The organism is Sphingomonas sp. BRN-1R, assembly GCF_057748035.1.
In genome coordinates this window covers 3,088,400-3,146,070 of record NZ_CM173236.1, presented here as the reverse complement: position 1 = coordinate 3,146,070, position 57,671 = coordinate 3,088,400, and the positions used below count along the sequence as shown (strand labels likewise).

At 67.0% G+C, this 57,671-nt stretch carries 49 protein-coding genes and 1 tRNA gene (2 of these 50 running past the window's edge); 23 read left to right on the top strand and 27 right to left on the bottom strand.

Going from position 1 to position 57,671, the window contains the following annotated elements; genetic code table 11:
• Positions 1–1,319 carry the 3' portion of a diguanylate cyclase gene (locus AC3ANX_RS14700; protein WP_488334006.1) on the top strand. Its footprint begins 490 nt before the window's first position, so the window shows 1,319 of its 1,809 coding nt (coding positions 491–1,809); the start codon falls outside the window, past its left edge; the stop codon is at positions 1,317–1,319.
• A gap of 12 nt (positions 1,320–1,331) precedes the next feature.
• On the opposite strand, the gene AC3ANX_RS14695 is transcribed toward AC3ANX_RS14700, so the two are convergent.
• On the bottom strand, positions 1,332–2,177 hold the full coding sequence (locus AC3ANX_RS14695) for a transglutaminase-like domain-containing protein (RefSeq protein WP_488334005.1): 846 nt from the start codon (positions 2,175–2,177) through the stop codon (positions 1,332–1,334).
• 187 nt (positions 2,178–2,364) lie between these two features.
• On the opposite strand from AC3ANX_RS14695, the gene AC3ANX_RS14690 reads away from it, so the two are divergent.
• From AC3ANX_RS14690 to AC3ANX_RS14660, 7 genes are all read left to right on the top strand, one after another.
• Complete coding sequence (locus tag AC3ANX_RS14690) at positions 2,365–2,826, top strand: hypothetical protein (RefSeq protein ID WP_488334004.1); 462 nt, start codon at positions 2,365–2,367, stop codon at positions 2,824–2,826.
• A 73-nt stretch (positions 2,827–2,899) separates the two neighbouring features.
• Positions 2,900–3,364 (top strand): hypothetical protein, encoded by a 465-nt coding sequence (locus tag AC3ANX_RS14685; protein WP_488334003.1) that lies wholly within the window; start codon positions 2,900–2,902, stop codon positions 3,362–3,364.
• An 83-nt stretch (positions 3,365–3,447) separates the two neighbouring features.
• Positions 3,448–4,536, top strand: coding sequence for a prolyl aminopeptidase (gene pip, locus AC3ANX_RS14680; RefSeq protein ID WP_488334002.1), 1,089 nt, complete (start codon positions 3,448–3,450; stop codon positions 4,534–4,536).
• A gap of 64 nt (positions 4,537–4,600) precedes the next feature.
• Positions 4,601–5,713 (top strand): S-(hydroxymethyl)glutathione dehydrogenase/class III alcohol dehydrogenase, encoded by a 1,113-nt coding sequence (locus tag AC3ANX_RS14675; protein ID WP_488334001.1) that lies wholly within the window; start codon positions 4,601–4,603, stop codon positions 5,711–5,713.
• Between the two features lie 18 nt (positions 5,714–5,731).
• Positions 5,732–6,115 (top strand): VOC family protein, encoded by a 384-nt coding sequence (locus tag AC3ANX_RS14670; protein ID WP_488334000.1) that lies wholly within the window; start codon positions 5,732–5,734, stop codon positions 6,113–6,115.
• Positions 6,097–6,957, top strand: coding sequence for an S-formylglutathione hydrolase (fghA, locus tag AC3ANX_RS14665; protein WP_488333999.1), 861 nt, complete (start codon positions 6,097–6,099; stop codon positions 6,955–6,957). The genes AC3ANX_RS14670 and fghA overlap by 19 nt, the downstream gene beginning before the upstream one ends.
• An 83-nt stretch (positions 6,958–7,040) precedes the next feature.
• On the top strand, positions 7,041–9,263 hold the full coding sequence (locus AC3ANX_RS14660) for a hypothetical protein (protein WP_488333998.1): 2,223 nt from the start codon (positions 7,041–7,043) through the stop codon (positions 9,261–9,263).
• Between the two features lie 7 nt (positions 9,264–9,270).
• Here the strand turns inward: AC3ANX_RS14660 and AC3ANX_RS14655 are convergent, their stop codons facing one another.
• Both AC3ANX_RS14655 and AC3ANX_RS14650 read right to left on the bottom strand, forming a co-directional pair.
• Positions 9,271–9,972, bottom strand: a complete 702-nt coding sequence (locus AC3ANX_RS14655) for an HPP family protein (RefSeq protein ID WP_488333997.1) — start codon at positions 9,970–9,972, stop codon at positions 9,271–9,273.
• The gene (locus AC3ANX_RS14650) at positions 9,969–11,696 is read right to left on the bottom strand and encodes a chloride channel protein (RefSeq protein ID WP_488336962.1); all 1,728 of its coding nucleotides are present in this window, start codon (positions 11,694–11,696) and stop codon (positions 9,969–9,971) included. Before AC3ANX_RS14650 ends, AC3ANX_RS14655 begins: the two co-directional genes overlap by 4 nt.
• Positions 11,697–11,858: 162 nt before the next feature.
• Here AC3ANX_RS14650 and AC3ANX_RS14645 point away from each other — a divergent pair, with 162 nt between their 5' ends.
• A complete protein-coding gene (locus AC3ANX_RS14645; protein ID WP_488333996.1) occupies positions 11,859–12,257 on the top strand; it encodes a MarR family winged helix-turn-helix transcriptional regulator in 399 nt (132 codons plus the stop codon).
• Between the two features lie 40 nt (positions 12,258–12,297).
• On the opposite strand, the gene AC3ANX_RS14640 is transcribed toward AC3ANX_RS14645, so the two are convergent.
• Together AC3ANX_RS14640 and AC3ANX_RS14635 are read right to left on the bottom strand one after the other, a co-directional pair.
• Positions 12,298–12,723 carry an organic hydroperoxide resistance protein gene (locus tag AC3ANX_RS14640; protein WP_488333995.1) on the bottom strand — a complete coding sequence of 142 codons (426 nt, stop codon included), beginning with the start codon at positions 12,721–12,723 and terminating at the stop codon, positions 12,298–12,300.
• Between the two features lie 39 nt (positions 12,724–12,762).
• Complete coding sequence (locus AC3ANX_RS14635) at positions 12,763–13,344, bottom strand: DUF308 domain-containing protein (RefSeq protein WP_488333994.1); 582 nt, start codon at positions 13,342–13,344, stop codon at positions 12,763–12,765.
• A 181-nt stretch (positions 13,345–13,525) separates the two neighbouring features.
• On the opposite strand from AC3ANX_RS14635, the gene AC3ANX_RS14630 reads away from it, so the two are divergent.
• The gene (locus AC3ANX_RS14630; RefSeq protein WP_488333993.1) at positions 13,526–14,107 is read left to right on the top strand and encodes a TetR/AcrR family transcriptional regulator; all 582 of its coding nucleotides are present in this window, start codon (positions 13,526–13,528) and stop codon (positions 14,105–14,107) included.
• Between the two features lie 29 nt (positions 14,108–14,136).
• Here the strand turns inward: AC3ANX_RS14630 and AC3ANX_RS14625 are convergent, their stop codons facing one another.
• Positions 14,137–14,265 carry a hypothetical protein gene (locus AC3ANX_RS14625; protein ID WP_488333992.1) on the bottom strand — a complete coding sequence of 43 codons (129 nt, stop codon included), beginning with the start codon at positions 14,263–14,265 and terminating at the stop codon, positions 14,137–14,139.
• A gap of 735 nt (positions 14,266–15,000) precedes the next feature.
• Here AC3ANX_RS14625 and AC3ANX_RS14620 point away from each other — a divergent pair.
• Together AC3ANX_RS14620 and AC3ANX_RS14615 are read left to right on the top strand one after the other, a co-directional pair.
• Entirely contained in the window at positions 15,001–15,531 is a 531-nt protein-coding gene (locus AC3ANX_RS14620; protein WP_488333991.1) for a DUF4142 domain-containing protein, read from the top strand.
• 42 nt (positions 15,532–15,573) lie between these two features.
• Entirely contained in the window at positions 15,574–16,530 is a 957-nt protein-coding gene (locus AC3ANX_RS14615; RefSeq protein WP_488333990.1) for a manganese catalase family protein, read from the top strand.
• Between the two features lie 214 nt (positions 16,531–16,744).
• Here AC3ANX_RS14615 and AC3ANX_RS14610 read toward each other — a convergent pair whose 3' ends face one another.
• From AC3ANX_RS14610 to asd, 3 genes are all read right to left on the bottom strand, one after another.
• Positions 16,745–16,909 (bottom strand): hypothetical protein, encoded by a 165-nt coding sequence (locus AC3ANX_RS14610; RefSeq protein ID WP_488333989.1) that lies wholly within the window; start codon positions 16,907–16,909, stop codon positions 16,745–16,747.
• 282 nt (positions 16,910–17,191) lie between these two features.
• Positions 17,192–18,064: a hypothetical protein gene (locus tag AC3ANX_RS14605; protein WP_488333988.1), complete on the bottom strand. Its 873-nt coding sequence runs from the start codon at positions 18,062–18,064 to the stop codon at positions 17,192–17,194.
• Between the two features lie 31 nt (positions 18,065–18,095).
• The gene (asd, locus tag AC3ANX_RS14600) at positions 18,096–18,995 is read right to left on the bottom strand and encodes an archaetidylserine decarboxylase (RefSeq protein ID WP_488333987.1); all 900 of its coding nucleotides are present in this window, start codon (positions 18,993–18,995) and stop codon (positions 18,096–18,098) included.
• Between the two features lie 234 nt (positions 18,996–19,229).
• Here asd and AC3ANX_RS14595 point away from each other — a divergent pair, with 234 nt between their 5' ends.
• The 5 genes from AC3ANX_RS14595 to AC3ANX_RS14575 all read left to right on the top strand — a co-directional run bounded on the left by AC3ANX_RS14595 (position 19,230) and on the right by AC3ANX_RS14575 (position 28,403).
• Complete coding sequence (locus AC3ANX_RS14595; protein ID WP_488333986.1) at positions 19,230–19,760, top strand: RNA polymerase sigma factor; 531 nt, start codon at positions 19,230–19,232, stop codon at positions 19,758–19,760.
• Entirely contained in the window at positions 19,744–20,703 is a 960-nt protein-coding gene (locus tag AC3ANX_RS14590; RefSeq protein ID WP_488333985.1) for a FecR family protein, read from the top strand. Before AC3ANX_RS14595 ends, AC3ANX_RS14590 begins: the two co-directional genes overlap by 17 nt.
• 72 nt (positions 20,704–20,775) lie before the next feature.
• Complete coding sequence (locus AC3ANX_RS14585; protein ID WP_488333984.1) at positions 20,776–23,745, top strand: TonB-dependent receptor domain-containing protein; 2,970 nt, start codon at positions 20,776–20,778, stop codon at positions 23,743–23,745.
• Between the two features lie 54 nt (positions 23,746–23,799).
• Positions 23,800–25,101 carry an alpha/beta hydrolase family protein gene (locus AC3ANX_RS14580; RefSeq protein ID WP_488333983.1) on the top strand — a complete coding sequence of 434 codons (1,302 nt, stop codon included), beginning with the start codon at positions 23,800–23,802 and terminating at the stop codon, positions 25,099–25,101.
• Positions 25,098–28,403 carry a glycosyl hydrolase gene (locus AC3ANX_RS14575; protein ID WP_488333982.1) on the top strand — a complete coding sequence of 1,102 codons (3,306 nt, stop codon included), beginning with the start codon at positions 25,098–25,100 and terminating at the stop codon, positions 28,401–28,403. The genes AC3ANX_RS14580 and AC3ANX_RS14575 overlap by 4 nt, the downstream gene beginning before the upstream one ends.
• Positions 28,404–28,465: 62 nt before the next feature.
• Here AC3ANX_RS14575 and AC3ANX_RS14570 read toward each other — a convergent pair whose 3' ends face one another.
• From AC3ANX_RS14570 to AC3ANX_RS14555, 4 genes are all read right to left on the bottom strand, one after another.
• On the bottom strand, positions 28,466–28,774 hold the full coding sequence (locus AC3ANX_RS14570) for a hypothetical protein (protein ID WP_488333981.1): 309 nt from the start codon (positions 28,772–28,774) through the stop codon (positions 28,466–28,468).
• Positions 28,775–28,797: 23 nt separating this feature from the next.
• Positions 28,798–29,415: a general stress protein gene (locus AC3ANX_RS14565; RefSeq protein ID WP_488333980.1), complete on the bottom strand. Its 618-nt coding sequence runs from the start codon at positions 29,413–29,415 to the stop codon at positions 28,798–28,800.
• Between the two features lie 64 nt (positions 29,416–29,479).
• Positions 29,480–29,737, bottom strand: a complete 258-nt coding sequence (locus AC3ANX_RS14560; RefSeq protein WP_488333979.1) for a GlsB/YeaQ/YmgE family stress response membrane protein — start codon at positions 29,735–29,737, stop codon at positions 29,480–29,482.
• Between the two features lie 120 nt (positions 29,738–29,857).
• Positions 29,858–31,348 carry a PAS domain S-box protein gene (locus AC3ANX_RS14555; RefSeq protein WP_488333978.1) on the bottom strand — a complete coding sequence of 497 codons (1,491 nt, stop codon included), beginning with the start codon at positions 31,346–31,348 and terminating at the stop codon, positions 29,858–29,860.
• Between the two features lie 359 nt (positions 31,349–31,707).
• Between AC3ANX_RS14555 and AC3ANX_RS14550 the strand changes: the two genes are divergently transcribed.
• On the top strand, positions 31,708–32,097 hold the full coding sequence (locus AC3ANX_RS14550; RefSeq protein ID WP_488333977.1) for a response regulator: 390 nt from the start codon (positions 31,708–31,710) through the stop codon (positions 32,095–32,097).
• A gap of 73 nt (positions 32,098–32,170) precedes the next feature.
• On the opposite strand, the gene AC3ANX_RS14545 is transcribed toward AC3ANX_RS14550, so the two are convergent.
• Entirely contained in the window at positions 32,171–32,548 is a 378-nt protein-coding gene (locus tag AC3ANX_RS14545) for a DUF1003 domain-containing protein (RefSeq protein ID WP_488333976.1), read from the bottom strand.
• 394 nt (positions 32,549–32,942) lie between these two features.
• Here AC3ANX_RS14545 and AC3ANX_RS14540 point away from each other — a divergent pair, with 394 nt between their 5' ends.
• The gene (locus tag AC3ANX_RS14540; protein WP_488333975.1) at positions 32,943–34,883 is read left to right on the top strand and encodes a hybrid sensor histidine kinase/response regulator; all 1,941 of its coding nucleotides are present in this window, start codon (positions 32,943–32,945) and stop codon (positions 34,881–34,883) included.
• A gap of 87 nt (positions 34,884–34,970) precedes the next feature.
• Here AC3ANX_RS14540 and AC3ANX_RS14535 read toward each other — a convergent pair whose 3' ends face one another.
• From AC3ANX_RS14535 to AC3ANX_RS14505, 7 genes are all read right to left on the bottom strand, one after another.
• On the bottom strand, positions 34,971–35,234 hold the full coding sequence (locus tag AC3ANX_RS14535; protein ID WP_488333974.1) for a DUF6894 family protein: 264 nt from the start codon (positions 35,232–35,234) through the stop codon (positions 34,971–34,973).
• A 69-nt stretch (positions 35,235–35,303) separates the two neighbouring features.
• Positions 35,304–36,029 carry a Crp/Fnr family transcriptional regulator gene (locus AC3ANX_RS14530; protein WP_488333973.1) on the bottom strand — a complete coding sequence of 242 codons (726 nt, stop codon included), beginning with the start codon at positions 36,027–36,029 and terminating at the stop codon, positions 35,304–35,306.
• Positions 36,030–36,204: 175 nt separating this feature from the next.
• Positions 36,205–36,990: a DUF72 domain-containing protein gene (locus AC3ANX_RS14525; protein ID WP_488333972.1), complete on the bottom strand. Its 786-nt coding sequence runs from the start codon at positions 36,988–36,990 to the stop codon at positions 36,205–36,207.
• Positions 36,991–37,162: 172 nt separating this feature from the next.
• Positions 37,163–38,896, bottom strand: coding sequence for an SLC13 family permease (locus tag AC3ANX_RS14520; protein WP_488336961.1), 1,734 nt, complete (start codon positions 38,894–38,896; stop codon positions 37,163–37,165).
• A 178-nt stretch (positions 38,897–39,074) separates the two neighbouring features.
• The gene (locus AC3ANX_RS14515) at positions 39,075–39,644 is read right to left on the bottom strand and encodes a DUF421 domain-containing protein (RefSeq protein ID WP_488333971.1); all 570 of its coding nucleotides are present in this window, start codon (positions 39,642–39,644) and stop codon (positions 39,075–39,077) included.
• A gap of 196 nt (positions 39,645–39,840) precedes the next feature.
• The gene (locus AC3ANX_RS14510; RefSeq protein ID WP_488333970.1) at positions 39,841–42,780 is read right to left on the bottom strand and encodes a TonB-dependent receptor; all 2,940 of its coding nucleotides are present in this window, start codon (positions 42,778–42,780) and stop codon (positions 39,841–39,843) included.
• A gap of 840 nt (positions 42,781–43,620) precedes the next feature.
• Positions 43,621–44,532 (bottom strand): rhamnogalacturonan acetylesterase, encoded by a 912-nt coding sequence (locus AC3ANX_RS14505; protein ID WP_488333969.1) that lies wholly within the window; start codon positions 44,530–44,532, stop codon positions 43,621–43,623.
• 180 nt (positions 44,533–44,712) lie between these two features.
• Here AC3ANX_RS14505 and AC3ANX_RS14500 point away from each other — a divergent pair, with 180 nt between their 5' ends.
• From AC3ANX_RS14500 to pelA, 3 genes are all read left to right on the top strand, one after another.
• The gene (locus AC3ANX_RS14500) at positions 44,713–45,498 is read left to right on the top strand and encodes a 2-keto-4-pentenoate hydratase (RefSeq protein WP_488333968.1); all 786 of its coding nucleotides are present in this window, start codon (positions 44,713–44,715) and stop codon (positions 45,496–45,498) included.
• 20 nt (positions 45,499–45,518) lie between these two features.
• Positions 45,519–49,373, top strand: a complete 3,855-nt coding sequence (locus AC3ANX_RS14495; RefSeq protein ID WP_488333967.1) for a LamG-like jellyroll fold domain-containing protein — start codon at positions 45,519–45,521, stop codon at positions 49,371–49,373.
• 153 nt (positions 49,374–49,526) lie between these two features.
• Positions 49,527–50,816: a pectate lyase gene (gene pelA / locus AC3ANX_RS14490; RefSeq protein WP_488333966.1), complete on the top strand. Its 1,290-nt coding sequence runs from the start codon at positions 49,527–49,529 to the stop codon at positions 50,814–50,816.
• Positions 50,817–50,957: 141 nt separating this feature from the next.
• Here pelA and AC3ANX_RS14485 read toward each other — a convergent pair whose 3' ends face one another.
• The 6 genes from AC3ANX_RS14485 to AC3ANX_RS14460 all read right to left on the bottom strand — a co-directional run bounded on the left by AC3ANX_RS14485 (position 50,958) and on the right by AC3ANX_RS14460 (position 56,998).
• Complete coding sequence (locus AC3ANX_RS14485) at positions 50,958–51,923, bottom strand: pectinesterase family protein (protein ID WP_488333965.1); 966 nt, start codon at positions 51,921–51,923, stop codon at positions 50,958–50,960.
• Between the two features lie 13 nt (positions 51,924–51,936).
• Positions 51,937–55,023 carry a glycoside hydrolase family 2 TIM barrel-domain containing protein gene (locus AC3ANX_RS14480; protein ID WP_488333964.1) on the bottom strand — a complete coding sequence of 1,029 codons (3,087 nt, stop codon included), beginning with the start codon at positions 55,021–55,023 and terminating at the stop codon, positions 51,937–51,939.
• A 311-nt stretch (positions 55,024–55,334) separates the two neighbouring features.
• A protein-coding gene (locus AC3ANX_RS14475; RefSeq protein ID WP_488333963.1) for an IS5 family transposase occupies positions 55,335–56,091 on the bottom strand; the annotation gives its coding sequence in 2 pieces (ribosomal slippage) (positions 55,335–55,767 and positions 55,766–56,091; 759 coding nt in all).
• Between the two features lie 25 nt (positions 56,092–56,116).
• Positions 56,117–56,578 (bottom strand): tyrosine-type recombinase/integrase, encoded by a 462-nt coding sequence (locus AC3ANX_RS14470; RefSeq protein WP_488333962.1) that lies wholly within the window; start codon positions 56,576–56,578, stop codon positions 56,117–56,119.
• Between the two features lie 19 nt (positions 56,579–56,597).
• Positions 56,598–56,726 (bottom strand): Arm DNA-binding domain-containing protein, encoded by a 129-nt coding sequence (locus AC3ANX_RS14465; protein WP_488333961.1) that lies wholly within the window; start codon positions 56,724–56,726, stop codon positions 56,598–56,600.
• Between the two features lie 181 nt (positions 56,727–56,907).
• Positions 56,908–56,998: transfer RNA gene (locus tag AC3ANX_RS14460), tRNA-Ser, on the bottom strand.
• Positions 56,999–57,101: 103 nt separating this feature from the next.
• Between AC3ANX_RS14460 and AC3ANX_RS14455 the strand changes: the two genes are divergently transcribed.
• Positions 57,102–57,671: the 5' portion of a peptidylprolyl isomerase gene (locus AC3ANX_RS14455; protein WP_488333960.1), read on the top strand. 315 nt of this gene lie beyond the right edge of the window; the window shows 570 of its 885 coding nt (coding positions 1–570); it begins with the start codon at positions 57,102–57,104; the stop codon falls past the right edge of the window.

Below are 57,671 nucleotides of genomic sequence, written 5' to 3'. Positions count from 1 at the left end.
TCGACGAGCGCACCGCCGCCAGCTTGCAGACCGCGGTGGCGGCATCGCGGACGTGGCGCGGGGTGTCCGAAGCCATGCTCGTGCTGACCGGACTAGTGTTCCTGTGCGTGCTGTTCTTCGTGTTCCGTCAGCGCGTGCTGCGCCCGGTCGTGCGGCTGAGCGATGTCGTCACCCGGCTCGCCGCGCAGGATTACGCGGCCGAACCGCCCAACTATGCGCAGGTCGACGAGATCGGCGACATGGCGCAGGCGCTGCGCATCTTCCGCGACAACGGCATCATGCGCCAGCGGCTGGAGCAGGAGCGCGATGCCGACCGCGCGATCCGCGATCTGCTGTCGCGGATGACGCAGCGCATGCAGCGGTGCGACACCGTTCCCGATCTGACCGGGGTAATCGAACGCTTCGCGCCCGAAGTCGCGCCCGAGTTCGCCGGGCGGCTCTACCTGCTCGATGCGGAACGCAACGCGATGGCGGCGGCGTGCGACTGGCTCGGGCCGGTGCATTCGCGCGACACGTTCCCGCCCATGGCCTGCTGGGGTCTGCGCCGCAGCCGCCAGCATCGGCCCGCCGGTACGCATATCGACGTGCCGTGCGGGCATGTCGCGCAGGATGGTGCGGAACTGGTCGACAGCATCTGCCTGCCGCTGACCGGGCAGAAGGGCACGCTCGGCCTGCTGTACCTGGAGCGGCGGCCCGGGGTGCAGGGCGGCGAGCCCGACCGCACCTATCTGAAGACGCTTGCCGAGAATATCGGCCTCGCGCTCGACAATCTGCTGCTGCGCGACGCCCTGCGCACGCTGGCCATGGCGGACCCGCTCACCGGCCTGTCGAACCGGCGGCAGCTCGACGCGGTGCTGGAGGAGCGGCTGGCGCAATCGGTCAAGACCAACGCGCCGATCAGTTGCGCGATGATCGACGTCGATCACTTCAAACATTTCAACGACGAGCATGGCCATGATGCCGGCGATGCGGTGCTGCGCGCGGTGGGCGCGGCGCTCAAGCAGGCGATCCGGCCGGACGATTGCGCGTTCCGCTTCGGTGGCGAGGAGTTCCTGCTGCTGATGCCGGGGCTCGGTGCGCTCGGTGCGATGGCACGATCCGAAGATCTCCGCCTCGCGATCGGCGCGCTGCGGGTGCGTCACGAAGGGCGCGAGCTTGGCCCGATCACGGTCTCGATCGGTGTCGCGAGCTGGCCCGAGCAATGCCCGGCCGAACGGATCGTGCATGCGGCCGACGCTGCGTTGCTGCGCGCCAAGCGGGACGGCCGCAACCGCGTCGCCACCGTCACGCAGCGTCAGGCGGAGAGCCGGACCGCCTGATCCGTACCCGCGTCAGGCGGCGAGGGGGAGTGTGCCGCTGTGCCACACCGGCGCGGTGATCTCGTCGGTATGCACCTTGAAGCTGGTCAGCCGCACCGGGCCGAAGGTGGTGGTAAGCGCCACGTCGGCGGCGTCGCGCCCGCGCGCCATCAGGACGCGCCCGATCCGGGGAACACGGTGCCGCGCATCGAAACTGTGCCACGCCCCGCCGAGATACACTTCGAACCAGGCGTGGAAATCCATCGCGACGTCGACCGGCGGGATACCGATATCGCCGAGATAGCCGCTGCAATAGCGCGCGGGGATGTTCATGCACCGGCACAGAGCCACGGCGAGGTGCGCGAAATCGCGGCACACGCCGACGCGCTCCTGATGCGCCTCCCACGCGGTCCGCGTCGCGCGGGCGTGCTGATAGCCGTAGGTGAGGTGCGCGTGGGTGAAGTCGACGATCGCCTGGACGCAGCGCCAGCCCGGTTCGATCCCGCCGAACAGCGACCAGGCGATGTCCGAGAGGCGGTCCGTGTCGCAATAGCGGCTGCCGAGCAGATACGGCAGCACCTCGACGGGCAGCGTGTCCGGGCTGTGCCGTTCGGCGCCGGGCGCTTGCCGATCGGGCTCGCCCGTGTCCGCCACGACGAAATCGCACGACAAGGTGACGCCACCTGCCGGCACGACCAGCCGCGTGCAGATGTTGCCGAAGCCGTCCTGATGATCCGTCATCGCCACCGCGCGGTCGGCGGCGATGCGGTGCTCCGTCCTGAGGTCGGCGAGACGTGACGGGTGGAGGTTCAGCATCGCGATCATCGGCGTGGGCACGTCGGCGGAGAAGGCGATTTCGAAACCGGCACGGATCAACATCGACGGACTCCAGCGTTTTCGGGCATGCGCACGCGATTCGTCGAACCAAGCCCGGTCATGGCTCAAAGCCTGATCGCCGACTTGGTTGCGTGGCCATCGACTTTCGGCTTCGGTGCCGGCGGCGGTCCGGGCATGGCGCGCGGAGTTTCAGGGGTGGCATGCGGACTGACAGGCGGAAGGCGCGGGGATGCTGAGCCGCGCCGATCAGGCGGCGGCGAACCTGGCGCAGGCGCGCGAGCTGCGCGCACAGGGTCTCTCCTATCGCGACGTGGGGCGGCGCTTGGGGTTGTCGTCGGCGCAGCTCGGCCACATCCGCCGCGCGCTGAAACGCGAGAAGGGCGCGGCGACGCGGCTGCGCTCGGCTATGCCGCACGCGGGCGAGCGCGATCTGCCGGTCGGCCGATCGGTGTTGCCGCTCGGGCTGCGGCGCTGCCTGGTCGCGGCGGGATACCGCACGCTCGGCGATCTCGCCGACCGGCTGGCCGACCCGGACCTGCCGGGGCTGGAGGCGCTGCCCGGCATCGGGCCGCACCGCGCGCGGATGGTGAAAGCGCTGCTCGACCATTATGGCCTGATCGAGGGCTCGGACGATCTGCAAGCCGAGATCGAGCGCCTGTTTCCCGAATTGCGCGATGTGCCCACAGTCTGAGCGGCTGCCCTCACAATCGCCGGGCGTCGTTCCTATATCCGGTGCGTGGGGGCTCTGGCCCGAAGGATGTGACATGATGAAACTGAACGGAATTTTCGCTTCGGCGATGGGCCTGGCGCTGCTGGCGGCGACCCCCGCCGTGGCGCAGCGCGGCGGCGGATCGCACGGTGGCGTCGGTGGCTTCCACGGCGGCAGTGCCGGCGGCAGCTTCCGTGGCGGCGGCCCCGGCGGCGGACAGTCCCACGCCGGCGGCGGCTATCGCGGCGGCGATGGGCGCGGCGGTCAGATCGCGCGCGGTGGGCAGAACTATTATCGCGGTAACCAGAATGGCTACCGTAACTATCGCGGTGGATATCGCGGCGGCTACTACCTTGGCTACGCCTATGGCGGCTATTACGGCTACCCGCTCGGATATTCGCTGGGCTATTATGGCGGGTATGACGGTTATGGCTACGACGGCTATGCCGACGACGTGTACGGCTACGGCGGCGGCTATGTCGACGACGCACCGTATATCGACGACGATTACGGCTATTGATGCCACCCGCCCGGGTCGGGCAAGGCGCATATCCGGCGAAGCGTGATGCTCCGCCGGATATGCGCGGCCAGACGGGAGCGAACATGATCGACTTTTCGGGTCTCCAGAGCGCCAGCACCGTGGGCGACGCCTGGAAATATCCGCAAGCGGCCGCCAACCGCAGCGGGCTCCTCCAGGTCGATCGGGAGCCCGATCACAGGCTCTACTGGGAAGAATATGGCAATCCGGCGGGCGAGCCGGTGATGTTCCTGCACGGCGGCCCCGGCGGAGCATGCGCGCCGGTGATGTCGCGCTTTTTCGATCCGGCGCGCTACCGCGTCATCCTGTTCGACCAGCGCGGCTGCGGCAGGAGCGAGCCGACCGTCGCGCAGGCGGGGCCACGGGCGTTGGTGCGCAACACCACCGATCATCTCGTCGACGACATCAACGCGCTGCGCGACGCGCTCGGCATCATCGGCCGGATGCATGTGTTCGGCGGCAGTTGGGGCAGCACGCTCGCGCTGGTCTATGCGATCCGTCATCCGCACACCGTCGCATCGCTGGTGCTGCGCGGCATCTTCATCGGCGCGCGGCAAGACCTGGCCTATATGTATCAGGGCAATGCCGCGACCTTCGCCGAAGCGCCGTTCGCGCTGACCGAGCCGGGCAGCTACATCGCCTATCCCGATGAATGGCGCGCGTTCGTCGAGGTCATCCCGGCTGAAGACCGGTCGGACATGATGCACGCCTACAAGACGATCTTCGACACGGTGCCGGCACGTGACGAGGATCGCGCACGCCAGCTTCGCGCGGCGCTGGCATGGTCGGTTTGGGAGGGGACGATCTCGAACATGATCCCCAAGGATGACGACCCCGGCAAGTTCGGCGACGCCGAATTCGCCTTGTCGTTCGCGCAGATCGAAGCGCATTTCTTCGCCAACCACCTGTTCCTCGAACCCGATTACATCCTCGGCAACGTCGGCCGGATCGCGCATCTGCCGATCCACATCGTCCACGGCCGCTTCGATCAGGTCTGCCCGCTTACCCAGGCGTCGCGGCTGGTCGCCGCGCTCGCCGACGTGGGCGCGACGCCGGTGACGTACGTGCGCACCAACGCCGGGCACAGTGCGATGGAGTTGCAGACCGCGCTTGCGCTCACCGCGATCATGGACGGGCTCGCCCCGATCGACTGATCCCCCTCGCCAGCAGGGCGATCGGGTGTGTACCGCGCGCTATCGCCGAATCAGGAGTTTCATCATGAAGACCCGCGCCGCCGTCGCGTTCGAAGCCAAGCAGCCGCTGGAGATCGTGGAACTGGACCTCGAAGGCCCCAAGCCCGGCGAGGTGCTGGTCGAGATCATGGCGACGGGCATCTGCCACACCGATGCCTATACGCTCGACGGGCTCGACAGCGAGGGGCTGTTCCCGAGCGTGCTGGGGCATGAGGGTGCAGGCATCGTGCGCGAGGTCGGCGCGGGCGTCACCTCGGTCGCGCCGGGCGATCACGTCATCCCGCTGTACACGCCCGAATGTCGTCAGTGTAAATCGTGCCTCAGCGGCAAGACCAACCTGTGCACCGCGATCCGCGCGACGCAGGGCAAGGGGCTGATGCCCGACGGCACGACGCGGTTCAGCTACAAGGGCCAGCCGATCTTCCATTACATGGGCTGCTCGACTTTCTCGAACTTCACCGTGCTGCCCGAGATCGCGGTGGCGAAGATCCGCGAGGACGCGCCGTTCAAGACCTCCTGCTACATCGGCTGCGGCGTAACGACCGGAGTCGGCGCGGTGGTCAACACCGCCAAGGTGCAGGTCGGCGACAATATCGTCGTGTTCGGGCTGGGCGGGATCGGCCTCAACGTGCTGCAAGGTGCGAAGATGGCGGGCGCGAACCGGATCATCGGTGTGGACATCAACCCCGATCGCGAGGAATGGGGCCGCCGCTTCGGCATGACCGACTTCATCGACGGGCGCGGCAAGGATCGCGCGGCCGTCATCGCCGAGATCCTCGCGCTGACCGATGGTGGCGCGGACTACACGTTCGACTGCACGGGCAATACCGAGGTGATGCGCACCGCCTTGGAGGCGTGCCACCGCGGCTGGGGCACCTCGATCATCATCGGCGTGGCGGAAGCGGGCAAGGAGATTTCCACGCGCCCGTTCCAACTCGTCACCGGACGCAACTGGCGCGGCACCGCGTTCGGCGGGGCGAAGGGGCGCACCGACGTGCCCAAGATCGTCGACTGGTATATGAACGGCAAAATCGAGATCGACCCGATGATCACCCACGTTCTCTCGCTGGAGGAGATCAACAAGGGTTTCGACCTGATGCATGCGGGCGAGAGCATCCGCTCGGTCGTGCTGTTCTGATCGCGCGGAGAACCTGAAATGTTCAGTCATGTCGTCGTGGGCAGCAACGATCTCGCCCGTTCCAAGGTCTTCTACGATGCGCTGCTGGGCGTGCTGGGCGCTGCACCGGGCCAGTATGATGCCAAGGGACGGCTCGTCTATACGCATGGCGGCGGTCGTTTCCTCGTCACCACGCCGGTCGATGGGGAGCCTGCCGCACCCGGCAACGGCCATACGCTCGGCTTCGTGATGGCCTCGCCCGAACAGACGCGGGCGTGGCATGCCGCCGGCGTCGCGCACGGTGGCGCGGCGATCGAGGATCCGCCCGGCATCCGCCACATGCCGGTCGGCGAGATGTACCTCGCCTATCTGCGCGACCCGGACGGCAACAAGCTGTGCGGCCGATGCCCGCTGTCGGCATGATCGAGACCGTCTCCACCGCGCGCGCCTTTGGCGGCACGCAGGGCGTGTACCGCCATGCCTCCTCCGCGACCGGCACCGACATGACGTTTTCAGTCTATGTTCCCGATCATGCCGCTGGCGCGACGCTGCCGGTCGTGTGGTATCTGTCCGGGTTGACCTGCACCCATGCCAACGTCACCGACAAGGGCGAATATCGCCGCGCCTGCGCCGACCTCGGGCTGATCTTCGTCGCGCCCGATACATCCCCGCGCGGCGAGGGCGTCGCGGACGATCCGGCCTATGATTTCGGGCAGGGCGCAGGCTTCTACGTCGATGCGACCGAGGCTCCGTTCGACCGGCACTTCCGGATGTGGCGCTACGTGACGGAGGAGCTTCCCGCGCTCCTCGCGGAGCATTTTCCGGTCGACGCGGCGCGCCAGTCGGTCCTCGGCCATTCGATGGGCGGGCACGGGGCGCTCACGATCGGGCTGACCTTTCCCGATCTCTACCGCGCGGTGTCGGCGTTCGCGCCGATCGTGGCGCCGTCGCAGGTGCCGTGGGGGCAGAAGGCGTTGCGCGGCTATCTGGGCGACGATCGCGGGCGCTGGCGCCGGCATGACGCGGTGGCGCTGATCGAGGATGGCGCGCGTCTTCCCGATCTGCTGGTCGATCAGGGCGATGCCGATCCGTTTCTGGCCGAGCAGCTTCGCCCCGAACTGCTGGAGCGTGCGTGCGGCGATGCCGGCATCCCGCTCACGCTGCGGCGGCAGGCGGGGTACGATCACAGCTATCTGTTCGTCTCGACCTTCATGGCCGATCACCTGCGCTGGCACGCCGACCGGCTGCGCGGGCTGCCGTCATGAAAGCGCATAATCCACGTTAAACCCCAGGAACTCTGCGGCAAAGGTGCGGTTTACCCGCATCTGACACATGCAGGAGGGGTGCGATGGCGACCAAAGCCAGGGTGAAGCCGCCGGCGGCCAGCCCGTATGTCCTTGCGCTGCGGCAGGCGTTGGCATCGGGCGCGGGCGAGCGCGTGGCCGCGTTCACGCTCGGCACGCTCGCGGTGGAGGTTCGTGCGGACGGTGATTCGTTGTGGGCGTTCATCCGGAGGGATGGGCGGGGCGGCCTTGCGCTGCGGATCGCCTATCTTGCCGGCCCGTTCGCGTGGCGCTGCGAGGGTGGCGACGGCGGCGAGGATGTCCGAGTCCACCTCAGCAGCGCGATGGGGGAACACGATGTCGCGTTCCGGACGACCAGCGATGAACTGGAGCGGCTGCGCGTCACCGTCCGCTTCACGCCGGCGATGTCGATGCTGGTGCCGTTCCTGCCGCGCGACCTCTACCCGCTCGACGCGAACGACGATCCGCTTGGCGCGCGCGGCGTGGTGGAGGCGGGGCAGCGTGGTCTCAACGCCGGCGTCCTCTACTTCCGGATCGACGATCCCGCCTTTGGCAACGTCCTGTACTTCCAGAACCTCACCGCGATGAACGACTTCTTCCTCGCCACCGGCACCAAGCCCGATGGTGCGGTCGGCGGGGTGTGGCCGGAACTCGGCTATCTCGTGCCGACGCCGCCGCAGAGCGGCACGCCGCCGACCGACCCGCTCGAAGCCGGGCAGGAGGTGACGCTGTCGGACGCGATCCTCGTGTTCCGGCACGATGCCCCGCCGGACGAGCGCGAATCCGCCCGCCAGTTTGTGCAGATGCTCGGCGCCGCCTACAAGATGCTCGATCTGCCGCCGACCGACTATCGCGACTGGATCGATCGCGCGGAGCGTACCCTGCACGACCTCGACGCGGCCCCCGAGGCCACGATCCGCCATTACGGCCACCGCTACGTCCACCCGTACACGACGGCCGAATATCCCGACATCATGGTGCAGATGTCGCTGGTCTCGGCGCTGCACGACTGGGGCAAGTGGCTCGGTGCGCCGGTCGCGCTCGAGGCGGAACTAAAGGCCGGGCTCGGCAAGTTCCATGATCGCAAGCTCGGCGCGCTGCGGCGCTACCTGCCCAACGTCGGCAAGGACAAGAACGCCGATGCGGTCGATAGCTGGTATCTGTACCATCCGTTGCTCAACCTCGGCAATCTTGCGCTGGACGGAGACGCCGCGTCGCGCGAGCTGCTGTTCGCCTCGCTCGACTATGCGATCAAGGCGGCGCGGCATTTCGACTATCGCTGGCCGGTCCAGTTCGACGTCAAGGACTTTTCGGTCATCACCGACACCGCCGGCGCGGACGGGCGCGGCCAGACCGATGTCGGCGGCATCTACGCCTGGGTGATGTTGCAGGCGTTCGAGCTGACCGAGGACAAGCGCTACCGCGACGAGGCGGAGGCGGCGATCGAGGCCGCGATCGGGCTGCGCTTCAACCTCAATTATCAGGCGAACCTCACCGCATGGGGCGCGGCGGCGTGCATGCGGCTGTGGCGGATCACCAACCGGCCCGTCTATCTTGCGCAAAGCTACGTCTATCTCGGCAGCTTCTTCCACAACAGCGTGATGTGGCAAAGCCGGCTCGGCCATGCCGCCGCCTACGAGACGTTCCTTGCCGTCACCTGCCTTCAGGATGCGCCCTATCTCGCGATCTACGAATGTTTCGATTCGTTCCTCGCGTTCCAGCGCTACCTCGACGACAGCGGCCCGGATCTGGAGCCGGCGGCGCGGATGCTGATCTCGGAATATTGCAAATACGCGCTGTCTCGGGCGTGGTATTACTATCCCGACGCGCTGCCGAAGGAGGCGATCTCCGCGACGCAGCGGCCGACCAACGGCCATGTCGACCGGGCGCTCTCCTTCCCACTCGAAGACCTCTACCCCGACGGGCAACAGGCCGGGCAGGTCGGGCAGGAGGTGTACGGCGCGGGCGCCGCGTTCATCTTCGCCACCCGCGCGTTCCATCAGGTCGATGATGCGCCGTTCCGGCTCTACTGCAACCACTTCATCCGCGCGAGCGAACGCAGCGGCGATCGTGCTCTCAGCATCACGCTCGATGGCGGCGAGACCTGCGTCGCCGCCTTGAGCCTCGTGCGGCTGAAGCGCCGGAAGCTGCCGAAAGCGACGGTGATGACCGCGGGCGGCGACGTGATCCGGCCGCAGTCGAGCCACGCCGACCGGGTGGATTATCACGTCCCGGCGAGCGGCCGCCTGATCCTCACCTGGGAGTAGCGCAGGATTACGCCTCGGAGTTCTCGCCCGACGCGCGGCGTTGCGCGCGGCCGAGCAGTTCGTGGAACAGCTTTTCGAGATCGTCGCGGCTGATGTCGAGCGCTTCGCCGTAATCGTTGAGCACCGCATCGACATCGGCGCTGGTGAGCCGCACCGGGCCGAGCGGGGGGTGCGGATGCGCCGGTGCGTGCGGCCGGTGCGGGTATGAGCGCCCGGTCGCGCTATTGTAGGCGAGCGCGGCGAGCGTCAGCAGGACCGAGTTGAGCAACACCGGCACCACCACGAAACCATAGCCCGCCGCCAGTATGTGCGGGCCGCCCAGCACCGCCGTCAGCGCGACCGCGCCGCTTGGCGGATGGATACAGCGCAGCAGCGACATCGCCGCGAACGCGCCGGCCACCGCGAGCGCCGCTCCGAGTAGCGGCGACGCGACGCCATGCGCCACCGTCACGCCGACCAACGCGGCGAGCAGGTTGCCACCGATGATCGACCAGGGTTGCGCAAGCGGGCTCGCCGGAACCCCGAACAGCAGCACCGCCGATGCGCCCATCGGTGCGATCAGCAGCGGCACCTCGGTCGGTGCACCCGCCCACAGCGTGCTGACGATGCCCGTGGCGGCAATGCCGAGAAACGCGCCGACGCTCGCGCGCAACCGTTCCGCATAGGATGTCGGGATCGGTTCGGGCAGGAACCGCTTCAGCCACGTCATGCGGCCGCGCCCGCCGGTCGCGCCGCGCGGCGAAGCACGAAGCGTTCGCGCTCGCGTTCATCGCGGTGTTGCCCGGCGCGTGCATGCAGCAGATCGCGGCGCGCGACGATGCCGACGATCCTGCCGCTCGCGCGATCGACCACGCAGATCCGACCGATATCTTCCGCCACCATCAGGTCGGCGACGACGCTGCCCGGCGTGTCGGGGCAGACGAGCGGGAGCGACCGGTCGGAGATCGCCTCCGCCAGCACCATGTCCGCGCCGGCTTCGTCGGCATGCCAGCGCAGCACGTCGGCGCGCGATACCAGCCCGATCGGCCGCTGCGCTTCGTCCGTCACCGGGTAGCTGCGGTGCCGCGCCGCATCGCCGAAGAAACGCAGCACCTCCGCGATCGGCATGGTCGCAGGCAGGGTCTGCGGGTCCGGCGTCATGATCTCGCCGATCTTACGCGCGGCGAGCGGGTCGACCGTATATTCCTGGAGGATATGGCGTCCCCGCCGCGAGATCTTCTCGGTCAGGATCGAGCGCCGCAGGATCAGCACTGCGACCGCATAGCTCGCCGCGGCGGCGGCGACCGTCGCGGGCAAGGTGTCGAGTCGGCCGGTCAACTCGACCGCGAAGATCGCGCCGGTGAGCGGCGCGCGCATCGCCGCGCTCATCACCGCCGCCATGCCGAGCAGCGCCCAGAAGCCCGTGTCGCCGGGCAGCACGAGGCCGACCGCAGCGCCGAACGCCCCGCCGATGATGAGCAACGGCGCGAGCACCCCGCCCGACGTGCCGGAACCGAGCGCGACCAGCCATACCACGGCCTTCACGACCAGCAGCAGCACCAGCGCCTTGCCGACCACCGAGCCATCGAGCAGGGACTGGATATTGTCGTATCCCGCGCCGAGAACGTGCGGGTCGATCGTTCCGCCGATGCCGACGACGATTGCGCCGAGCGCCGGCCACCACATCCAGTGGATCGGCAGGCGGTGGAACAGATCCTCGATCCGGTACAGCACGGTGGAGAGCAATGCCGCGAGCAATCCGCCCGCGAGCCCCAGCGTAGCGGCGGCGGGCAGCATCCACCAGCCTGCGGTCACATGGCCGGCGAAGGGAAACAGCAGTCCGGCGCCGATCAGCCACGGTCGCCATCCGAGCGCGGTCAGCGCCGCCGCTGCCACCGGCACGAGGCTGCGCGGCTTCCATTCGAACAGTAGCACCTCGACCGCGAGCAGGATCGCTGCCGCCGCCGTGCCGAAGATCGCGGTCATGCCGGCGGCGGCGCCCGCGACCAGCAGCGTCTTGCGTTCGGCGGCGCTCAGGTGGAAGCATTGCGCGAACAGCGAGCCGAGCGCGCCGCCGGTCATGATGATCGGCCCCTCCGCGCCGAACGGCCCGCCGCTGCCGATCGAGATTGCCGAGGACACCGGCTTGAGCAGCGCGACCTTGGCGGACAGGCGACTCTGCCCAAACAGGATCGCCTCGATCGCCTCGGGAATGCCGTGCCCGCGGATCTTGTCGGAGCCGAAGCGCGCCATCAGGCCGATAATGAGGCTGCCGATCACCGGCACCACGATCACCATCGGCCCCGATGCCGCATCGGCGATACGCGCCGGCGCGACCGACAGCCGCCCGAACCACGCGAGGTTGGTGACGAGCGTGATCAGTCGGAGCAGCGCCCAGGCGGCGAACGCGCCGCCGCTGCCGATCACCACCGCCATCATCGCCAGCAGCAGCATCCGCCGATCTGCGCTATGGTCGGCGAGGCGCGGGCTGCGCGTGGGGTACGCGAACGATGACGATGGATATGCTGACACGATGATGATCCCGACCAATCAGCGGAGGCGCATCGCCGGTATATCGCAATACGATATGTTGCAAGCTGTGCGGGCTGCGTGGGCATGAGCGACCCCGATCTGGCCGATGCCGATTACCGCACGCTCGCCGATTTCCGCCACGCGCTGCGCGGCTTCACGCATTTCAGCGAGCGTGCCGCCGAAAGCGTCGGCCTCACGCCGCAACAGCATCAGGCCCTGCTCGCGATCCGTGCGGAGGCGGCGATGACGGTGGGCGACCTCGCCGTGCGGATGATGGTGCGCCCGCACAGCGCGACAGGTCTGGTCGACCGGCTGGTGAAGCTCGACCTGATCGCGCGCCGCCCGTCGGCGCAGGACCGGCGTCGCGCCGAACTGGTGGTGACGGCGAAGGGGGAGGGGTTGCTACGGGCGTTGTCCGACAATCACCGCGCCGAACTGCGCCGGCTGCGGCCGTTGTTGTCGGATCTTCTCGCCAGGTTGTGACGCGGCGTGCCCCTCGCGAGGCACACCGGCAGGCGCCCGGTCAGGCGACGCTGATCGTCACGTCGACATTGTTGCGGGTCGCGTTCGAATAGGGGCAGACCTGATGCGCCGCCGCGACGAGCTGCTCGGCGATCGTGCGATCGACGCCGGGCAGCGCGGCGACGAGATCGACCGTCAGGCCGAAGCCACCCGCGCCGTTCGCACCGATTCCCACCGTCGCGGTGATCCTGGTCTCGGCGGCAAGCGCGACCTTCTGCTGGCGCGCGACGAGGTGCAGCGCGCTGAGGAAACAGGCGGAATAGCCGGCGGCGAACAATTGTTCGGGGTTGGTGCCGGCCCCGCCTGCGCCGCCGAGTTCCTTCGGGGTCGCCAGCTTCACGTCGAGCGCGCCGTCGGCGGTGGCGGCGGTGCCGTCACGTCCACCAATGGCGGTTGCGGTGGTGCGGTATTTCACGTCGATGCTCATGGTTCGTCCTTTACGTTGGGGAGGCGGGAAGGTGATCTCTCAGCGGGCAGGCTGCGCGGCGCGGGCGTCGCTCACCACCAGCCAGACTGCCGAGACGAAGAAGTAGAAAGCGCCGAAAGCCGCATAGGGCGCGATCGTGGCGATGCCGATCGGCGCGGGGCCGCCGGCCATCCTGACGAAGAAGATGCCGGCAAGCGCGGACTGCGCGCCGCTCAACACCATCGCCCATTGCGCGCCGAACGACGTCCAGCGGCGGAGGGCGGTGGCGAGTTGCAGGACCCCGGCCAGTCCGGCCCAGACCCCGAACACGACGAGCACGCTGTCCATGCCCCGGCCAAGCGCGACTGCGACCGCGACGGCAGTGATCGTGCTGACGATCACGTTGAGGAACTGCGTCCGGTTCGCGGCGAGACCGCCGTTGCGCTGCGCATCGACGAGGTTGGCGGCGGCGTCCCACGCCGGATAGCCGACCAGCAGGCCCGCGCTCAGCGCCGGAGCATCCTTCGCGATCGTGAAGGCCGCAGCGACCCACGCCGCCGAAACGGCGAAGCGCGTGAAGTAATACAGTTTCAGCCATCCGGACCGGGAGTGGGCCGGGCGATCCATCGTCTGCGTCGTCATTTCAGTCTCCGTAGCAATGTCCTACCATCTAGTAGGTAGATTACAGGTCGTCAAGGCTGCTGTTGTTTCGTCGCGGCGCGCGGGCGGGGTGGTGACGGACACGGCGCCCGCCCCGCGTGCCTTGCAATCGGGCGTGCCGCGCCCACTTCCCGACCTACTGAAAGGTCATTATGTCACAGCCATGAACGCTACTGCGAGCAAGCTGATCGTCGAAGCCGGCCAGCTCATCACCAATGTCGGGTACAACGGCTTCAGCTATGCCGATCTCGCCGAGCGGCTCGGCATCCGGAAGCCGAGTATCCACCACCATTTCCCGTCCAAGGTCGATCTCGTCGTGGCCGTGGTCGAACGGCAGCGCGCGGTCATCCACGCCGCGCTCGATGCGCTGGAAGGCGGCACGCCCGAAGCGGTCACTCAACTGACCGGCTATGTCGAGTATTGGAAGCGCTGCATCGCGGACGATTCCGCTGCCTTCTGTCTCGCCGGCGTTCTCGCCGCCGAACGGCCGGGGCTTCCGCCTGCGGTGGGCGCGGCGGTGCAGGGGCATTTCGACGATCTCGGTCGGTGGATCGAACGGGTGCTGACGCTCGGTGTCGAACAGGGCTCGATCCGGCTCGAGCTCGATGCGAGGACCGCCGCGCAGTTCTTCCAGACCGCGGTTTATGGCGCGATGATGATGGCGCGCGCCTATGGCGATCCGGGCAAGTTCAACGTCGTGGTCGATACGTTCCTGGCGCGGATGCTCGTCGACACGCAGCACTGACCCGGGCGGCGGATCGTCCGCCACACGCTTCAGTGCCGGAGCAGCCAGATCCCGACGACAGTGATGATGATCGCGGCGACCACCGCGATCACGAGTCCGACGCCCATGCGCTTCGCCGCGGTGTGGCCGGGTTCGTTACCGTGTGACGGTTCGGTCATGTGAACTCCTGCGGGTCGGTTGTTCTTCATCGGGCATCGGACCACAGACGCTTCCGAAGCCGGTTTGGTTGCCCGCGCCGTTGCAGCGGCGACCCGCAATGCTCTGCGGCGCGGCGGAAACCTGTTCTGCCCCGTACCGCCTTGATGCATGGCGTACGCAATGTATCGCCTCCGGAAGAACGTCGGGCACGCAACCGTGTCGGCGCATGCGTTTGGCTCGGCTGCCGGCGCGGTCGTTCGGCACCAAAATTAGGCAACTACGGGGTCGCGCGGGCGCTGACTGACCGGCGCATCTCGCAAAGCGACCGGGTCTTGCGCGAGATCAAGCAGATAACTGGCTTTATCAAACATAGGTTAAGCAATCACCCGGCCGAGTGCCGGAACATGCATCGGCACTGCCGGTTTAGTATTCCGAATATAGCGGAGGCGAACATGTCGCATCGAGGATCACCGCTACAGCTTCGGAATGCATCTTTGACTCGTTCTACACGTGTAATGACGCATCGCGACCGAACGTGCGGGCATTTTGTCCCGACAGCGCGGAACATTTGGTGACGTGTTCCACGAAACGGCGTTGATCAAGACATTGGCGAGGTAATTCGCCTCGCTACGTACAGCTTAGCCGGTTGGGGCGGCTTCAGGAGTGGTGCGAGAGTGCGCTGCCCAGAGCCGTGCGGCCGCTCGACATGTTTTTCACTCGAAGTCCCGCCGCGAAGCAAACCAACAGGAGAGCCTATGAAGACCATCCACCTGATCGCAGCCGCTGCCGCGTTCGCTACCATCACTCCGGCGATCGCGCAGATGGCTGCTCCGGCAACGGCTCCGGCCGATGCCTCGCAGCCCGCGCCGACCACGGCACTGCCTTATGTCGCCAAGGCCGGGGCGAGCGACCTGTACGAAATCCAGTCGTCCCAGCTCGCTTTGTCTCAGGGCAAAAGCGCCAAGGTAAAGTCGTTCGCGCGCATGATGATCAAGCATCATACGATGACGACCAAGCAGGTCACCGCCGCCGCCAAGGCCGCTGGCCTCACGCCGCCGCCGCCCGCGCTCGAACCGGCTCAGGCCGACATGATCGCGCAGTTGCAGCCGCTGCACGGCGACGCGTTCGATCAGGCCTATGTCACGCAGCAGAAGACCGCGCATGCGATGGCGCTGACGGTGCACCAGACCTACGCGGCGCAGGGTGACACCCCGCAACTGAAGACCGTCGCGAGCAAGGCGGTGCCGATCGTCCAGCAGCACATCACCGCGCTCGACAGCATGTAATCGACCCGTTCCTCCCCAAGATCTCCGACAAGGAAACCCGCCATGTTCATGCACAACAAACGCCTGCAATATACCGTCCGTGTGGCCGAACCGAACCCCAAGCTCGCGACGATGATGCTCGAACAGTTCGGCGGTGCCGATGGCGAGCTTGCCGCCGCGATGCGCTACTTCACGCAAGGGCTGGGTGAGGATGATGCCGGCCGCAAGGACATGCTGCTCGACATCGCCACCGAGGAACTGAGCCACCTCGAGGTGATCGGTTCGATCGTGGCGATGCTCAACAAAGGGGCGAAGGCGCAACTCGCTGAAGGCGCGATGGAGGAGGCCGAGCTGTACCGCACGATCGGCGCGAGCGGCACCAGCGCGAAAGAGGCGCTGCTGTTCGGTGGCGGCCCGGCGCTGATCGACTCGGCGGGCGTGCCGTGGACGGCGGCGTATGTCGACAGCCGCAGCGAGCCCACGGTCGATTTGCGCTCGAACATCGCCGCCGAAAGCCGCGCCAAGATCGTCTATGAGCGGCTTATCAACATCACCGACGATCCCGGCATCAAGGACGCGCTCGGCTTCCTGATGACGCGTGAGATCGCGCACCAGAAATCGTTCGAGAAGGCGCTCTACGCGATCGAGGACAATTTCCCGACCGGCAAGCTGCCCGGCGTCGAGCGGTATGCCAACGTCTATGTCAACACCTCGCAGGGTGAGGGCGACATGACCGGGCCGTGGAACTCCGGCCCGCAATGGGAGCGGATCGACGACCTCGAGCAGACCATGCCGATCGACGATGGCGACGGCACCGCATCGGTGGCGCTTGGCGGCGCCGACACGGCGGTGGTCGAGAAGCTCGCCGCGCGCACCATGTCCGACCCCAAGGCCGATCCGATCACCGGCGTCGACCTGGGCGCAGGGCCGGGCGCTGGCCGCGTGACCAAGGGCGATCTCGGCGGCGCGCCGTCGATCGCGGAAGCCCCCGCCATGGCGGAGGCGGTCGCACCGAAGTGACGCAGCGAGCCTTGCCCGCCGCAACGCGGGCAGGGCCATCTGCCGACGTGCGCAAGCGGGTCGGGCGGCGACGCCCGGCCCGTTCGCGCGTGTTCAAAGCCCGCCGGCGCTCACAGATTTGACGTGGAGGAACGCCTCGATCCCGAGGCGACCGTGCCGATTACCGCCCGACGCGCGCGGCAGCCGCCGGCAGCAACCGTTCCGCCGGGTTCGTTCAGGCGCGCTCGTCCTCCGGGGGCGCGCTGTCGCCGCCGTACATCTTGTCGAGATAATAGCCGGCGAGCACGTAATGCGCCTTCACTGCCGCCGGATGTTCGGCACGTTGCGCCTGCTGGAGTTCCTGTTCGGCACGGCGGTGGAGATACTCCGGTTCTGCCACGGGACGGGAAGCCATTGCCTTACCTCTGCTGGAGTCTGCGGAATACGCGACCCAAGCCATACACAGGATGTGCGCGTCGTTCCTTCATACAGATCAGCACGCCGGCCGACAGCCTCTGGCGGCTCGCCGTCTATGGCACCAACGTGCTCGACAGTATGTCCAGCTTCAGTGGTTCAGCTGTTTCGGCGACTTCGGCATCGATCTTGTGACCTCCGGACGACCGCAGCAGTTCGGCGCGGAGGCGGCGTTCAGGTTCTGAAGATCGCCGATATGGGCACCGTCTTACGGGGCCGTCGCGACCGGCGTGCCGGCCCCACCGGCGGTCACAATACCGGACATCGCCACCCGAGGCGACGGGGTGGCGACCGCGATCGGCGCGTCGCCGGGCGTTGGAGCCGGGAGCGACGCCGCGGCGGGCGCGGGAATTGCGGACGTCGCAGCGCCGGGCGCGGCCGGGGCGGCGCCATTCAGCGTCACCACCGGGGCCGGTGCGGCCACCGCGATCGGAACGTCGATGGTCCTCACGACCGGCGGCGGTGCCGGCTCGTAATAGTCGCGCCAGGCGTTGAACGCCGCGTAGAAATCGACGAACGGCTTGTCGAGCCGGAGCAGGGCCGCCCGGGCGAAGCTCGGCAGATCGGCATCCGCGACCTGACCGACCTGCGCGATCTCGCCGCGCGCAACCGCGCAGAACGCCGCCCGCATCGTCGGCTGGCTGTAGAAATTGTAGATGCGCGTCTGGTTGTTGTCGTACACCCGCTGCCAGTCGCCCCAGCCGGGGGCCTGCCACTCGCGCAGATAGATCTGTAGATAATGATCCAGCCCGGCGGCATGCGCCGTGATCCACGCGTTGTACGGCTCGACGACGCCGCCGCCCGCCTGGTTGCAGCCCAGCGCGGCAACGTTGAGGGCATTGCGCAGGTGCCACACCGCCGCCGCATCGGTGTTGTTGATGTTGGGGGTGCCATAGCCGCCGTTCGGGAGCGCGCGTGGAACCTTCATGCCGACGTAGCCGCCCACCGGCATCGCCGGCGGTGGTGGCGGTGGCAGCGTCGCCACGACAGGCGGCGGCTTGACCGGAGGCGTGGCGCATCCGGCCATGCTCAGAGCTACTCCGGCCAGCAGGCCCCAGCCAAGGATCGTGCGCAATGTCATCGTGTCGCCCAGATAGTCCGTCGTCGCGCGCTTAGCGCGGACCGGATGAACGCCGCAAGAATGGCGGCGCGACAGATGGCCCGGCGCCACGATCGCCCATCCGCTCGCCCATGCGCACCGCCGCTCCCGGCATCCAGTCCTGGTTGAACGCTACCGTACCCTGTTCGAACAGCATGACGATCGTCGAGCCGAGCAGGAAACGGCCCATCTCCTCGCCCTTCTCCAGCACGATATCCTGATCGGTATAGGTCCATTCGCACATCTGGCCGGTGCGCTTCGCGTTGACCACGCCGTGCCAGACGGTCGCCATGCTCCCCACGATGGTGGCGCCGACCAGCACCATGACGAACGCGCCATGCACGGCGGACTCGAAGACGCACACCACGCGTTCGTTGCGCGCGAACAGGTTGGGCACGCCCCGCGCGGTGACCGGGTTCACCGAGAACAGCGCGCCCGGCACATAGATCATGCGGGTAAGCCTGCCGTCGCACGGCATGTGCAGGCGGTGGTAATCTTTGGGGGAGAGGTACAGGTTGGCGAAGCTGCCGTGGCGGAAGCTGGCCGCCAGCGCGGCGTCGCCGCCGACCAGTTCGGTCGTGGTGAAACGGTGCCCTTTTGCCTGAACCATGTAGTGATCGTCGATGCGGCCGAACTGGCTGATCGTGCCATCGACCGGGCAGACGAAATCGGCGGCCGCGAGCGGGCGGGCGCCGGCCTTGAGCGGCCGGGTGAAGAAGTCGTTGAAGCTCGCATAGCTGGCGATGTCCGCATCTGCGGCTTCGCTCATGTCGACGCCATATCTGCCGACGAACCAGCGGATCAGCCGCTTCGTCATCCGGCCACCGCGCGCACGCGCGACACGGCCGGCAAGCGTCGTCAGGCGCTGCTTGGGAAGCATGTGCTGGAGCAAAATCTTCAGACGATCGGACATCGGAACCTCAAAACCGCGACATCACGCTTGTAGAGTCATGAGCCGGCAGGTCGACCCCAGCGCGCTACGTCCGGTATCCGACCAGCCCGCCACGCGGCATAAAATCGCGTGGCGATTGCGCGAGCGGCGTCCTCGCGCCACAAAAATCTCCGTTCTTGTTGACGGAAGTGGCGCCCGGCGCACTCTACGGAACGAGGGAGAGTTGACACGACACGCCAGGAGCTTGCCGATTGGGTGGGGCGCGAGATCCTGCCACATGAGCGCGAACTGCGTTCGTGGCTGCGCCGCCGTGTCGCCAGCGCCGCCGACGTCGAGGATATCGTGCAGGAGTGTTACTGCCGCATTGCCCAGCTTCGCGACGTCAACGACGTGGTGCAGCCACGCGCCTATCTGTTCGCGGTGGCGCGGCACCTCGTGTTCAAGAACGTCAAGGCGGCGCGCGTGGTTAGCATCGAAGCGATGGTCGATCTGGATAGTGGCTGGGAAAGCGACGAACCTTCACCCGAACGCATCACCGCCGCCCGGCTGGAGATGGCTCGCGTCCAGGCGGCGCTCGGCACCCTCACGGAGCGCGCGCGGCGCATCTTCATCATGCGCAAGATCGACGGCATGACGCAGAAGGACATCGCCCGCGCGCTCGACGTTTCGGAAGCGGTCGTGGAGAACGACGCGAGCCGCAGCCTGCGTGCGGTGCTGCGCGTGCTGTCCGGCGCCGAAGACGCCGACACGACACGGGAGGGCCAAGAGCGTGTCCGATCGCGCTGAGGAGGAAGCGGCGCGCTGGGTGCTACGCCACCCGCTGAGCGCGGAAGACGATCGCGCGCTGGAGGATTGGCTGGCGCAGGACCGCCGCCATGCCGGTATCCTGCTGCGCGTGCAGGCGGCTCTGAGTGCGGTGGATCGCGCGATCGTCGTCGATGCCGACGGGCCGGCCGCCCTTGCCGGGTCGGTTCGGCACGCGCCGACGCGCCGATGGATGCTGGGCGGGCTCGGCGGCGCGGCGGCCGCAGCCGCAGCGGGTATCGGCGTGATCGGCTGGCGGCATCTGGGCGGCGAACGCGTCACCACCGCGCGGGGCGAGATACGCCGACTGCCGCTCCTCGACGGCTCGGTCGCGACGATAGACACCGAGAGCGACCTGCATCTGGCGATGACCGGCGAGACCCGCCGCGTCACGCTCGCCGCCGGGCAGGCGTGGTTTCAGGTCGCGAAGGATCGCCACCGCCCGTTCATCGTCGATGCCGGCATCGCGCAGGTCCGCGCGGTCGGCACCGCCTTCTCCGTCCATCGTACCGAGGGGGGAGTCCAGATCGCCGTGACCGAGGGTACGGTGGTGGCGTGGTGCGACGACGCCAGGGGCGCGATGAGCGTCCTCACCGCCGGGCAATATGCCACCTTCACCCGTGGCGGCGACACGCCACAGACCGGAACCGCGCCCGCTGCGATCGAGCGTTCGCTGGCGTGGCGCGAGGGCGAGATCTCGCTGGAGGGCGAGACGCTCGGCGATGCCGCGACCACATTCAACCGCTACAATCGCCAGCAACTGGTCGTCGACGATCCGGGCCTCGCGCGCGAGCGGCTGGTCGGCCTGTTCAAGATCGGCAATCCGGCCGATTTCGCGGCGATGCTGGAACACTCGATCGGCGCGGCGGTGACGGTTACGCCCGACGAGATCCGGATCGGCCGAAAAAATCGTCCCTCGACATGACGGAAAGTTCGCGGGGGAAGCTCTTCCCCGTTTGAGAGCGCCACGCAGATGCGCTCCGCAGGAGGGGATAGCATGACAGTGTTTCGACGCGCCTTGTTGGCGTCGGTCGCCATCGCCGTCTCGGCATCGGCCGCTTCGGCGGCGACTGCGGACGTTCGCCGCTTCAACGTGCCGAGCCAGTCCGCTCGCACCGGCATTCCGCTGTTCGCGCATCAGGCCGGCATCCAGATCCTCGCCTCGCAGGCGATTACCGACGGCCTCATCGTCGGGGGCGTGCAGGGCGACATGGAAATCGGTGCGGCGCTTCGCCAGTTGCTCGCCCGGACCGATCTCGTTCCCGTTCCGGTCGGCGGCTCGTTCGTGCTGAAGCGGCAGAGCGGCGCACAACCGTCGCTGCGCGCCGCAGCGGCGATGCAGGCCACTCCGCCGACCGCCCCGCTCGCCGGTCAGCAGCCGTTGCCAGCGCTTGCAGCGGCGGACCCGGCGCCATCCGCCGACACGCCCGAGGCGCCCGCGCAGGACATCGTCGTCACCGGCACCTTGCTGCGCGGCGTCGCGCCGGTCGGCACCAACGTGCTCAACATCAGCCGCGCCAACATCGTGGCGAGCGGCGCGACCAACTCGGCCGAGCTGCTCGCGCAGGTGCCGCAGGTCACCAACATGTTCAACTCGCTGCCGCGCGCCGGTACCGGGGCGAGCGGCACCACGATCACGCGCCCGACGATCCGCAACATCACCGCCGCTGGCGCGTCGACCACGCTGCTGCTGGTCGACGGGCACAATATCGTCGGCGCGGGCATCACCACCACCTCGTCCGACCCGGAGGTGATCCCGCCCGGCGTGATCGAGCGGATCGACGTGGTGCCGGACGGCGGCTCGTCGCTTTACGGATCGGATGCGATCGGCGGCATCATCAACTTCATCACGCGCAAGTCGTTCGACGGGATCGAGCTGACCGCCAACGCCGGCGCGGCGGACGGCTTCTCGCGCTATCAGGTGAGCGGCATCGCCGGGCAGAAATGGAATGGCGGCTCGCTGGTGCTGGCCTATCTGTACCGCACCAACAGCCACCTCACCGGCTTCGACCGCGATTATTTCCGGCAAAATCTCACGCCCTTCGGCGGCACCGACCGGCGCGTGTTCGGCTGTTCGCCCGGCAACGTCACCGCCGGCGGGGTTGGCTACGCGCTGCCCGGCCGCCAGCCCGGCACCACCAACAAATGCGATCAGGCGCTCAGCACCGACATCTACCCGGCGGAGAACCAGAACTCCGCCTATGGCTCGCTCACGCAGGAGATCACGTCCAACCTCGAATTCGGCGTGACCGGCTTCTGGACGCTGCGCAACACCATGCCGCGCACGCCGCAGGGCAATTCGAGCAACCTGGCCTTCACGTCGCGCAACCCGTATTTCCGCTCGATCGCGGGCGAGACCGCGCAGACCGTCTCGTTCAATTACGAGAGCGTGTACGGCCCCTATTTCAGCAACCATACCAGCCTTGAGGAATATGGCATCACGCCGACGCTGACCGCGCATTTCGGCGGCTGGCAGGCGACGTTGCTGGGCAATTACGGCAAGAGCATCACCACCGCGCATACCGGCGAGCTGAACAACATCGCGCAGACCGCCGCGCTTGCCGGCACGACGTTCGGCACCGCGCTGAACCCCTATGACATCGCCGCGACCAACCCGGCTGTGCTCGGCCTGATCCACAATTACGAGCAATATGCGCGCGCGGTGCAGCAATTGAGCGAGGCGCGGCTCAACGTCGACGGCCCGCTGTTCGCGCTGCCCGGCGGCGACGTGCGGCTCGCAGCGGGCGGGCAATATACCCATCAGGCGAGCGACGCGGTGCAGACCGATGCGGCCGTGGGCGACCTCAGCAACGCCGCGCGGGCGAGCGCGCGCCGCGATATCGAGGCGGTGTTCGCCGAGGTGCGCGTGCCGGTGTTCGGCGTGGGCAACGCCATGCCCGGCTTCCAGTCGCTCGTGCTCGACGCGTCGGTCCGCTACGATCACTTCAGCGATTTCGGCGGCACCACCAATCCGAAATTCGGCATGACCTACGAGCCGGTCAGCGGCCTGCGCATCCGCGCCAATTATGGCACTGCGTTCAACGCGCCGAGCCTTGCCGACACAACCGGCGCGGTCGATACGCGCGTGCAGGTGGTGGATACCAGCCCGTGGCAGGCGGGCACGTTCAACGCGGCGAACTTCAACCGCCCGACCATTTTGCTCGCCGGCGGCACCACCGGGCTGAAGCCGCAGAACGCGCATACCTGGGCGGTCGGCGCCGATCTCGAACCCAAGGCGATCCCGCGCCTGACGCTGAGCGCGACCTATTGGAGCGTCGACCTGTTCCACCAGATCGCGCAGATCCCGTTCACCCAGCCGGTGCTCTACACCAACCCGGCCTATGCGCAGTATTTTATCCTCAACCCCACGCTCGCGCAGGTGCAGGCGATCGCGGGCGACCAGCGCGTGCAGGGGCCGGCGCTGGCCAGCCTCTATGCCAACGGCGCGGCCAATACGCCCTATGTCCTCATCAACGCGCGCCGGCTGAACCTCGGCAACGAGTTCACGCGCGGGATCGACTTCCGCGCCGCCTATACGTTCGCGCTGGGCGATGGCGATCTCAACATGCTGGCGGGCGGCACGTATCTGCTCAGCCGCCGGAACCAGGCGGTGGACGGCGACCCGCTGTTCGACGAGATCGCGGCGGGTGGGGTCGGCCGGCTGCAACTGACCGGCTCGCTCGGCTATACGATCAAGGCGTTCACCGCGCAGGCGACCGTGCATCACAGCTCGGGCTTCGACGTCATCAACATCCCCGGCCAGACTCATGTCGCGAGCTTCAGCCCGGTCGACCTGTTCTTCTCCTACGACATGCCGGGCAGCGGGTGGAACAAGGGCTTCGGCTTCACGCTCAACGTCACCAACGTCGGTGACGAGCGGCCGTCCTTCATCAATTCGGGCAATGGCACCGGCAATGGCGGCACGCTGGGGCGGATGTTCATGGTCGGCGTCCGCAAGAAGTTCTAGGGTGATGGACACCGGTGGAAGAACCGGTCGGGCGGATGCGGGGAGAGAGATACGATGACGATGACGCGGCGGACGATGCTGGCCTCGACGGCCGGATTTCTGGCTTTGCCGATGCTGGCGCGCGCGCAGTCTCCGGATGTGGTCGCGGGCATTCCGGTCAATTACGACGAGGCGAAGACCGGCAGCTATACGCTGCCCGAGCCGCTGGTCGCGCAGGACGGCACGCCGATTCGCACCGCCGCTGCGTGGACAGCGAAGCGCCGCCCCGAGCTGATCCGCCTGTTCGAGACGCAGCAGTTCGGCATTGCCCCGGCCGGCCCCCGCGTCTCCGCCACGGAGATCGAGCCGGCCACCCTCGCGCTCGGCGGCAAGGCGATGCGGCGGCAGGTGCGGCTCGCGCTGTCGGCCGATCCCTCGGCGCATCCGGTCGATGTGGTGATCTACACGCCCGCCGCGGCGAAGCGCGCGGTGCCGATCCTGCTCGCGATCAACTTCACCACCAACGCCGCCGCCGTCGCCGATCCCGACCTCAAGCCCGGCATGGTGTGGAGCCTCGAACAGCATGCGCGCGTGCCGTGGGCGGGGAAGGGCTTCGCCTTCCCGAAGATCGACCCGGTGCCGATGCTCGACGCCGGCCTCGGCTTCGCGGCCTTCTATTACGGCGATGTCGACCCGGACGATCCGCAGGGTTTCGCCACCGGTATCCGCGCGCGCCACATGGCGCCGGGCCAGACGCAGCTCCGGCCCGACCAATGGGGCACGATCAGCGCTTGGGGCTGGGGGATCAGCCGCGTCATCGATTATCTGGAGACCGACCGCCGCATCGATCCCAAGCGCATCGCGATCCACGGCGTCTCGCGGCTCGGCAAGACGGTGATGTGGGCGGGCGCGCGCGACACGCGCGTCGCCGCGACGATCGCATCGTGCTCGGGCGAGGGCGGGGCGGCGCTGTCACATCGCAACTATGGCGAGACGATCGCTCACCTGACCGCACCGTCGCGCTATCCGTATCAGTTCGCGGGCAATTTCGCGAAGATGGCGGGCTTCCCCGACGTGAACCCGATCGACGGCAACCTGCTCGTCGCGCTGCATGCGCCCAAGCCGCTGCTGCTCCAGACCGGCACCACCGACGGCTGGTCAGACCCCAAGGGCGAGTTCCTTTCCGCAGTCTCGGCGGGGCCGGTCTATCGCCTGTTCGGCAAGACCGATCTCGGCACGACGACATGGCCGGGGGCGGGGCAGCCGATCCTCAACGATCTGGGCTATTACATGCACGAGGGCGGGCACGGCACGATCCCGAGCGACTGGGCGATCTATCTCGACTTCCTCAAGCGCCATCTGAAGCCGGAGGCATGATGCGCCGCACGATCCTCGCCGGCGTGGCCGTGGCCGCGTTGCTGTGTGGTGCGCCGGCCATAGCCGACGCGCCGGCTGCCTCGGGCGATCCGCTGCTCGACGGGTTCAAGGCGCCGCCCGCCGCCGCGCGCCCGCGCACCTGGTGGCACTGGACCGGCGGCAACATCACCATCGACGGGATCGACAAGGATCTCGACTGGATGCACCGCGTCGGCATCGGCGGCTTCCAGCTCGCCGACGTGCTGCTCGGCGCAGGGCAGAGCGTGCAGCCCAAGGTCAACTTCGCCACGCCCGAATGGTATGCGGCGGTGAAGCACGCCGCCGAACGCGCGCAGAGCCTCGATCTGGAGATGTCGATCTTCAGCTCGGCCGGGTGGAGCCTCGCGGGCGGCCCGTGGGTCACGCCCGATCACGCGATGAAGCGGCTGGTGTGGAGCGAGACCGATTTGACCGGTGGCCGCGCCGTGTCGCTGCGCCTGCCGACGCCGTCGAGCAACGCCGGCCCGGTGCGAGACCTCAACACGCACGGCGACAACGTCACAGCCGGCGAGAGCCAGCCGTTCTACCGCGACAGCGTGGTGCTCGCCTATCGTTTGCCGGCCGTAGCCAACGCGCTGAAACCGGTTCTTTCCGCATCGAGCGGCGATATCGACGCCGCCGCACTGTCCGACGACAGCCTCAACACCGCCGTCGCGCTTCCCGCCGGAGCCGGCTGGATCGCGCTGCGCTATCCTGCCCCCTTCACCGCCCGCGCGCTGTCGCTCGGCGCGAAGGGCGGCATCCCGGTCGGCGCGCTGGAGGCGAGCGACAACGGCACCACCTGGCGCACGATCGTCTCCACGCCCGGCCCGCAAGGCTATCACGGCGCGGCCGTGCGCACCTTCGCCTTCCCCGCCGTCACCGCGCGTTTCTTCCGCCTGCGCCTCGATGGGCCGGCGCTCACGCCTGCGCAGGTCATCAACTGGGCGCCGTCCACCACCGCCAAACCGTTCGAGCTGACCGAACTCAAGCTGCTTGCCACGCCCACCGTCAACCGCTGGGAGGACAAGGGCGCATTTGGCAGCCTGATGGACGATTATAGCGGCGTGCCTACGCCCGACGTCGCGGCGGGTATCGGCGAGGTCGTCGACGTCACCCGCCACATGGCGGCGGACGGTACATTGCGCTGGTCGCCCCCGGCCGGTCGCTGGCAGGTGCTGCGCTTCGGCTATGCCAACACCGGCGCGCGCAACCGCCCCTCGGTGCCGGCGGGCAGCGGGTTGGAGGTCGACAAGCTCAACGGCGCGTACGTCGCCGATTACGTGCGCGGCTATCTCGATCCGCTGCAAAAGGCGCTGGGGCCGCTGTTCGGCCAGCATCCGTCCTATGTGACGATGGATAGCTGGGAAGCGGGGATGCAGAACTGGACCGACGACATGGTCGCGCGCTTCAAGGCGCGGCGAGGCTATGATCCGACGCCTTATCTGCCCGTGCTGGCCGGCCTTGTTGTTAAAAACGCCCAGATCAGCGACCGTTTCCTGTGGGATTTCCGCCGCACGCTGGCCGATCTCTACGCCGATGAATTCTACGGCACGATGGCATCTGAGTTCGGCAAACGCGGCCTGAACGCTTATGCCGAGGCGTCGGGCGTGGCCCTCGAAATCCCCGAGGATACGCTGCGCAACAAATCCAAGGTCGCCATTCCGATGGCGGAATTCTGGGTCACGCCGCTCCATCCGTTCTCCGAATATTATGCCGACGTGCGCGGCGCGGCCTCCGCTGGCCATGTCTTCGGCAAGCCGGTGGTCGCGGCTGAGGCGTTCACCGGCGGCTGGTACGAATCGCCCTATACGCTCAAGAAGGTCGCCGATTACTGGTTCGCGCAAGGGATCAACCGGCTGGTGTTCCACTCGACCGCGATCCAGCCGCTCGACACCAAGCCCGGCAACACCATGGTCGGCACGCACATCAACCGCAACATCACCTGGGCGGAACAGGCGCGGCCGTTCATGGACTATGTCGCGCGTAACGCCTTCATGCTCCAGCAGGGCCGCTTCGTCGCCGACGTGGCGTATCTGCTGCCCGAGGGGGCGCCCGCGACGATGCCGTTCTGGGGCGCGGGGCTGAAGCCCGCCATGCCCGACGGCTATGATTACGACGTCATCAACACCGACGTGCTGCTGAAGGACGCGAGCGTCGAGCCGGACGGCCACATCCGGCTGGCGAGCGGGATGCGCTACCGTATCCTCGTGCTGCCGCCATCGGACGAGATGTCGGTCGCGGTGGTGCGCAAGCTCGCCGATCTCGCGGCGGCAGGCGCGTGGATCGTCGGCGCGCGACCCCGGCACAGCACTGGCCTGTCGGACTATCCGCGATCCGAGGCGGAGGTCCAGGCGGTGGCGGAGCGGCTGTGGGGCGGGCTCGACGGCATCGCCAACACGCAGCGGCCGGTCGGCAAGGGCATGGTGGCATGGGGCCTGCCGCTGGGCGAGGTGCTGCGCCGCGCCGGCGAGGTGCCCGATGCGGAGATCGCCAGCGGCGTCGGCGCGAAGACGGTGTGGCTGCACCGCACGCTCGCGGATGCGGACCTCTACTACGTCGCCAGCCAGAAGGACGCGCCCGAGAGCGTGGAGGCGCGCTTCCGCGTGACCGGCAAGGCACCCGAACTGTGGGATCCCGTCACCGGCGTGACGCGCCCTGCCTCGTACCGGATCGAGAAGGACGCCACCGTCGTCCGCTTCGACCTCGCCGAACGACAATCGCAATATGTCGTGTTCCGCCAGCCCGCGCAGGCGGCATCGCGCGAGGTCGCCCCGCCGGTCGAGACGCTCGCGGCCGATGTGGCCGGGCCGTGGCGCGTCACCTTCACCGGACCCGGCGCGCCGGCCGCGCCGCTGGTGCTGCCCAGGCTCGCCTCATGGACCGATCAGGCCGATCCGGCTGTGCGCTATTTCTCCGGCACCGCGACGTATGTGCGCACCGTGTCGCTGCATGGGGCGCGGGTCCCCGGGGGCAGGGTGCTGCTCGATCTCGGCGACGTGCGCGACCTCGCCGAGGTGCGGGTGAACGGAACGAACGTAGGGCTGCTATGGGCGCCGCCGTACCGCATCGACGTGACCGACGCCTTGCGCAGCGGCGAGAATGTGATCGAGGTGCGCGTGACGAACGAATGGACCAACCGCGTAGAGGGCGACAGGAAGGATCCTTCGCACCCCGCCCTGCCCGGATCGGACAAGATCCGCCGCTTCTTCAACCAGACCGACCAGCTTCCCGCGTCCGGCCTGCTCGGCCCGGTGCGCCTCATCACGCAAAGGTCGGGATGATCGAGGCATTGGGCGTGGGACGGCGGCGTGAGGCGTAACGCCAAACGCCGCCGCCTTCTCGGTTACCCTCCGGTCGAGACGTTGCCCTTGAAGTCCAGCCCGACGGAGACGGAGTGGCCGTCCTTCGTCGCCGTTCCGCGCCAGACGCCCTGCTTGTCCTTGGTCAGGCCCGACACGTTGGTGAAGCCCGATTTGGCGATATGCTCGCGTGCCTGCGCCTGGGTGAACGAATTGGCGCCGCGCCGCGCCTGACCGTCATCGACGGTGTGTGCGGTCTTGATCGCGGCGTTGTTCTTGGCCGGTCCGTTCTGCGCGAACGCGGGAGCGGCGAGCAGGGCTGCACCGAGCAGGATCGTGCTTGTGATACGCATGTTCGTGTTCCTATCGAAGAGGATCAGACGCGGTCGTAGCGCGCGCGTTCGGCGGCGATGTCGCTGTCCGAATAGGCGGGTGCGCTTTCGTCGAAACGGTTCCAGCCCTGCGCCTCATAAGCGTGGCGGCGTTCGGTCACGTTGACGGTGCGATCATCGCCGAGGATGTTGCGCGCGGTCGGCACCAGCGGTTCGTCGACCTTGGCGGTGACGAGCGTCCCGCCACGGCGGACGCCCTCGGCATAGACGTGCGCGTCGTTCTCGGGAACGCCGGCATGGGTGAGCGCCCCGACGAGGCCGCCGGCCGCCGCGCCGACCAGCGCACCGCCTGCCGCACCCGCTGCGGTCGCCGCGAGCCAGCCGGCCGCGACCACCGGACCGATGCCGGGAATGGCGAGCAGGCCGAGCCCGGCGAGCAACCCGCCGACACCGCCGACAGCCGCGCCGATGCCGGCACCGGTGCCCGCATCCTCGGCGGCAGGCTCGGCGACGTCACCAGCGCGATCGGAGCCGGCCGCATCGCGCCTGTCATGGCCGACGATGCTGATGTCGCGGTGCGCGACGCCAGCGGCTTCGAGATCCTGCACCGCGCGGCGGGCGTCGTCGTAATGGTCGAACAAGCCTGTGATGGTCTGTGTCATGATCTGTCTCTCCTGTGCCCGGCCGTGGATCGGCCGGGTCTTGGTAGGGTCGAAAGCGGGATGTTCAGCGGCGCGCGCCGCGCACCACCATGTGGTAGAGCACCAGCACGACGATCGCGCCGATCACCGCGACGATCAGGCTGTACACGTTGAGGCCGGTGACCCCGGCCGCGCCGAACTGGTTGAACAGAAAGCCGCCGACGACCGCGCCGACCACGCCCAACACGATGTCGAGCAACACGCCTTCACCGGTGCGATTGACGATCTTGCTGCCGATGAAGCCGGCGACCAGACCCAGGATGATCCATGCGAGAATGGACATTGACGTTCTCCTCTCAGACACGAGCGGTTGGCTCGATGTTGGAAAGGTAAGGTTGCCGACACAGCCGCCAAAGATGCGCAGGCACCCCATCCATGGGTGCGCGTGCACCTGTTCGTGCGATTAATCGTGCGGGTCGAGGCCGAGCTGATGCCCACGGTCGCGCGCCCAGATGATCGCCTCTGCCCGGCTGTGAGCGCCGATCTTGGCGTAGAGCCGGGCGACGTGGTTGCGCACGGTATTGCGCTTCAGCGACAGCGCGTCGGCGATGGCGTCGTCGGTCTTGCCCTTGGTGATGAGCGCCAGCACCTCGCGTTCGCGTGGCGTCAGTTCCACCGGCGCGGTGGTCGCGCCGTGTTGCGGCGTGGATCCACGCAACGCCGCGAGCCGGTCCATGATCTTCTGGCTGAGCCAGCTCGAATCCTGCATCGCACCTTCGATCGCGGCGATCAGATCGAGTTCGGTGCGCTTGCGCTCGCTGATGTCCTGAAACGCGGCGAGGATGCAATATTGCCCGTTGATCGTCACCGTCTCGGCGGAGGCGAGGCAGGTGACGAGATCGCCGGTGCGGGTCTTCACCTGCACCTCGTAACCCCGGAACGATCCGCTTTCGGAAACCTTCTTCTCGATCTCGCGGCGCGTCGCCGAACTTTCGAACAGCTCGATCTCGGCGGGCTTGCGCCCCACCACGCTATCATGCCCCCAGTCGGTGAGCGCGAGAAAGGCGTGGTTGACGTTGAGGATACGATGCCCGTCGAGGCTGGTCAGCAGCATCGGCACCGGCGCGAAGCGGAAGGCGGTGGCGAACCGCTCCTCGCTCTGGCGCAGCGCCATCTCCGCGCGGCGGCGCGGCTCCAGGTCCGCGAAGGTGAAGATCATGCACGCTTCGTTGCTCGGCATTTCGGCCGGGTGGCCGGCGAGCAGCACCAGCTTGCTGTCGCCGCCGGGCAGCGGCAACTCCGCCTCCATCTGCGGAATCACGTCGCCGTCGCCCAGCCGCGCCTTCGCTTTGTCCTTCTCGGCGGCATGATCGAGGATGTCGAAATCGTAGAGCGAGCGGCCGACGATCTGGTCGCGCTCCCAGCCGGTCAGCTCGATAAAGCCTTCGTTGACGCGGACGTAGCGCAGATCGGCGAGCCGCACGATCAGCGCGGGCGCGGGGTTGGCGTTGAACATGCTCTCGAAGCGTTCCTCCGCCTCGAACGCTGCGGTCGCGTCGCAGATGATGAGCACCAGGCAGTCGGGCGCGCCGTCGCGCTCCAGCACGAGCCCGCGCTCGCGGTGCACCCAGTCCGGCTCGGGCTTGCCGGTCGCGCAGACATTGACGATCACGTCGTCGAACGCCTCGCCGCGACACAGCCGCGCCATCGGATAGGCCGAAGGCGCCAACGGCTGGCCGCCGCGCAGCCGCAGCGTGAAGCGCCGCTGGTAAGCATCGGCGGTCGCGCCGAGATCGGCCAGTTCGGCGCAACCGTGCATCCCCAGCGCGGCCGCGTTCGCCCACACGATCCGCCCGTCGGGTTCGATCAGGATCACACCGTCGCCCAAGCCTTCGACGACGCGGTGAAGTTGCTGCCGGTCCGGCACTTCGGTTGCTGATGAGGCCCTCGTCATTGTGCCCCGCTGCTTCGTTGGCGATGTGCCAGTCGGTAACGCCCGCGTCGACGAAAGGACCCAAGCCGTACGGGCGGGCCGCTCGAAAGCGACCTCCAGCGACGCCGTAGCCCCTTCGAATATCGCGACGTAGCGGTCGAGTTCGATGAAGACGCAGGAGCCGTCAGCAGATGCGCCGGCAGGCCGCAAGCCGAGCGCAGGTTTAAGAATCGTTTTTTGCCGGGATGCATTCGCCTCAGGGATTCAACGAACTTGCCGCCGCCGGATTGGCCCGGTATCGATCATCATCGTCAGCCTGCAGGGCATCTGGCGTTGACCGATCCGGTCTTCGATTTTCACGTGCCTGACGAGTAAGTTCGATGAATTCCGTTTTGCTCCTGCTCGTCGAGGACGAGCCAATGATCCTCCATGATGTCGAAGACGCGCTGATCGACGGGGGGTATGAAGTGGTGACGGCGCTGAGCGGCGCCGAGGCGATGACTCGGCTCAGCGAGCAAGCGGGAGATTTCGCGGGTCTTATCACGGACGTTCGGCTCGGGGACGGGATGAACGGATGGGATGTTGCGCGCCGGGCGCGCGAAGTGAACGGCGGCGTGGCGGTGATCTATATGACGGCCGATAGCGGCTCCGACTGGGCGTCGCAGGGCGTTCCGAGGAGCCTTCTCGTTCAAAAGCCGTTTGCCAACGCCCAGCTTGTGACCGCGATTTCCACTCTGTTGACCGAGATACAGAGCGTTCCGCACGCGTGAGCCAAGGTTGCGCTGGCCAGCCTCTGAACGCGCCCGTCCGCGATGTGCAGACCGGGCGAATGCTGACGCATATTCATGCGCGTTGAGCGCCTTCGAGGCCGTCGAGCACTGCCTCTGGCGAGACATCGTCCTCGATCTCTCTCAACTCGTGGCGATCGACCACATCCATGCCTATCTTCGTCGCTATGGCGTCGACCAGCGTCACCTGCCGCGTCAACTCACGTTCGGCCAGCAGGTTTATCTGAAGATCCATGTCCGACTGGCGGGCGGCAGCGCCCATCATCCGGTTCTGGCTGATCAGCACGAACGTGGAGAGGAAGATCGCCTCGACGCTTGCTTCCATCGCCAGAACAACGAAGCTGGGATCAAAGGGCTTGACGTTGGGGACCAGGCCCAGGTTTACCACCAGCCATAAGCCGTAGGCGACGCCATGGACGGCGACAAAGGTCATGCTGCCCGCGATCGCGTGATCCGATCCGAAATCTTCTCGGCCAGGCTCGCTTCGCGGCCTCGCGTGTCCGCCTCTCCTCCATCCTCGCCATGTTGCGCGCGAGAACGGAACCAAGGCCGGGCGGCTTCGGCACGGGGTGGGTAAGTTCGGGCAAAGTCACCTCCGCTCGACGCTGGACTTGATTCCTGGACCTGGCGTTCCGCAAAGTCACGAACGGGGTGTTGAACCCTGTCCGCTACCAACCGTTTCACCGCGGTGGACGTGTCCAAGCTGCGATGCACCAAAGCCCATACGGTTCACATTGCGGCGGGGTGTGCTAGCGTATCGCCTCCGAAAGGGAGCCAAAGCGGGGTCGCTTGTATTGCTTGCCTCGGTAGATGACGGTGGACAAGGCGTGGTTGAACGAAGAAGCCTGGACGACGTTGGGGGGCAAGGCCGTTTCGAGCTGCTCGTCAACGCCATCAAGGATTACGCAATCTACCTGCTCGATCGCGAGGGGCATGTAGCGACCTGGAACGCCGGCGCACAGCGCTTCAAGGGTTACGCGGCGGATGAGATCATCGGCCAGCACTTCTCCCTGTTCTATACAGAGGAGGATCGTGCAAGCGGTCTGCCGCAGCGGGCGCTCGATGCGGCTGCGGCGAACGGCACGTTCGAGGCGGAGGGCTGGCGCGTTCGCAAGGACGGCACACGCTTCTGGACCAGCGTCGTGATCGACCCGGTGCTGGACGCGGGTGGCACGCTTATCGGCTTTGCGAAGGTCACGCGCGACGTGACCGACAGGAGGGCCGCGGAACGGGCGCTTCTGGAAAGCGAGCAGCGCTTTCGCCTCCTTGTGCAGGGCGTGAAGGACTATGCGGTGTACATGCTCGATGTCGACGGGCACGTTACCAACTGGAACCCCGGGGCGCAGCTTATTAAGGGGTACAGTGCCGTCGAAATCGTGGGAAAGCATTTCTCTAATTTTTATACCGAGGAGGACCGGCAGGCTGGCGAGCCCGAGCGCGCCCTTCGCACCGCCCGGGAAGCGGGCAAGTACGAGGTCGAAGCCTGGCGCGTTCGCAAGGATGGGTCGCGTTTCCGGGCGGGCGTGCTGATCGACCCGATCTACGATGAAGGTGGTGCGCTGATCGGGTTCGCGAAGGTAACCCGGGATCTGACGGAGCGCTGGCACGCGCAGCAGGAGGTCGAGCGGGCGCGCGAGACGATGGCGCAGGCGCAGAAGATGGAGGCGGTCGGCCGGCTCACCGGCGGTGTCGCGCACGACTTCAACAATCTGCTCACCATCATCCGGTCGTCGGTGGACTTGCTCAAGATGCCGGCGCTCAGTCCGGACAAGCGCGAGCGCTATATCGACGCTATCGGCGAGACGGCGGATCGTGCCTCGGCGCTGACCTCGCAACTTCTGGCCTTTTCCCGACGTCAGCCCCTCAAGCCCGAGCTTTTCGACGCGGGACAGCGCGTGGACGCCATGCGCCGCATGATCGAGACCAGCATCGGCTCGACCATCGATCTGACGATCGAAGTGCCGGACGGTGCGTTCGTCAACGCCGACCTCAACCAGTTCGAGACGGCGGTGCTGAACCTGGTGATCAATGCGCGCGACGCCATGCCGGCGGGCGGCAAGCTCGCGATCAGGGTCGAAAGCGTGGCCGGCCTGCCGGCGGTTCGCGGCCATGGCTCCGCCGACGGGAATTTCGTCGCCGTTCGGGTCGCCGACGAAGGCAGCGGCATCGCGCCCGAGACGATGGCGAAGATCTTCGAACCCTTCTTCACCACCAAGGGGCTGAACAAGGGGACCGGTCTGGGTCTCAGTCAGGTGCACGGTTTCGCCAAACAATCCGGCGGAGAGGTCGACGTGCACAGCGAAGTCGGCATCGGCACGGCCTTTATCCTGTACCTGCCGCTGGTCGTCGTTACCGGGGAGCAGCCGGCGCAAGCGCAGGCGCGAGGTGTTCGCGATCACCACCTCGCCACCAAGCGCGTTTTGCTCGTCGAAGATAACGAGGCGGTTGGTGAATTCGCCCGGAGCCTGCTCGAGGAACTGGGGCAGATCGTTACCTGGGTTCAAAACGGCGGTGCTGCGCTGGAGATGTTGAGCGTTGCGCGCGATAAAGTCGATCTGGTGTTCACGGACGTCATCATGCCCGGCATCAACGGCCTCGAACTCGCCCGCTCGATCGCGGAGCGCTGGCCCGATCTCGAGGTCGTGCTCACCACCGGGTACAGTCACGTTCTGGCAGAGGAGGCCAGCCATGGCTTCGCGCTTCTTCGCAAGCCATACTCGGTGAGCGGCCTCATCGGCATCTTGGGATCCGCCGCTCCGCAGCTTTGATAGTCATGCCCGACGCCGTCACCGATTCATGGGGGTGGGGGGCGATCCGTCCCCTCGCTGACTGTCAGATGCTGAAGGACGAACGCCTCAGGGCCAGGCGGCGTCGTGTCTCACGCCGCTCACGCGCACCGCATCGGCAAATCTCACCGTCAGCAGCACATTGTGCTGCGCATCGGCAATGTCGATGTGACATCCCAGGCATAGCTCGCCCTTCGCGATCTCGCCGATCATGACGTCGCGCGCCGCCGCGATGGCTGCCGTGCGGGCAGCCTCGAGATCGGGAAGGTCGACGCCTTCCGGATCCTCGGTCACGATCCCGCACTGGTTCAGATGGAAGAAGTACCGCTCCATTCGGGAGAAGCGCTCCGATACCGATTTTGTTCAACCGTGCGACCGGCGTTTTGTTGACCTCAGTTAACGTCACGCCGCCTGATGGAGATATGCCGGATCGAAGTCGGCGATCGCCTTGAGCTTGCGCCAGTCGGTAATCCGATAATCCCGCCCCGATCGGGCAAACGCGCCCTCCTCGGTCAGTTCCCGCAGCATCCGGTTGACGTGAACAGCCGTCAGGCCGGTCGCATCCCCGATCTGCTCCTGCGTGAAGGGCAGATCGACCGCGTCGACCGGCGCGATCCCGATCGCCTCGCGGCGCTGCACGAACTCACACAACATATGGGCGATCCGCGTCTTCGCATCGCGTGCGCCGACGTTCAGCACCCACTCCCGGAAGATGGAGGCGTCGATGAGTGCATCCTTGGCGAACGCCGCCGCCAGACGCGGGAATCGCGAACTCACCTCCGTCAACGCGGGGATGGGGATCCACGCTACTACGGCCGGGGTAATGACCTGGAGGTTATGATCCGCACGGGAGAGGAGCGCATGCTGAAGGTCCAGCATGTCGCCCGGCATGTGGAAGGACACGATCTGCCGGCGCCCGGTGCGGCTCATCTTGTGCCGGGCGGCATAACCCTCGACCAGGAGGCAGCATCTCTCGACCCGGCTCCCCTCCGTCACGAGGTAACGATGGGCGGGAACCTCCTCGAGCGTGAACGGAAGCTTCGCGAGAGCGGCAAGCTCTTCCTCATCCAGGCTCATCAGGCGCTTGAGCTTGCGAAACCAGAGTTCTGTGATGCGTGCGATCTGCATGCCGTGTTCCAGGAGAGTGCCGATACGGAGCCGAAACGTCCGGAACTCGCCGAGCGTTCCAAGCTGCGCAGCCGCCCGCCGCCGCCATCACGCCAAGGTGCCCGCATCTTCATCCTCGTTCCCGCTCGCATGCTCGGCAGCGGACCCGTTCAACGCCGCAGGTTCGTTCGGGCCGCTATGCGGGGCCGGGAAGCGGTGAAGATCCGAGCTGCGCCATCATCGCCTTGAGCGTCAGGGCGTCCTCGATGGCATGCCCGTCGATGTCGTTGTTGAAGAACACCCAGACGTCGCGCCCCTCCCGGATCTGATCGCCCAGCCAGTCCGCCCAGCCGAGCAGTCGTTCGTCCGGGTAGCGCCCCCAGTATTTTCCGCCGGCACCGTGGAGGCGGACGTATGCCACGCGACCTACGGCGATGCGCGGCACCTGCATGTCGACCATGTCGTGCGTGCAGAAGCCCGCGCCGTATCGGTCCAGCAGCGAGAACACGTCGTCGGTCTGCCAACTTTCGTCGCGGAACTCGAACACGTTGGTCACGTCGGCCGGAAGGATCGCGAGGAACCGCTCGAGCCGGTCGAGATTGATCCGGAAGCACGGTGGAAGCTGGTAGAGGATCGGTCCAAGCGCCCCCTCGAGATGTCGCACGGGTGCCATCATGCGCTCCAGAGGTTCTTCGCAGTCCTTCAGCTTCTTGGCCTGCGTGAGGAAGCGATTGGCCTTGACCGCGTAGCGGAAGTCGCCCGGCGCCTGAGCGCGCCAGGCATCGAATGTCTCCGCCTTGGGCAGTCGATAGAAGCTGTTGTTGATCTCCACCGTGTTGAAATGCTCGGCGTAGAAGGCGAGCCAGTTCTTCGCTGCAAGTTTGTCCGGATAGAAGCGACCGCGCCAATGCGGATACACCCACCCCGAACACCCGATGCGTACGCGGGCCGGTGCGGCGTGATCTGTTGGTGGCTTTGACATGCTCATGCGGCACCGACGAGCAGCAGGGCGCTTCGATCGTCCACGGGCATCCCGCGAGGCGCGCGCTCGAAGTACGTGCGATGATCGATGACGACCTCCCATGACAGATCAGCCGAAACAGGTGCGGTTCGTACGCCAGCGATAGGGCCGGGATGACCGGAGAGGGGAGCGTTCATCCCCCCAGGGGCCAGACCCAGGCGATCAGCGGCGTGCCGACGGCGATCACTAGAATGGAGAGCGGCAGCCCCAGCCGCCAATAGTCCCCGAAACGATATCCGCCCGGCCCCATCACCAGGGTGTTGCACTGATGCCCGACCGGCGTGAGGAAGTCGCAACCAGCGCCCGTCGCCACGGCCATCAGGAACGGGTCTGGATTGAGGTGCAACCCCTGCGCGACCGCAAGCCCGATCGGGCCGAGCACCAATACCGTCGGCGCGTTGTGCAGGAACGGCGAGCAGGCCATCGCGGTGATCATCAGTGCGCAGAGCACCACCATCGGCGCGGCGCCGTGCAGAAGCAGCGTCAGGTGCTGAGAGATCAGCGCGGTGCCGCCCGAGTGCTGGACCGCTTCGCTCAGCGGGGTCAGCGCGCCGATCAGGACGAGGACTTCGGGCTCCAGCGAACCATAAGCCTCACGCATCGACACTGCGCCGATCGCCACCACCAGCACGGCGGCACCAAAGAACGCCGCCGCGACGGGCAGCATCTTCAAGGCCACCAGCACGATCGCGACCGCGAGGATCGCGATCGGCGCGTAACGCTGGCGGCGGTTGCCGAGGCGCACCACGCGTTCGGCCAGCGGCAGAAGGCCGAGTTCACCCATCAATTCCGGCAGCGCCTGCTCGCCTGCCTGCAACACCAGCATGTCGCCGGCGCGGAAGGTGACGTCGCGAAGGCGCGCGGTGATCCGCGTCGTACCGCGCGCGACGGCCAGCAGCTTGACGCCGTGGTGCTCCTGCAGACCGACCCGTGCGGCGGACCTGCCGAGCAGCGACGAGCCCGGCTGCACGACCGCTTCCACCGAGCGCAGCTCCTCTCGAGCCTCGTCCTTCTCGACATCGTGTTGCTCGCGGGCCGCCTCCAGCGGAAGCCTTGCGAAGACCGATCCCAGTGCTTCATCGGCCCCGTCCAGCAGAAGCACGGTGCCCGGGCCGATCGCCGCATCGGCTTCCGCTGCGCCGCGCGTCCCATCGGGGGCTATGATCGCGGAGACGCGAACACCGTCATCGTCGAGCTTGAGGTCGGCGATCGTGGCGAGCGCGGGCGGCCAAGTCTCCGGGAGCACCGCTTCCGTGGCATAGCTCGTCCCGGTGGCGACCTGTGCGAGATCGGCGCGCCCATGCCGGTCACGCGGCAGCAGCCGCCAGCCGACGCTGACGAACGCGAGGCCGAACACGGTCAGGACCAGCCCGACGGGCGCGAAATCGAACATGCCGAAGGGCTGGCCGAGCGCCTCCTCCCGAACCTGGCTGACGATGATGTTCGTCGAGGTGCCGACCAGTGTCACCAATCCGCCAAGCAGCGACAGGAACGCCATCGGCATGAGCAGCGCGGAGGCGGAACTCTCGCGCGACCGGCCGAGGCGGAGCGCCGTCGGCATGAGGATGGCGAGCGCCCCCACGTTCTTGGTCAGCATCGACAGTAGAGCGGTCGCTCCGGCAAGCGCGGGAACCTGTGAGCGCGGCGTCTTCAAATGCGTGAACAGCGGCCGCACGATCGACTCTATGATGCCGGAGCGGCTTACCGCGGCGCTCACCACGAGGGCCGATGCGATGACGATCACCACGTCGCTCGTGAAGCCGCTGAACGCATCCTTGGCGGAGACGTCCCCCGTCACGATCGCGACGAGCAGCGCAAGCAGCGCGACAAGGTCATACCGAAAGCGGCCGGAGGCGAGGGCGATCACCGTGCCCGCGATCAGCGCGAAAGAGAGCGCCTGGGCAGCCGTCAAGCGAGGTTACGATCGGCTGGCATCGAACTGACCCTTTCGTTCTACGTCCAGAAACGCACGTCATGCCGATACGTTCGGCACCGCCTCATCACGGACGACACTTTCTCCGTGGTGCCACCCCGCGGCTGCTCCGTCAGTGCAGTTCGATCCTCACCGTCTGCACGCCCTCCCGAACGCTGATCTCGACGATTTGGGGCGGCTTCTCGCCTTCGAGCAGGCTGAGTTTGCCATCCCGCTCGATCCGCGCTTCGCGAACCCCGTCGAGGTTCTTGCGCCCCTTCTCGCGCAAGTCCTCATCGAGGTCGCCTTGCGACAGATGCTCGCGCCGGAGCGCTGCCTCGTCGAGCTTGCCGTCACGAACCAGCACCTGGTTTCGACCCTTCACAAGGATGCCGAAGCCATGCCATCGAACCGCCACCGCCGAGAAAAGCCAATGCAGCGCCAACAGCACGGCGACGGCGACCATCGCCGTGCCCAGCGGTGCGTTGCCGGTGATCGCGCGGCCGGAGATCGAGCCCACGATGATGCCGACGATCACATCGAAAGCGGTTCCGCGCCCCATGAAGCGCTTCTTGCCGAGGCGCACGATCACGAGCGTGACGACGTAAATGACGATGGCTCGTAGTGCGACCTGGCCGATGCCGAGGTGCTCCGGCTTAAGGCCGGAACCCAGCATTGCACGGCCGAGATCGTCGATGCTCACCGGCAAGAAGCGCGCGGGCTGCCATGTGGTTCCGGCGGGCCGCCGCTATCGTATTCCGGGACCGGTTCGCGCGAGACGAGCGTGTGCCCGCAAGCTGGTCAGGATGTTCTCCGCAGCACGGAGAAGGCGCGTCGAGCGCATCCGAAGGACACGGACCAGCGCCACGCGATAAGGCGTGGCGCTGGGTTCCGGCAGCTCAGAGTTTGAAGCGTGCGCCGAACACGATCGTGCGGCCGGTGTGATAGACCGCGTTGTTGCGCTGCGCGTCGACGTCGTTGAAGCTTTCGACGTAGCGGTCGAGCAGGTTGATCGCGTCGACCGAGAACTCGATCTGCTTGGTGACGTCGAAGCGGACCGCGCCATCGAGGCTTCCGTACGAACCCGGACCTTCGAAGACGTTGCCGGTGGCGCTGGTGCCATCAGTATAGGCCGAGCGATAGCTGTAGCTCATGCGCGCTTCGAACGGACCCTTCTCGTAATAAAGCGTGGCGTTGTAGGTACGCTTCGAAAGGCCGAGGAAGGTCGAGGATACGGTGAGGTTCGGCAAATTGGGCGCGCCGGTGGCGCTGATCGTCGTCGCCGGGCCGCTCACGTTGTACGATGCGTTCGAGGTGATGAGCGTCGCGTTCAGAATCGTGCCGAACCCGTTCAACGGCCCCGGCAGGAAGCGGAACGGCGCCTGAAGTCCAAGCTCGACGCCCTGCAACCGTGCGCCCGCGCCGTTGCCGAGCGTCGTGATCGTCCAGTTCTGCGCGTCGGGGTTGGACGCCGCCGCCGAACCCGGCGTGAGGATCGAAAGCGGCAGGCCGGTGGAGGCGAAGGTGCCCGTGGTCAGCGTCGAGACGGGGAAGCTGGCGACATCCTTGCGGAAATAGGCCACCGACAGCAATCCGCCGCGCATGAAATACCATTCGACCGCCGCATCGTAGTTCGTCGCGCGGTAGGGGTCGAGATTGGGGTTGCCGTAGCTCACCCGGTAGTTCGAGCTATCGACCGAACCGCCCGGCGTTAGATTGCCGAGCGACGGGCGCGTCATCACCTTGGCCACGGCGAGACGCAGCACGATCGTCTTGGTCGGAAACAGGTTGAGCGTCGCCGAAGGCAGCCAGTCGTCGTAGCTGCGGCCGACCGTCACCGGCGAACTGACACCGCCGACCGTCTGCAAACCGGTCGAACTCTGGTCGGTCACCGCGTAGCGGACGCCGGCTGACAACGCATAGTCGAGCCCGAACACATTCGATTTCGCATCGAACTGAAGGTATGCGCCGCTGTCCTTCTCCCGCACCGAACGGGTGTTGCTGACGTCGGGCAAGAGCGCGCGGTTGTAAAGATTGGTCAACGCGGTGCCGGCGGGCAGATCGGCGACGAGGAACGTCGTGGTCGTACCGGCCGGCTGGCCGGCATTGCCGAGGTTGACCGTGTCGACCAGGCTTGCGTTGACCGGGAAGCCGTAGGTCGTCGCCGAACAGTTCAGCGTGCCGAGCACGATGTCCTTTCCGCTCGTCGTCGGGCAGACCACCGCGTTGCGCGTGCCGCCGTGCGTATCGAAGTCGAACTTTCGGAAGAACCCGCCGGTGTGGAAGGTGAACGCGGGCGTTACCTTCCATTCGACATTGCCTTCGATCGTCTTGAACGTGTTCCTCGTATAGGTGACCGCGTCGCGAATTTCCGAAAGCTGGAAATTGGCGGGATCGGTGGCGCTCGTGCCGAACGTCAACACCGGCGCCGTCATGTTGGTATAGTCGTAGCTGTAACCCTGCGCGGTCTTGTTATCGAGCATCAGCGTGGTGCCGAGCGGCTGGGCTTGCGTGCTCTTGGAATAGCCACCGACCAGATCGAACTTCAGCGTGTCGTTGATTTGCTGGCTGAACGTCGCGCTGCCCTGCCAGAACACGTCGTTCTGAATTTGCCGGTAATGCTCGTCGCGCTGATAGGCGTTATTGAACGTGCCCGAGATCAAGTTGCCGTTGGCATCGTAGGTCGGATTAACGACGCCGATTCCCTTCTCGTTCGATCGAAACAGGATCTCGGCCCATTCCTCGGTGCGATCCTCGTGGAAGCGCGACCACAGGCCATCGAGTTCGAGGTGCGTGCGGTCGCTCGGCTGCCATTCGATCGAGCCGGTGGCGCCAATCCGTTCGCGATCGTGCGTGGTGATGCCGTAGCGTGGAATACGCGGGTGGAAGGCGAGCGTCGCCTGATCGCAGGCGGCCGAATGCAGGTAGGTACTGCCCGAATAGCAGTTGGTCTTGACGCCGTTGACCGTCACCGACCCGAACGCCGCCTGTTGCCACCGCGTCGTGTTGTTGCCCAAGTCCTCCGTGTCGTTCTTCGTATAGGCGAGCGAGGCGTTGATGCCGAACGTGCCGTCCTGGTTACGCCAGTTGACGAGCCCGGTGGCGCGCGGCGAGACGGTCTTCGACAGGTCGTTGTACGATCCTTGACCCGAGCCGATGAGGCTCAGCCCCGCCTTGCCGCCGATCGGGTGGCCCGTGTTGAGATCGACCACCGCCCCGAGCGAGCCCTCGTCGATCGACGGCTCGGCTGTCTTGTGGACGATCAGCGAGCGAAAGAGTTCGGAGGCGAAGATGTTGAAGTCGAAGCTGCGGTCGCGGTTGGTGCCACCGGCCGAGCCGCCGGTGGTCGACGCCGCCTGTGCGGGCAGGCCGTTGACACGGGTGACCGTGAACTGGCTGCCGAGGCCGCGCACCGTGATCTCCCGGCCTTCGCCGCCGTCCCGCGTGATCGCGACGCCCGCGATCCGCTGTAGCGACTCCGCGAGGTTCTGGTCGGGGAATTTCGCGACGTCCTCCGCGACGATCGCATCGACCGAGCCCACCGAGGTCCGTTTCAGGTCCAGCGCCGCCTCGAGCGAGCGGCGGAAGCCGGTGACGACGATGTCCTGCGTGGCCTGCTCGCCCGGTTCGGTGGTGGTTGTCGCAGGTGCCGGCGCGGTCTGCTGCGGCGCTGCCGCATCGCCGGCCGTGACCGCCTGCGCCGGGGCGGCTGTAGCTGCCGCGTCTTTTGCGAAGGCGTTCTGCGGAGCGGCAAGCGCCAACGTCAGTGCGGCCGCCGATACGCCGAGCACCCAGCGAGCGCGCCCCGCCTGGACGTTGCCGGCTTCTAATCGTTTCATGTAATCCTCTACCCCTCATTTTGTTGTAAGATCGCTAGATGCGGCACGGGTCAGGCGTGTCGAACACCACGCTTCGACGTGCCGCATGCCTCAAGCCCACCGCCGATACATCGCCGCTGGGTAAGCGGTGTCAACACTGGGCAAGCTTTGAGACAGACGCGAGCCCGAACGCTCGCTTGCCCATCCCGAACCCGGGCGATGAAGGCGCCAACGACCTATATGACGATTTCCGGTAAGCGGTGTCAATTTTGACGATATAAACGGTGCGGCGATTGGGGTGCCAAACGCGTCTGAAGTGATGCCGCAGGGAGTCGCGTGACGTGAAGAAAGGCCAAGCGCAGGCTGGGTGAAAGCAACAGCGCCGCTACGTCCACAGTGCCGGAAACCGATCTGCGCCGGGCCTGTGGTGACGTTGCCGACCGGCAAGCTGGCGCGCGCAGGTCTGCTGACGATAATAGACGCGTAGGCACGTCGTTCTCTCTCCCGGTTCATCTTCTATATCGAGACGTTCTATTTGCGGTATTTTGCGCGTGTCTTCGATGCGCATCAAATGACAAATCGTTCATGAAGCGGCCGGGGTCGTGCTGACGAGCATCGCCCGGCCTGTTCCAGCGGCCGTTCAAGGCACGACCATGGCGTTCGCGCGCCTACCTAGATTGGATGAGCCGCCGCCCGTTTCGGATCGAAGGTGCTAGCCAACATGGTGGCGTTGAACGGTGCGACGTTCGTGCGCGTTGAGGCTGCCTGAGGCATAGCTTGGCGGCGCGTGCGAGACGCTCGCGGCTGGCCGGCGACGTCCAGTTTGTCCGAGACCGAACCCCTATGGCGTAGGCGTGATCCTTACGGCAGCAGCATCGGCCTTAGATCCGGCACGACGCGCGCCAGTTCGAACGCGACCTGCCGCGAGAACAGCGCCGCGCCCTTGGGGCCGAGGTGCGTGTAGTCGAATACCACGGTCGGGTGAGCCTGCGGAGTTTCCGACACTTCGGTCGCGGTCGGTGCCGCCTTCGGAGCGGCGGGGGCGGGGACGGTCGTGCCGGTGTCGGCGGCGGTGTAGAACGCGGCCGGCGGCGGCGTCTCGGCGAGGTCGAGCGCGGCGCGCGGCCCCATCGCCTGCACCGCCGCGACGGAGGTGGCGTGGAGATCGACCAGTGGCACGTTCATCTCCGCCGCGACATGTTTGGTGACGTCCGCCCAGGCGGCAAGGTCGTCGCGGAGCGAGCCGTTCGTGAAGGCGCGCCGGGTGAGCGGCGTCACCAGCACCGGGATCGCGCCCGCCGCCCGAACCTCCTCGACGTAACGGCGCAGGTTCGGGCCGAACTCGGTGGCAAGGTCGGTGGAGCGGCCGGGTTTGCCGGGCTGATCGTTATGCCCGAACTGTATCAGTACGTAGGTGTGGACGTAACCGGGCGTGTGCATCTCGCCGAGCGCGACCGCCCACGATCCTTCCGCGCGATAATCGAATGTGCCACGCCCGCCGCGCGCGAGGTCGACACAGGCGAGGAACGACGTCACGTGACTGGCGCAGAACGCACCGCCCCAACCGCTACCGACCTGCGTGGTGGAGTCACCGACAAGGATGATCTTGCTCGGGCGGATCGGCTTTATCGCCGCCCGCGCGGCCGCGTCCGCCACTGCCGGAAGCGGATTGGCGACGGCGGGAGCCGGGAGGACGGTAGGCCGTATCTGGGCGTGCGCGCCGAACGGGAGCATCGCGAGAGGCAGTGCGGCCGCAATTTGGCGAAGGGTCATGTCTTTCTCCCAGTGGCGCAGCGGGCCGGGCCCGTCTTGAATTCAGCAAGGCGAGGGTAAAACGGTGTCAGTGCATTTGGCAAGCGTCCCTCTCCAGTACTCATTACGACGAAAACGGACATTGACACCGGTTTCTGATATCCTGCATGATCCACGGCAAGAACAGGAGAGGGGCCGGCGATGACGCTGGAAGGGAATGTCGACCGCATTACGCGGGCGTTCATCGATGCACGCCGCAGCGGCATCGGGTTGCCGCAGTTTCCGGGAGAGATGCCGACGACGCTTGGTGATGCCTATGCGGTGCAGGATCGCGCGATCGCGCTGACGTCGGGTGCGCGCATCGCCGGGTGGAAGGTCGGCAAGATCAGCCCGCCTTTCGAAGGGGTCGATCGACTTGCCGGGCCGATCTTCGCCGGCCATGTCGTGGAAGCGGCCGACGATCTGACCATGCCGATCTTCGCCGACGGCTTCGGCGCGGCCGAGGCCGAGTTCCTGCTGCGCATCGGCACCGCGCCCGATCCTGCCAAGACGACCTACACCACGCAGGAAGCTACCGCTCTGATCGACGCGGTGCACGTTGGCATCGAGATCGCCAGCTCGCCGTTCCCGGGCATCAACGATCACGGCCCGACCGTTACCGTCTCGGATTTCGGCAACAACAACGGCCTGATCGTCGGGGCGGCTGTCGAGACCTGGCGCGATCTCGATCTCGATGCCTGTTTGGTCGAACTGTGGATCAACGACGCGCTGATCGGCAGCGCCACCACCGCGACGATGCTCGACGGGCCGTTCGGTGCGGTGCGCTTCCTGCTCGAATCGTGCGCCGCACGCGGCATCCCCGTCGAGGCGGGTCAGTGGATTTCGACCGGCGCGGTCACCGGCGTCCACCCGGTCGCGGTCGGGGACCGCGTGGTCGCGCGTTTCGATCGCAGCATGGCTGTAGAGTGCGTGATCGGCGCGTATTGAGAGGCCAGCGGAGAGACGCGATGACGATAGCGGAAGTGTCGCCCTGCCACTTGGACGGTCGCGCCTGGGGTGGCATTCGTACCGCCGTGCTGGCCGCCACCAGCGTGCTTGCGCTCGCCGCCGCGCCGGCGCGGGCGCAAGATGCGGACGGGCTGTTGTTCCGCGTCTCCGCCGACAAGAGCATGACCGCGGATGTCGCGGCCGGCGATCCCCAGCCCAATTTCCGCTCCGGCGTGACGGTCGTGCCCGATGGCGCGATCGGCGGCGCCGCGCGCTGGGCGGACGATGGCTATGTCGCGTGGCGCGCACCCGGCAACATGCGCGCGGCACGCGGCACGCTGGCGTTCTTCTGGCGCCCGCGCGAGGGCGTAGGCGAGGCGCCGTTCGTGATCTTCCGCGCGGGCTTTGCCGACCACACCAGCTGGGACATGGCGTTCCTGCGGATCGACTGGAACGGCCACGGCTTCGACGCCTTCGTCACCGACGCCAACCTGTCGCGCGTCCGCGTGTCGTGGCGGATGCCTGACCTGCCGGCGGCGGACGCATGGCGGCACATCGCCTTTGCGTGGGACGAGACCACCGGCGTGCGTCTGTACGTGGACGGCAAGGAAGTTGCGCGCAAAGATCAGGCCGCCGATCTCGATGCGGGGCTCGACCAGTTCGGCATGGCGGGGCGGGTGATCTCGCCGCATCAGGTGCAGAGCCGCTACCATTTCATGCGCGGCAGCGATCTCGACGAGATCCGCGTGTACGACCGCATGCTGGGCGCCGGCGGGATCGCCGCGCTCGCCGCCAAGGGTGAGCCGCCGGCCGGAACGCCCCAAGCCGACGCCCGCGCGCGCCGCACCGCGTGGCTGCACCGCTACGGCTGGGATCGTGCCGCGCCGCCGCCGCTCACCGACGCGGTCACGCGCATCCGCAAGGTCGAGTTCGCCGATGCGAAGGATCTCAAGGAATGGATGTGGAAGGGCGTCGACGGCATCGCCGAGACGACATGGCCGGGCGTCTATAACCGCTCGCGCCTGCCCGGCCGCGACGATTACTTCGAACTGCCCGACTGGAACGTCTATGTCGAAGGCGGCAAGCGCTACGACCTGACCGTTCCGGCGGGCGAGACCGTCAACCGCGTCGAGATCCGCGGCGCGGCGTACGGCACGCTCGACTGGACCGGCGACAAGGGCGCGACGACGCTGGCGACACGGCCGAAGGGCGTGGTGCGCAGCTTCGACAGCTTCGCGCCCCGCACCGGCGGCGCGCTCTCGTTCGTCAACACGATGCAGGAACAGCCGATCCAGGAAATCTGGGCCTATGACGTCGGCGCGGGCGAGGAGCCCGCCGGCAGCTTCAAACTCTCCTACACGATCGACGCCGCCGCCGCGCCCGACATGGCGTCGCTCGCCCCGCTCAACGCCTATATCGCCGGCCGGTTCGCGCCCGACGAGCGCTCGACCGTGCTTGCTTTGCCCTCTGGCGGGGTGAAGGCGGCGATCGGCGCAGGGGCGGCGGGTGCGGGTGGGGTGGCACGGCGGGTGGCGGGGGCGATGCCGATCGTCCACGTCCTGATCCCCGCGACGTTCGCCGACGCTTATGCCGACAAGCCGCTCGCGCGCGCGTGGGATTATGGCTGGCAGAACCTCAACGACGGGCTCGACGGCATTGCGATCGACCTGCCCGCGCTGAAGGTCACGCCGGATGCACGCGGCCTGGTGCCGCTCAACATTCGTGTGAAAGACCCTTTGTGGCCGGGGCGCGACATGATCGACGTGTCGGTGTCGGTAAAGCCGGGCCAGGCGCGCACGCTCTGGCTCGACCTGCGCGACCGTATCTTGCCGCCGAACGGCCTGTACCTGACGATCGCCTCCGCCGCGCCCGACTTCGACGCGCAGAGCCTGAACGGCGCCAAGCTGCGCCTCGTGTTCAAACCGCGTGCCGAGGCGCTGAAGGAGCATGTCGCTGACCGGTTCAATCAGGTGAAGGACAATTGGGGCTATCTGGTCGAGGAGCATACCGCCTCCAAGCGCGAGGGCCTGTATGCGCGCGTGTTCGCCGACATCAGCGACCTGCTGCGCGTCGACCCCGACAATGCGCTGGCGCGCACCTACTGGTCCGACATCAACTACCGTCCGGAGAATGCGCCGCCGGTCGTGCAGCCGGTAGCGCCAGCGGGCATGCCGGTGTGGGCGTTCCGGCAGATCGAGGATCTCAAGCTGTCGAAGCGCTTCGTCGACTGGTGGATCGACAACCGGCAGGTGCCCTATGGCGACTTCGGCGGCGGCATTTCCGACGATACCGATCTTACCGAGCAATGGCCCGGCCTCGCGCTGATGGGCGTGGAGCCGGACAAGATCAACGCGTCGCTGCGCGCGCTGTCCGATGCGGTGTATCGCAACGGCATGATCGTCGACGGGCTCGGCTACATCACCACCGACGAGTTGCACGTCTATGAGGAGGGCATCAACTCGAACGGGGAGCGGCTGTACCTCAACTGGGGCGAGCCCAAGGCGGTCGAGCGGCTGATGAGCACGGTGCGCGCGATGCGGAACGTGTTGCTGGTCAACCCGGCCGGGCACATGCACTTCGCATCGAGCTGGTACGGCGCGCGCAAAATCTACCGCGATCCTGCCTGGGCCTGGCAGAAGCCCTATGCGTTCAACATGCTGCAACCGGCGATGCTGGTCGGCCTCTACAACGGCAATCCGGTCGCGAAGGGGCAGGTGACGGGGGTGATGGACGGCTGGCTCGCGCACGGCAAGCAGGGCGCTGACGGCGGCTGGAGCTTCCCCAACGAGATCAACTGGCAGACCGATGCGGAGCGGGTCGGTGACGGCGGCGGCATCGAGACGCCGATGCAGACGGCATGGGGCGCCTATCGGCTGAGCGGCGACGCCAAATATCTTCGCCCGATCGCCGCGCGCGTCGCCAGGAGCGGCACCGGCACGCTTGCGGCGATCAACGAGGACGCGCTCGCGCTCGCCCCGGTGGGGGGTGCGTGGCGCAAGGCGATCCTCGAGAAGGGCGGCGACGACGCTTATTCGCGCTATGTCGCATGGGATGCGAGCGGCGACCTTGCGCCGCTGGAGCAACTCCACGCCGCCTCGATCGCCACCAAGACGCAGCGCCTCTACATGATGACCGAAGGGCATTGGTGGAGCGATCGCGTCGAATCGGCGATGGACATTCTCCAGCGCGAACGGCTCGGAGGGGTGGCGCTGGTGCGCGGGCAGGAATGGCCGGGCCACACGGTAAGCTGGCGTTTCGCCGAACCGGATGGCGGCGAGCAGGTCGCGATCCTGCTGCCGGGTGCCACGCCCGACCGGTTCCGCGTCATGGCCTATAACGCGAGCGACCGGGTGCAGACCGCCCGCATGACCGGCTGGGACGTGACGGCCGGAATGTGGCAGGTGGCGCGTTCGACCAGCCCTGATGGCGGAAAGACGTTGGCGCCGGCCGGCCCGGCGACGAGCCTCACGCTGGAGCGGAGCGCGGGCACTGACGTGGCGTTCGCGCCGCACACCCTGACCGTGTACGATTTCGCGCTGACGCAGAAGGCCGCGCCGGTAGCGGACCGCCCTGATCTCGGCATCGGCGCGGACGATGTGGCGGTCAGCGGCAGCCGGGTAAGCGTGACGGTCCACAGCCTCGGCGCGCAGCCGGCGGCGGGCGGCACCGCGACGTTGGTCGACGGCACCGGCCGCGTGCTGGCCAGCGTGGCGATCCCGCCGCTGGCCGCGCCGCTGGATCTTCTGCCCAAGACCGCGCGGGTGCGCCTGTCGATACCGGCACATGCCTCCGGTCCGCTCTCGGTGCGGCTCGGCCTGCCCAACGATACGACCGAAGTGACGATGCTCAACAACACGGTTCCGCTTGCACGTTGAGATGCACGCGGTGACGGCAGAAGCTAAGGAGAGAGAGGTGTGGCGAAGGTCAACACGAGCGAGCGATCCGAAAAACCTTGGCGTTTCGTGGGTCTGATCAAGCGGGCAAGCGGGGCATCCGGGCCAGATCAAGTGGAGCGTCGCGCTTCGCTGGTGCGATCCGCTGTCATTGCGGGGCTGCTGTGTCTGGCGGGCACGACACCCGTCGTCGGCTCGGTGATAGGGCGTACCGAAACGCCCCAGGCGCTGTCGAGCGCGCGTTTGGCAAGCCTATCGGAGGCGTCCCGCCGTCGCTGGGAAGCCTATCTCGCGCGTTCCGCTGCGGGCATGGCGCAGGACAAGGCCGTGCTCGCTGCCGAACGGCGTGGCGTCGGCACGCCGCCGGCGCCTCCGCCCGAAGCGAAGGGGCATGACGTCATCATGCCGCTCGATCTGGACGCCGGCTGGTACGGAACCACGCAGGCGCTGGCGATCGCCAACAACATCGTCAGCTTCCAGACGCCGACCGGCGGGTGGGGCAAGAACCAGGATCGACGCGCGCCGCCGCGGCAACCCGGGCAATCCTTCATCGCACATGACGAACGTGCCGGCATATACGAGGCGCAGGACGGCGCGGGCGGCTGGAGCTTCGTCGGCACGATCGACAACGACGCGACCACGACCGAGCTGAGCTTCCTCGCGAAGGTCCAGGCGCAATGCCCCGGCGCGAAGGGGGCGCCGTACCGCGCGGCATTCTTGAAGGGTGTTCGGTATCTGCTTCAGGCGGAGTTCCCCGATGGCGGATGGCCGCAAGTGTATCCGCTGCAAGGAAGCTACCACGATGCGCTGACACTCAATGATGATGCGATGCTTCAGGTGACGGAGTTGCTTCAGCGCGTGGCCAGAGGCGAGGGCGACTATGCCTTCGTACCTCAAAAACTGCGCCAGGCGGCGGCCGGCGCCGTCGAACGCGCGTTCCGCACGTTGCTCGCCACGCAGGTCTTGGTCGGCAAGCAGCGCACGATCTGGGCACAGCAATATGACCCGCTCACCCTCGCGCCCGTCGGCGCACGCAATTTCGAGCCGATCGCGCTGGCTACCGGCGAAAGCGCGGCGGTGTTGCGGTTCCTGATGAAGCAGGCGCACCCGTCACCTGCGATGCGCGACGCGATCGTCGCAGGAGCGTCGTGGTTCGCCGGCCATGCGTTGCACGATCTCGTCTGGTTGCCCGCCAATACATCAGGAGGTCGCCGTCTGGCAAAGCAGCCGGGGGCGGGGCCGTTGTGGGCGCGCTTCTACGATCCGACGACGGGACAGCCGATCTACGGCGATCGCGATCGCTCCGTTCATGATGATGTAAACGAAATCAGCCTGGAGCGGCGCAACGGCTATGCTTGGCTTGGCAACTCCGGGTTGGCTGTGGCCACAGCCTATGCCCGATGGAGCCGACCAGCTGAGCGGTAACCGACGGCTGCAGTAGCGAACGAACCAGCGGTGGATCATGGTCGTAGGCGATCACCGACGCAGGTGCGATGGTCCGCCCGCATCAGCATCAACTTCCCCAAGCCACCGACTTATCGTCTATGTTTCTCGCCCGCTTCTTCATTATCGCCGCAACCAGCCAAGGTCTCGTTTGAAGAAAGCTGCCAGCCGCCATGCTCGCGCGTCCGCGTTGTTCAACTGGTGCGACAGCGGCTCGCGCGTCCGCGGGCTCGCGCCCGGTCCAGTCGATCGATACTCGGCGTAATAGGCGGTCGATAAGGTGTCGGTCTTGCCCGGTGTCCATTCGCGCCAGCCCGCCTTGATGACGGGCGCGCGGATCTCGGTATCGAGGAACACCACGCTCGCATATTTGCGCCATGCCCGGCCGAGCGAGATTTCGCCGGCTTGGCGGTCGGCAGTCAGCACGCAATGGTCGAACACATAGCCACTGTCTTCGTCAGGCGCGTTCTTGCTCTGCGCGGTGTACATCACCTCAGGCGCGGCAAGCCCGTGGATCTCGCATCGGTCGAAATAGGCTTTGGCGTTGCCGAAGATGAAGTCGACATGTCCCTCGACATAGCAGTCGCGGAAATATTGCCGCGCCATCCGCCCGTCCTTGGGCTTGGCGGCGTAGAGCGTATCCTGATGGCCGAGCAGGCGCACGCGGCGGAACACGTCGCGGTCGCCGGTGACGAACAGCGCCACCGCCTGCGAGGGCGCGTGCGCGGGGTCGAGCCACCAGTCGTTTTGCACGGTGAGGTTGGTGAGGCGGAAATCGTCGCCGCTCGAATCGAGCGTCGCCGAGCGGAAGGTGCCGCCCGCCGTCGCCGCACTGTCGCCATAGACGAGCACGACCTGATCGGGCGTCTTGCTCAGCCCGCGCAGATGGACGCCGGCTTTGCGCACCACGATCTTCTCGCGGTAGGTGCCGGGCGCGATGGCGATGTCGCCGCCCGTGTCGGGCAATGCGTCGATCGCGGACTGGACGGTGTGATAGCGCGCGCCGTCCGCCTTGGAGACGGTGAGTTCAGCGGCGGAGGCGGTGCCGCCCGCGAACAGGACGGCGAGCAGCAGGATCAAAGGCTTCATCGTCATCTCCCCCTTAGGCCTTGGCGAGCCATGCGACCGCATTGGCCAGAAACCGCTGCTGAAGCGGCGCGACCATGTCCGGCATGCGGTGGACCAGCACGCGCATCTCGCCTTGCCTGGCGATGAAGCTCGACGCGCCGTTGCGGCGATCATGGTCGCGGCTGTAGCCGGCGATCACCTCGACGCCATCACCCTCGACGATCAGGCCGTTGGAGGGCTGCGCCTCGATCTGGTGGAGCAATCCGGCGGCGGTGTCGGCGGGAATGCCCGCGAACAGCGGGTGCGCGCGCAGATAATTCCAGTTGCCCATCCACGGCGCGCGCAAGGTGCCGACCAGCCCGTCGAAGCGGAACAGGCCGAGCCCGGCAAGCTGCGTCGCCACGCCCTGCGCGAGCCCGTCCTCCGGCACCAAAGCCACCAGCGGCGTGCCCGAACGAACCGCCGCCAGCACCGCGTCGCTCAGCGCACCGGGGACGAGTTTCGGCGCGGCGCCCTTGGTGGGCTGCGCCTCCAGCCCGGTCTCCTCGCCGATCTGGCGGCGCGCGATCTCGTCGGCGGCGAGGCCTTGCGCGACGATGCCGTCATAACGCTGGCCGGGCGCGAACTCCTCGACCGTGACGCCCGGCATCTGCGCGAGCCGCGCGCGCAGCGAGCGCGCCACGCCCGCCACCGCGATCCGTGACCGACGCGGCAGGCGCGGCGCGGGATCGACCACCCAGAGCGTCCGGCTGAAATCGGCCTCGCTGTGCCCCGACAGCGCGAAGCGCACGACATGCGCGCCGGGCTTGACCAGCAGCGGCGTCGCCACGCGTTCGGCGAGCAGATAGCTGAACTGGTCGGCCGACTGCGCAGGCGCGGGGTAGCGGCCGATCTCGCGCGCGATGCCGTCGGGATCGATCAGCGACAGCGTCAACGCGCCGGCGACGGGCAGGGGCGTGTCGTTGAACAGATAGAGGTCGAGCTCGGCCGCCTCGCCGGTGGCGTAGGTCAGCCGCCGCTGCTTGGCGACCGGACGCACCGGCAGCAGGCTGGCGCGCACCGTGCGCGGATCGCCCTTGAAGCCGCGCAGCACGTCGACGATGCCCGAATGGTTGTCGATCGCGGTCGACTCCCAGCCGCTGATGCATGCCACGTCGACCGCCTCGCCGAGCCGGATGTTCTCCAGATAGTTCTGCCACGACTCGTAGCACTTGCGCCCGATCGACAGGAACAGGCTTTCCGCGGTGGGGAAGGCGCGGCGGAAGCCCCAGCGATCGAGGAACGCGTCGGTGCCGGCGAGGATCGCGCGGTGATCGCCCGCGTCATAGGAGCGGCCGTGTGCGTTCCTGGCGATATCGGCGAGCATCGCCGGATGGTTGTCGGCGACCGCGCAGCCTTCCATCTCGCCGAACTCGACGATGAAGGGCTTGCCGGTCTGGCGGTGGACGTAATCGTCCTTCGACACGTAGAACTTGTCGTACCACTGGTCGCCCGCGCCCTGGTGATTGTCCCACCAGCCGCCCCACGGCTCCTTGTCCGAACGGTGATAGGTGTCGCTATAGGGCAGGTACATCGCCTGCGCCGCGCCGCGCTGGACGAAACCGTCGTTGAGGATGACGGTGCGGCTCGGATCGACGTCATGGATCGCGCGCAGCACCGCCTGCACGTCGGGGTTGGCGAGGTTCGCGCCGAGTTCGTTCTGCACGGTATATTGCACCAGCGACGGGTGCGATCGGAACGCGCGCGCCATCGCCGCGCATTTCTCGACGAGGAAGTCGCGGCTGAACCGATCGGCGGCCGAAAGGTCGCCGCCCTTGCTGACCGCGAAGCGGCCGCCGCCCGGCTCCATCACACGCAGCAGGCCCTGTTCGTCCTGCACGTCGAGCACTTCGGTCTTGCCGACGTTGCGGTGGAAATGCAGGCAGTTGAGCCCGAGCGCCTTGGCCGAGGCGACCTCCTGCCGGGCGAGCGCAGGCGTCGGCCACAGCCCGTTATAGCCCCAATAGCCCCATGAGATGGCCGAGTAGAGCCGCACGCGCCGCCCATTGAGCCGCAGCACCGCGTCGCTGCCAAGCCCCTCCGGCGCGAACCAGCGGAAGCCGAACCGCACCGTGCGCGTATCGCCACCCCAGTCGAACCGCAGCCGGTGCAGCACCGGATCGGCGAGATCCCACAATCGCGCCGCCGGCGCATGGACTGCGAAGCGCAGCGTGGCGCGTTTGCCGTCGAGCGCGACCGCCTCCATCGTCGTCTCCGCCGCGACCGGCGCTCCGGCGGCGTCGAGCAACGTCACCCGCGCGCCCTCGCGGAGCGCCTCGGCGCTGGCCGGCACATCGCGCAGCGACAGTTCTGCATGTCCGGTCACGCGGCGCGGATCGGGCGTGTTGAGCACCCAGGCATCGGCGATATGGCCAGCGATAGGATGGTCGGTCAGCGTCATGCCGCGATCGAGCCCGCCGAAGCCGTGCGAAAGGTACAGCTTCACGCCGCCCCATTCGATCGCGCTGCCGTCGCGCCAATCGAACCGCCCGCCCGGATTGGTGATGCGGATCGCGAGCTGGTTGGCCGCGCCCGGCCGCATCGCTGTCGTCAGGTCGCAGGTGATCGGCAGCTCCGACATGATGGAATAGCCGACCAGCTGCCGGTTGAGATACACTTCCGCCCGCATCCGCGCGCCGCGCAGGTTGAGCAGCACGCGCCGCCCGCTGAGTCGCACGGGCAAGTCGAGCGTGCGAAACCACCAGGACACGCCGCGATACGCGCCGTTCTGCGGCACGACATCCTCTCCGCCATAGCGATATTCGTCGGCGGTATACGGCCGCTCGCCGAACGCACCCCACAGATGCTGCTCGACGGTGGTCGGCAGCGTGACGGTTAATGCACGCGCAGTGTCGAATACGCCCCAGCCTGCACTCGGCGGGTTGACCGGCAGCATAGAGAGATCGACTTGCGAGGGTAGGTATATATGATCATCGATGTAGCGCGCCTCACGATCGATCCAGAGCTTCCAGCCCTCGTCAGGAACGGCGAGGCGCGTCGCCGCTTCGCTGGTAGCCTGGAGCGGGCCGGCAACGAGACCGGCGGCTGCGGCGCCAACAAAACCTCGCCGATCGAGCCTCATCCTTTCCGCTCCTGTTTTATGCTTTGCGGGCACTGGTGTCGGATCAACTCTCGGGGTCGACGAGCCGACATCATACGTTGCTTCGCAAAAGAATTAGCCTGATGCAATAATTTTGACACCGGTTTCCAAAACCTGCAGGAGTAGTGGCCGGCATGATGCGTCTGGTGCAGCAAGAGGTTGAGGTCGTCCCGTCGCACACGACCGGATCGTCAACTGATCTGCTGCCCGATTGACTAAGCCGACTGTTCACACGTGCCTGCCTTGACGCCGAAGATGAAGGGATGCCGGAAGCTAGGGTCAGGACTCATTGGTCATAGCGAGAAGATGACGGTGGCCGCGAGGGCGAGGGCAGAGAAGTAGACGGTTGGGCACCGGTCATAGCGAGTGGCGACGCGGCGCCAGTCCTTCAGCCTGCCAAACATGATCTCGATGCGGCTCCGGCGCCTGTACCGGCGCCTGTCGTATCTGACCGGCTCATTGCGCGATCTGCGGCCTGGGATGCAGGGCTGGATGCCCTTGGCTTCCAAGGCGTCCCTGAACCCGTCGGCGTCATACCCTCGGTCGCCGAGCAGCCACTGTGCCTTGGGCAGATCGTCGAGCAGCGCTGTCGCGCCGGTGTAGTCGCTGACCTGCCCGGCGGTCATAAAGAAGCTCAAGGGCCGCCCGTCCGCATCACTGACGGCGTGCAGCTTGGTGTTCATGCCGCCTTTGGTGCGGCCGATCAGCCGTCCAAGGCCCCCTTTTAACCCTCAGGCTCGATGCCGTGCGGTGTGCCTTCAGGTAGGTCGCGTCGATCATGACCGTTTTCGGTACGGCTTCCGCTGCCGCAAGCCCCTCCATCATGCGCAGGAAGACACCCCTCTCGCCCCACCGCTTCCAGCGATTGTAGAGAGTTTTGTGCGGGCCATAGTCCTTCGGCGCATCACACCAGCGCAGCCCGTTGCGATTGACGAAGACGATGCCGCTCAGCACCCGCCGGTCGTCCACTCGCGGCTTGCCGTGGCTCTTGGGGAAGTACGGCTGCAGGCGCGCCATCTGCTCATCCGTCAGCCAGTACAGGTCGCTCATCCACGGTCTCCTCACGGAGCCTGAATCAGATCGCGCCTCTCACATCAATGGGTCCTGACCCTAGCTTTTCGGCGGGATCGTGCGTCGCGATCTCCTGGGCGATCGCATAGACGAAGACGGCGGAAATGCGCTGCCGGATGCGCTTGGCCGTCTCGATCGAACCGCGCGCCTTGACCTCGCGGAGCGCACCCAGCACGATGGGCGGGGTGAGCTGGCCGATCGACAAGGTCCCTATGGCGGGGAAGATGTCGCGCTCGAGACTGCGGATGACGTCGGCCGCGTGGACCTTCGCCCATTGCGTCTTGGCGTTCTCGTGCCATTCGCGGGCGACGCGCTCGAACGTCAGACGGCCGGCCTCGAGATTGGCTTCGATCTTGAGCTTCTTGGCGACGGCGGGGTCGTGGCCTTCGCAGAGCGTCGTGAACGCTTCGTCGCACTTGGCGCGGGCGTCGGCGAGCGAGACGAGCGGATAGGCCCCGAATGCCATCGTCTTGTTCTTTCCATCACTAGGTGTAGTTCCAGCGCCAGAGCTTGCCGCCGGCGGGGGCGACGAGCAGGAACAGGCGATTGGCGTCGAAAAGCTTGTAGGGTTTGGGCCGCGGTTTGGCGGTTCGCACCTTCGCATCGGTGAGCACGATCTGTTCTCCTGAGATACCTCGTTTTTCGACCGGCGATACCTCGTTTGCGTCCTTCCGATTCGTCGGATGGGCACGGACGAGAATGGACGGCCGAGGCCGAACCGATCTGCTAAGCGTCGATAATCAGGAGGAAAAATCGAGACCAGTGGCCTTTTGCGGACCCCTGTGGAATGGTCCGTGGCGGAGCGGGAGGGATTCGAACCCTCGATACGCTTTTGACGTATACTCACTTTCCAGGCGAGCGCCTTCGACCACTCGGCCACCGCTCCGCATTCCCTGGTAAGTGGCTGGCCCTAGAGGCTCTGCGCGATCTTCGCAAGCCGTACGTGGCGGGGATTGCGCGGGACGCGCCGGGCGTGTCACGCTGGCGGCATGTCGATGATCCTCCCGTTGCTCGCGCTCCTCGCCGTGCCTCAGGCGCCCGCCCCGAAACCGACCGCGGCGCAGATCGCCGATGCGGCGCCTGCCACCGACTGGGCGACGATCGCGGCGGACGATCTGCTGGTGATCGACTTCGTTGACGGGCAGCGCGGCGTGATCTGGCTGGCGAGCGGCTTTGCGCCCGCGCACGTCGCCAACATCCGCACCATCGCGCGCAGCGGCTGGTGGCGGGACGCGACGATCTACCGCGTGCAGGACGATTACGTCACGCAATGGGGCGACGCGACCAACAAGAAGCCGCCCGCCGCCGATGTCGCGCTTCATCCACCGGCCGAATACGAATGGCCGGCGCGCGCGCATCCGATCGTCACCAACCCGTACAAGGATGCTTACGCGTCGGTCACCGGCTTCACCGCCGATGGCTGGGCGGTGGCGGGGGACGGGCGCGAACAGTGGCTGCCGCATTGCTATGGCATGGTCGGGGTCGCGCGCGATCTTGCGCCCGACGTGGGGACGGGGGGCGATCTCTACACCGTGATCGGCCATGCGCCGCGCCACCTC

Coding starts and splice junctions, on each gene's coding strand:
- AC3ANX_RS14565 (WP_488333980.1), bottom strand. CDS start 29,415: ATGACACAGACCATCACAGGCTTGTTCGACCATTACGACGACGCCCGC.
- AC3ANX_RS14670 (WP_488334000.1), top strand. CDS start 5,732: ATGTTCAGTCATGTCGTCGTGGGCAGCAACGATCTCGCCCGTTCCAAG.
- pip (WP_488334002.1), top strand. CDS start 3,448: ATGATCGACTTTTCGGGTCTCCAGAGCGCCAGCACCGTGGGCGACGCC.
- AC3ANX_RS14605 (WP_488333988.1), bottom strand. CDS start 18,064: ATGACATTGCGCACGATCCTTGGCTGGGGCCTGCTGGCCGGAGTAGCT.
- AC3ANX_RS14525 (WP_488333972.1), bottom strand. CDS start 36,990: ATGTCAAAGCCACCAACAGATCACGCCGCACCGGCCCGCGTACGCATC.
- AC3ANX_RS14575 (WP_488333982.1), top strand. CDS start 25,098: ATGATGCGCCGCACGATCCTCGCCGGCGTGGCCGTGGCCGCGTTGCTG.
- AC3ANX_RS14545 (WP_488333976.1), bottom strand. CDS start 32,548: ATGACCTTTGTCGCCGTCCATGGCGTCGCCTACGGCTTATGGCTGGTG.
- AC3ANX_RS14580 (WP_488333983.1), top strand. CDS start 23,800: ATGACGATGACGCGGCGGACGATGCTGGCCTCGACGGCCGGATTTCTG.
- AC3ANX_RS14635 (WP_488333994.1), bottom strand. CDS start 13,344: ATGACGACGCAGACGATGGATCGCCCGGCCCACTCCCGGTCCGGATGG.
- AC3ANX_RS14690 (WP_488334004.1), top strand. CDS start 2,365: ATGCTGAGCCGCGCCGATCAGGCGGCGGCGAACCTGGCGCAGGCGCGC.
- AC3ANX_RS14685 (WP_488334003.1), top strand. CDS start 2,900: ATGATGAAACTGAACGGAATTTTCGCTTCGGCGATGGGCCTGGCGCTG.
- AC3ANX_RS14695 (WP_488334005.1), bottom strand. CDS start 2,177: ATGTTGATCCGTGCCGGTTTCGAAATCGCCTTCTCCGCCGACGTGCCC.
- AC3ANX_RS14630 (WP_488333993.1), top strand. CDS start 13,526: ATGAACGCTACTGCGAGCAAGCTGATCGTCGAAGCCGGCCAGCTCATC.
- AC3ANX_RS14675 (WP_488334001.1), top strand. CDS start 4,601: ATGAAGACCCGCGCCGCCGTCGCGTTCGAAGCCAAGCAGCCGCTGGAG.
- AC3ANX_RS14550 (WP_488333977.1), top strand. CDS start 31,708: ATGAATTCCGTTTTGCTCCTGCTCGTCGAGGACGAGCCAATGATCCTC.
- asd (WP_488333987.1), bottom strand. CDS start 18,995: ATGTCCGATCGTCTGAAGATTTTGCTCCAGCACATGCTTCCCAAGCAG.
- AC3ANX_RS14650 (WP_488336962.1), bottom strand. CDS start 11,696: ATGCTGCTGCTGGCGATGATGGCGGTGGTGATCGGCAGCGGCGGCGCG.
- AC3ANX_RS14485 (WP_488333965.1), bottom strand. CDS start 51,923: ATGAAGCCTTTGATCCTGCTGCTCGCCGTCCTGTTCGCGGGCGGCACC.
- AC3ANX_RS14645 (WP_488333996.1), top strand. CDS start 11,859: ATGAGCGACCCCGATCTGGCCGATGCCGATTACCGCACGCTCGCCGAT.
- AC3ANX_RS14640 (WP_488333995.1), bottom strand. CDS start 12,723: ATGAGCATCGACGTGAAATACCGCACCACCGCAACCGCCATTGGTGGA.
- AC3ANX_RS14555 (WP_488333978.1), bottom strand. CDS start 31,348: ATGACGAGGGCCTCATCAGCAACCGAAGTGCCGGACCGGCAGCAACTT.
- AC3ANX_RS14570 (WP_488333981.1), bottom strand. CDS start 28,774: ATGCGTATCACAAGCACGATCCTGCTCGGTGCAGCCCTGCTCGCCGCT.
- AC3ANX_RS14615 (WP_488333990.1), top strand. CDS start 15,574: ATGTTCATGCACAACAAACGCCTGCAATATACCGTCCGTGTGGCCGAA.
- AC3ANX_RS14470 (WP_488333962.1), bottom strand. CDS start 56,578: ATGGCATTCGGGGCCTATCCGCTCGTCTCGCTCGCCGACGCCCGCGCC.
- AC3ANX_RS14655 (WP_488333997.1), bottom strand. CDS start 9,972: ATGACGTGGCTGAAGCGGTTCCTGCCCGAACCGATCCCGACATCCTAT.
- AC3ANX_RS14505 (WP_488333969.1), bottom strand. CDS start 44,532: ATGACCCTTCGCCAAATTGCGGCCGCACTGCCTCTCGCGATGCTCCCG.
- AC3ANX_RS14495 (WP_488333967.1), top strand. CDS start 45,519: ATGACGATAGCGGAAGTGTCGCCCTGCCACTTGGACGGTCGCGCCTGG.
- AC3ANX_RS14480 (WP_488333964.1), bottom strand. CDS start 55,023: ATGAGGCTCGATCGGCGAGGTTTTGTTGGCGCCGCAGCCGCCGGTCTC.
- AC3ANX_RS14585 (WP_488333984.1), top strand. CDS start 20,776: ATGACAGTGTTTCGACGCGCCTTGTTGGCGTCGGTCGCCATCGCCGTC.
- AC3ANX_RS14510 (WP_488333970.1), bottom strand. CDS start 42,780: ATGAAACGATTAGAAGCCGGCAACGTCCAGGCGGGGCGCGCTCGCTGG.
- AC3ANX_RS14500 (WP_488333968.1), top strand. CDS start 44,713: ATGACGCTGGAAGGGAATGTCGACCGCATTACGCGGGCGTTCATCGAT.
- AC3ANX_RS14530 (WP_488333973.1), bottom strand. CDS start 36,029: ATGCAGATCGCACGCATCACAGAACTCTGGTTTCGCAAGCTCAAGCGC.
- AC3ANX_RS14620 (WP_488333991.1), top strand. CDS start 15,001: ATGAAGACCATCCACCTGATCGCAGCCGCTGCCGCGTTCGCTACCATC.
- fghA (WP_488333999.1), top strand. CDS start 6,097: ATGCCCGCTGTCGGCATGATCGAGACCGTCTCCACCGCGCGCGCCTTT.
- AC3ANX_RS14660 (WP_488333998.1), top strand. CDS start 7,041: ATGGCGACCAAAGCCAGGGTGAAGCCGCCGGCGGCCAGCCCGTATGTC.
- AC3ANX_RS14625 (WP_488333992.1), bottom strand. CDS start 14,265: ATGACCGAACCGTCACACGGTAACGAACCCGGCCACACCGCGGCGAAG.
- AC3ANX_RS14560 (WP_488333979.1), bottom strand. CDS start 29,737: ATGTCCATTCTCGCATGGATCATCCTGGGTCTGGTCGCCGGCTTCATC.
- AC3ANX_RS14535 (WP_488333974.1), bottom strand. CDS start 35,234: ATGGAGCGGTACTTCTTCCATCTGAACCAGTGCGGGATCGTGACCGAG.